Raw genomic sequence first — 55,683 nt, 5'->3', positions numbered from 1 at the left:
GCGGCCACGGCGGCGGTGAGCAAACTGTCCGTGACAGCTGCGACGACGGCGACGACCGTCACCGCGACCGTGCACCGCAGGACGACCACCGATGGTCGGCCGAGCTTGATCCTGGCACCGAGTGCGTTGCCGGCGAAGTTGCCGAGACCGGCGGCGGCTCCGACCAGTCCGAGCATTGCGGCCTGCTGCAGCGGCTCGTGTTCGGTGCGGGATTTTGCGACGAACGCGATGTACAGCGTGAGGAAGCCGGTAAGAATTCTGATCGTGCCGTTGCCCCAGAGTCCGACGATCACCGCACGGCCCAGTGGCTGCCTGCGGTTCTTGGCGGCGGTGGCAGGCGGTGGGGTGCGCTTCAGCTTCTCGGTCGGGGCACCGCTGCCGGGGTAATCGCTGCTGTGATGCTGGTCGGCGTGGTAGCCGAGGGTGGCCGGAACTTCGCCCTCGGTCACTTCCACCCAGGACGGGATGCGCATGCTCAGGTATGCGCCGAGCACGGTGATCGCGGCGACGAACCACAGTGCGCCGGGCGAATCGGCGACGAAGGCGATACCGCCGGCGACAGCGCCTGCGGCGATGGTGCCCCCGAGCAGTCCGAAGACGGTGAGCCTCGAGTTGACGCGGACGAGGTCGATCTCCGGTGGCAGTACCCGCGGCGTCACCGCACTCTTGAGTACCGCAAACGATTTGCTCAGGACGAGCATGCCCAGCGCCGCTGGATAGAGCACCCAACTGTCGAAGTTGAACACCAACACCACCGCCAGCACGGTACGCAGGCCGAACGAGGTGGCCAGCGCGATGCGTCGGCCGTGCTGCAACCGGTCGAGCAACGGGCCGATCAGCGGCGCGATCAGCGCGAACGGAGCGATGGTGATCACCAGGTACAGCGCAACCTTCGTCTTGTCCTCACCGGTCGCCGCGGAGAAGAACAGCGTGTTGGCCAGTGCAATCGCCAGGGCAGCGTCCGATGCGAAGTTCGCCATCGTCGCGTAGGTCAGCGCGGTCAGCCCGGACTTGTCCGCCCCATCGGCTTTCGCAGCCCGCTGGAACGACGCGATTCCTTTGCCGGTCAGCTCGCGCCCACGCATCGCCGCGACGCGGGTGACGGTGAGCTTCTTGGGCATCGGTGGTGGCTTACGGCCGCCGGTTCGGCCGCGCGCGGCAGTGATCTGCTGCGTGCGCGCCGGGTGCAGCGGCGGCAACGGTTGGCGGCGGCTCGGAACGTGGCCGCCGGCACCGGATTGGACAGCACGGGGGTCGGCCGGTGGATAGTTGACGAAACCGGGATGCTCCGAGCTCTGTTCGTCAGCAGTGGAGTGACCGGTTTCGTTGCCAACGCCCGTGTTTTCCGCACCTGGCGTGGGGTGGGGGAGTCGCGGATCGGTCACGTGATCAATTCTGTCCTACGGCCGCGGGATCGGTGAATCGCACCTCGAAGATCTTGGGCCAGAATTTGCCGGTCACGAGGAATCTGTCGGTCCCGGGGATCTGGGCGATGCCGTTGAAGACGTCGGCTCCGTTTCGCTCGGTGGCAGACATCGAATCCCACATCGGCTTACCGTCGACGACGGCGGTGACGCGGCCGGTGGTGGGGTCGATGCGCATGATGTCGAAGGTCTGCCAGACGTTGGCGTAGATCGAGCCGTCCTCGGCGCATTCGAGTTCGTTGAGTCGTTCCACCGGATTGCCGTCGAGTGTGACGTCGACGGTGTTCACGGCGTCGAAGGATGTGGGGTCACGGAAGGTCAGGATGGACGTGCCGTCGCTCATGACCAGTCGGTCGTCCGGGGTTCCTTCACCCTGCGTGCACAGCCCCCATCCTTCGCCGTCGTAGTTCACTCGGCGCTGTTCGGCCAGGGTGTCTCGGTCGCGGGCGATGGCGACTCCGTCTTGCCAGGTGATCTGCCACAGGGTGTTGCCGTCGACGGTGATGCCCTCGCCGAACAGGTCGGACGGCAGATCGACCCGCTCCAGCTCGGTCATGTTCTCGAGCGACGTGCGGCGGACGAAGGAGGAGCCCTCCAGCCCGGTGCCCTCGTAGAGCACATCACCGTCGATCTCGAACCCCTGAGTGAAGGCGTCGTCGGCGCGATCGTAGGAACGCAGAACCTCGGCACCCAGCGTGGGTACCGAGTCCGACGCGATGGGGTCCGAGTCGCCTGGACCCGACGTGGACGAACAGGCGGTGACGGTCAACAGGGACATCACGAGTGCAGCGAAGGTGCGAGCGCGGACGGTCATTGCATCCATGATGGCAGCCCGAACTGGGCGTCACCGAGTTGATGCGGCAAACTGAATGTGTGAGTGTCGTATCTTCTCCAGAGCTCGGATCCATCCGCCCCGTCTTGGCCGATGCCGTGGACCTCGCGCGGCAGGCTCTGCTCGAGCTGGGAGAGGGCGGTGTCGGCGAGTACCTCGGCGTGACCGTGGAGGACGACAGCGCTGCCACCCACCGCTTCGCCAGCGATCTGGACGGCTATCGCGGATGGCAGTGGGCCGTTGTCGTCGCTGCTCCCGACGACGCCGATCACGCCACCGTCAGCGAACTCGTACTGCTACCCGGTCCCGATGCTCTCGTGGCACCGTCCTGGGTGCCCTGGGACGAGCGCATCCGACCCGGTGATCTCGGGCCGGGCGATCTGCTCTCTCCACGTCGTGACGACCCGCGACTGGTGCCGGGATACGTCGCGTCCGGTGACCCCGCCATCGACGAGGTGGCCGGCGAGATCGGGCTCGGCCGCACTCAGGTCACCAGCCTCGAAGGACGGCTCGATGCCGCCGAACGATGGCACGACGGCGACTTCGGCCCGGACAGCGAGATGGCCAAGGCCGCGCCGTCCACGTGCGGACTCTGCGGTTTCTACCTACCCCTCGCGGGATCGCTCTCCGCAGCGTTCGGAGTGTGCGGCAACGAGTTCGCCGCCGACGGTCATGTGGTGCACGTCGAATACGGTTGCGGCGCGCACTCCGATACCGAGCTGCCCACCGGAGCGGGCTCGCCGCAGTTCGAGCCGTACGACGACGCAGCACTCGACGTCACCCCGTCGCCGACCGGTGCCGCACAGACGAACGAGCCTACCGCGAACGACGCTGTTGCAGAAGATGATTCGGAAGCGATCGTCTCGTCGGCCGAGACGGTAGCGGTGACGGAGTCCAAGGCACCCCAGCCCGACACGGCAGCACCCGAGTCGGCAGACTCCGCACCGGCAGAGCCAGAGGTGGTCGAGACCGGGAACGATGCAGTTGATGCAGCCCCTTCCACTGGCGACGCTTCGTCGACTGATGACGCGTCTCCCGCAGTCGATGCCGAGACGACCCATGTCGGTTCCGATGTCGAGCTCGACGCCGATTCCAGTGTCGACGATGGTGTGCAGCAGGAGGATTCGGCATCGCCGAGCTGATCGATCCTTTCGGTACCGGGTCGCTTCGCGAGTCGATTCTCGCGTCCTGGGGTTCCTCGCCCACGCGGCTGCGGGAAGATTCGGCATCCGAGGCAGATCTGGTGCGCGGGGGATACCGCGATCGTTTGTTGACCGAGTTGGCACAGAACGCGGCTGATGCTGCGCAGCGAGCCGGCGTCCCGGGTCGGCTCTCGGTGTGGACCGACGAGGCGGGTGCACTGCATGTCGCCAACACCGGTGCCGCACTGGACGTGTCGGGTGTGCACGCTCTCACCGCGCTGCGGGCGTCGGCGAAGGCTGCGGCCGATCCGGGTGTCGGGCAGTTCGGGGTCGGGTTCACCGCGGTGCGATCGGTGTCCGACGAGATCGAGGTCCGCTCGCACGGTGGCGGGGTGACGTTCAGCGCCGAGCGCACTCTGAGCGCGTTGCGCGAGCGGGACATGACTGTGCCGGAGTCGGGTGTGCCGGTGCTCCGGTTGGCGTGGCCTACTTCCACGCCGCCCGCTGCCGGGTTCGATACCGAGATCGTGTTGACGCCGCGACCCGATGTGAAGTCGGAATCCCTTGCCGGGGGGTTCCTCGACGAGGCCGTCGACTTGTTGCTCGAGCTCCAAGCGTTGGATTCCATCGAGATCGACGGTGTCGTCGTCGACTGTGTGAGAACGGAACTCGACGATGCACGCGTCGAGATCGCCATCGGTTCGCGAACGTGGCTGCAGCACACCACCTCGGCTGCGCGGTGGATCGTTCCGATGGTCGACGGTCTACCCGTTCCCGCAGCGCCGGATGTGTTGCGGGCCCCGACGCGGTCGGACGAGCTGCTGTCGTTGCCCGCGTTGGTCGTTGCCGATGTACCCATGCAACCGGATCGTCGACGGGTGTTGCCCGGCGTCTCTGTCGCCGAGGTGGCCCACGGTTATCCCGATTTCGTGGCGTCGTTGCCTGCGTCCGCGCGAGTGTCGTTCGTACCCGAGGTCGGCTTCGCGCGCAGTGCTATCGACGGTGAGCTACGTGAGCTGATCTTTCGCCGATTGTCCACCGCACCATGGCTTCCCGCTGCCGATGGACCCGATCTCGTACCCGAACGTGCCCATGTTCTGGCCGATGCCACCGAGGAACTGGCTGCGGTGTTGCTCGATGTGGTCCCGAATCTGGTGGACGCCGCTCTGTCGGGCGCGCGGCACGCGTCGGCGTTGTCGGCGGTGGGGGTGCACCGGATCGGGTTGGCGCGGTTGGCCGAGATGCTCGGCGGGCACGCCCGTGAGCCGGCCTGGTGGCGGCGACTCTACGACGCCTTGACACCGCTCGTCGTGGACGGGGTCGCAGCGGAAGAACTTGCTGCGCTGCCGGTTCCGCTTGCCGACGGTCGTACGGTCACCGGTCCACGGACTACCGTCGTCGGGTCGGACGCGTCGGCCGAGGTGACGTGGGTACGCCTGGTGCATCCGGATGCGGTGAGTCCGTTGTTGATTCGGCTGGGTGCGCGGGAGGCCACTGCGGCCGAGCTGTTGTCGGATCCCGCCCTCGAAGCGGCCCTCGACGATCTCGATTGGGACGGCGACGAGGTGGATGGCCTGGTGTCGGCAGTGCTGGCGCTGGCGGGGGAGGCGGGAGCGCTTCCGGGGTGGCTCGGGAGTCTGCCACTCGAAGACGACGAGGGCGAATTGCGCAGTGCGGACGAACTGTTGCTGCCCGGTGCACCGTTGGCGAGGCTGTTGGTTCGGGATTCGCCGTTCGGTGTTCTGTCGGCGGCCTCGGTGGCCAGGTTCGGGAAGCGGGCCCTGCGCGCGGTGGGCGTCGGCTGGGGGTTCTCGGTGGTGCGCGACGAGTGTCCGACGGGGCCGGATCACGACCTGGACGACGAGCCCGCCTGGTGGTCGAGTCTGGCCACGGAGCCGGAAACCCTTGTTGCGGTTCGTGATCTCGACCTGGTCCGGTCGGATGCCTGGGCCGAAGCTCTGACGATTCTGCTCGACGAACCGAGTACCCGTGCAGCCTTGACCGACCGGGACGGCTACACGGCATGGTGGCTGCGACGTCATGCGCTGATCGACAACCGCTCGCCCATCACGTTCCGGGCGCCGTCGGACGAGACGTTCGCCGGTCTGCTCGATCCGTTGGATCATCCGCGCGCCGACGAACTGCACGCGGTGCTCGCCGCGTCGACCTGTGAGAGCGTCGAGAGCGCGCGGGTGTTGTTGCGTGCACTCGAGGACCCTCAGCGACATCCGACGGCGGCGGTGATCGCGCGCACGCACACGCTGATCGCCAGTGCCGTCCTGGATCGACGCATCGACGTGGCGGATCTCGATCCACCGGATCGCGTGCGCACTCTCGGCGGCACCGTGGCCGATGCGTCGGACGGGTTGGTCGTCGATGCGCCGTGGCTGGCACCGGTCGTGCCACCGGAGGTGGCGGTGCTCTCGGACATGACCACGGCAGCCGCGCTGGCCGACGTCCTCGACATCAGGCGGGCGTCGGAGGCCATCACCGGCGAGGTTCGCGGAGTCGGACGCGTCAGTTCGTGGGATCGAGAGCCCGGGGCCGTGCTGGCCTGTGCGGTGCTCGGGCTACCGCTGCCGACAGGTTCGGTGGTGGTGCACCGCGAACTGGTGGTGCGGTTGTCGGGAGCTGTCAGCGGTGACCGCGCTGTGCCGTGGTGGGTGACACCGGACGGAACAGTGCATTGTGTGGAAAGTTGGGAGCGAACTCGTGGGGCCTGACCATGCCGTGTTGGAGTGGATGGTCGAGCATCGAGTCGGCTGGGTCACGACGATGTTCTGGATCATCACCACGGTGGGGAACACCTTCATGATGTTCGTGTTGTCCGCGGGGGCGTGGGGCGCGTTGCTGACGTCCAAGAGGACTGTCGACGCGTGGATGGTCGCGGGTTCGATGCTCACCGGGTGGGGGCTGATGAATGCGCTGAAGTTCGCGTTCGCGCGGGAACGTCCACCGATTCCCGAACGGCTGGTGGAGATTTCGAGCCATTCGTTTCCGTCCGGCCACGCGACGATGTCGATGTTGCTTGCCACGGTGGCGATCGCGGTGATGCTGCGATCGTCCACTCCGTGGCTGCATCGGCCGGTGCTACTGACGTTGCCTGTGGTCGCGGCCCTGCTGATCGGATTCTCTCGGATCTATCTGGGTGCGCACTGGACGACGGACGTGCTGGCCGGCTGGGTGTTCGGTGCCCTGTGGGGGCTGGGTTGGATCTACGCCGAAAAAGCGATCAGCGCGAGAAATCCGAGCGCTGCGCGATGACGAGGAGCTCGTCACGCATGGCCGGGCTGGAGACAGCGTTGGCGCGTGCGTAAAGGGCGCGGAGCGAGCGGACGTGGTTGCGGCGGTTGCGGTACTGAGCGACGAACTTCATGGCCTGTGCTTTCGTGGATCAAAGGTTATCGAAACTGACATAACCTATGCTCCACGTTAACTCTGTGTTACTCAACCGGCTGAGGGGTTAGTTTGCCCACGTCAGAACGGTTTTCGTGATCGGGCTAACGTGATCCTGATCTCAATCGAGGCCGCGTTGGGCGGTTCTGCTGCCGCGTCGTGACGCGGCTCTCTGCGCCAGGAACAGAGCGAACCCGACAGCGCCGACCGCGATGCCGGACCAACACGTCGCCACCGCGTCGTCGCTGCGGTCGCCGGTGGCGGTGAACACGACCAGCGCAACGATCCAACCGAGGATGCCGATCGTCAACACCGGCACCGGATCGGTGAGGCGGGGCGGGATCTGCGGGACGTCGGCCACGAATTCACGCTACGCCACCATATTTCGCCAACCCTCGCGGTGTGCTTTATCTTTCACTCATGCCTATGTCGTCGCGATTACTCGACAACTACTTCAAGATCACCGAGCGCGGCTCGACTGTGGGTTCCGAGGTTCGCGGCGGTGTCGTCACTTTCGTGGCGATGGCCTACATCGTCGTGCTCAACCCGCTGATCCTCGGTAGTTTCTCCGCCGACGACGCAGCTGCCAAGACCGACGTGCTCGGCAACATCCTGCCCGTCGCCCAGGTTGCCGCCGTGACGGCACTGGTCGCCGGCTTCATGAGCATCGCGTTCGGCATCATCGCCAACTACCCCTTCGGTATCGCGGCCGGCCTCGGCATCAACACTCTCCTGGCCGTCACCATCGCTCCTCAGGTCAGTTGGCCCGAGGCCATGGGCCTGGTCGTCATCGACGGCATCATCATCGTTCTGTTGGCCGTCACCGGCTTCCGGACGGCGGTGTTCAACGCGATTCCGCCCGAACTGAAGGCTGCGATCGCCGCAGGCATCGGTGCCTTCATCGCGTTCATCGGCTTGGTCGATTCCGGCTTCGTACGCCGGATCCCCGACGCCGCAGGCACGACGGTTCCCGTCGGCCTCGGCATCGACGGGTCCATCGCGTCGTGGCCGACGGTAATCTTCGTGTTCGGGTTGTTGCTGATGGGTGTGCTCGTGGTGCGCAAGGTCCGCGGCGGTCTGCTGATCGGCATCGTGGTCACGACGGTGTTGGCGGCCATCATCGAGGCGGTCACCGACGTGGGGCCGTCGAACGGCGTCGACCCCAAGGGCTGGAACCTGTCCGTGCCGCAGCTGCCCAGCGTTCTCGTACAGTCGCCGGACCTGTCGCTGGTGGGCAACGTCGACCTGTTCGGTGCGTTCACCCGCATCGGTGTGCTGGCCGCGAGTCTGTTGGTGTTCACGCTCGTCCTCGCGAACTTCTTCGACGCGATGGGAACGATGACGGGTCTGGGTAAAGAAGCGAATCTCGACAAGGACGGCACGCTGCCCAACATCGGCAAGGCGTTGGTCGTCGAAGGTGCCGGAGCCATTGCGGGCGGCGGCGCGTCCGCATCGTCGAACACGGTGTTCGTCGAGTCGGCCTCGGGAATCGCGGAAGGCGCACGCACCGGACTGGCCAACGTCGTCACCGGCCTGCTGTTCCTGCTGGCGATGTTCTTCACCCCGCTCACGGCTGTCGTGCCCATCGAGGCGGCTGCTCCGGCGCTGGTGGTGGTGGGTGCCCTGATGATCGGTCAGGTTCTCCACATCGACTTCAAGCGCTTCGATTACGCGCTGCCGGCCTTCCTCACCATCCTGGTGATGCCGTTCACTTACTCCATCGCGAACGGTATCGGCGTCGGTTTCATCACGTGGGTCGTGCTCGCCGTTGGTTCGGGCCGAGCGAAGACGGTACATCCCCTGTTATGGGTCGTCGCGTTGCTGTTCGTGGCGTTTTTCGCAGTCGGTCCCATCACGGATGCGGTTACCTGATGCTGGGTCGGTACCAGGGCGTATTCTCTGCGCTGTGACGTCGGGAAACAGTGTGAAAGACAATCGGGAATTGGCAAGCGACCTGTCGCTTGCGGTGGTGAGGTTGACTCGTCACCTTCGAGGTAGGCGAGTGGACTCGCAAGTGTCGCTCACTCAGCTGTCGGCTCTGGCCACGCTGAGTAGGGAGGGCGACATGACGCCTGGCGCGTTGGCGGCTCGGGAGCGGGTCCAACCCCCGTCGATGACGCGGGTGATCGCGTCGTTGGCCGAGCTGGGTCTGGTGGAGCGCACGCCGCATCCCACCGATGGCCGTCAGGTGATCGTGTCGTTGTCGGCGGCCGGCAAGGAACTGATCGCGGACGAGGCGAGTGCTCGCGAGGCGTGGATGACCGCCCAGCTGGCAGGCCTCGGACCCGAGCAGCTCGCGACGCTGCGAGATGCGGTGAGCATCATCAGCGCATTGGTCAGCGACTCCGAGTAGTTACCTAGGTTTATTATTTGACCTGTGGCTCCAGTTTCACGTACGTCCGGCGCGACGATGTTCGCTGCTCTGAAGACTCGCAACTACCGATTGTGGGCGTCGGGGCAGATCGTCTCGCTGGTCGGAACGTGGATGCAGCGGGTGGCCCAGGACTGGCTCGTGCTGACGCTCTCCGGCGGCAACGGCTTCGCCGTCGGCATCGTCATGGCCCTGCAATTCGGGCCGACGCTGTTTCTGTCGGTGTGGGGCGGAGTACTCGCAGACCGGTACGACAAGCGCAAACTCCTCATGATCACCCAGGTGTTCGCCGCAGTCTGCGGTCTGGTGCTGGGTGTGCTCGATGTCGGCAACATGGTCGAGCTCTGGCACGTCTATGTCATCGCCTTCATCCTCGGCTGCTCGTCCGCCATCGACGCGCCGGTGCGGCAATCGTTCACCATCGAGATGGTAGGCAAGGAAACTCTGTCCAACGCGATCGCGTTGAACTCGATGACGTTCAACATGGCGCGGATCGTCGGGCCTGCGGTGTCGGGAGTGCTCATCACCCTCGTCGGTACCGGCTGGGTGTTCCTGATCAACGCGGTGTCGTTCGCCGCGGTGTTCGGTGCCCTCCTGGCGATGAACGTCGGTCAACTCTTCCGTGTCGAACCGGCACCGCGCGCCAAAGGGCAGGTACGGGAGGGCTTTCGCTACGTCTGGGGGCGGGGAGACCTACGAGTGTTGCTGGCGACGGTGTTCATGGTCTCGACGTTCGGTCTCAATTTTCCGCTGAGTCTGTCGGTGCTGGCGCGCAACACGTTCGGCAGCGGAGCCGACGCATACGGGTTGCTGTCGACCACCCTCGCGGTCGGCACGCTCGCGGGAGCGACCCTGGCGGCCCGGCGCGCCACCGCCCCTCGATTGCGGCTCTTCATCGGTGCGGTCATCGCGTTCGGTCTGTTCGAGTTACTCGTGGGATTGATGCCCAATTACGTTCTCGTGGCAGTGCTGTTGGTGCCCACCGGCGCATTGACGCTGACGTTCACGACGTCGGCGATGAACATTCTGCAGATGTCGGTGCCGTCCGACATGCGCGGCCGCGTGATGGGCATCTACATGCTGTGCTTCCTGGGCGGAACTCCGCTGGGCAGCCCGGTGCTCGGCTGGCTCGCCGACGCCCTCGATCCACGCGCACCGCTGTTGTTCGGCGGTGTCATCTCATTGGCGACGGGACTTTTCGCTGCCGTGTATCTGCTGCGGCACAACAACTTGCGGATCACCGTGGTGCCGCCCGCCGACGGGCACCGGCTGCCCACCCTCGACACGGTGGCCGCAGCCGCCAAGGTCTGACGCTCCTCAGATCCACCCGTGGCGTCGGGCCAGTGCGCAGGCCTCGTGCCGGTTCGCCGCCCCGAGTTTCGCGGCCGCCGCAGACAGATAGTTGCGGGTGGTCCCGGGTGACAGATGCGCGCGCTGCGCGATCTCCGCGATCGATGCGCCGTCGGCGGCGAACTCGAGCACATCGGCTTCTCGCGGTGTGAGCGGTGAGTCCCCGGCCCCGATGGCTTCCGCGGCGAGCGTCGGGTCGACGTACCGCCCGCCGCCGTGCACGGTGCGCACCACCTCGGCCAGGGTGGCGGCCGAGGTGGTCTTGGGGAGGAACCCGCGCACGCCGGCCTCGAGCGCCTTCTTCAGGTAGCCCGGCCGACCGTGGCTGGTGACGATGATCGACGCGCAGGTGGGCAGTGTCTCGGCAATTTTCTGCGCCGTCTCGATGCCGTCGATCCCGCCCATCTGCAGGTCCAGCACTGCCACATCGGGTGCCAGGGTCGCGGCAACCGTCAGGGCCTTCTCGCCCGAATCGGCCTGTCCGACGATCTCGATGTCGTCCTCCAGATCGAGCATGGTCGCCAGCGCCGATCGAATGAGGTTCTCGTCGTCGGCCAGTAGAACTCGAATCATGGTGTGGTCCTCGGGTTCTGGGGCGATGTGGGCAACACTGCGATGAGGGTGAATTTTTCGGTTGTCTGCTCCGTGCGCAGTTCCCCTCCGACCGCGACCAAGCGTTCCCGTAGGCCGCTCAGACCCGTGCCGTCGTTGCGGCCGTTCGGCGCACCGGGGTGGTCGTTGGTCAGTCGAATACTGCTGTCGGTCAGTTCGATTCGGCAATAGGTGGCCGCGGAGTGACGCAGTATGTTCGTCACGCCTTCACGAACCACCCAGGCGGCCGCCTCGGCCGCGCGCTCGGACAGTGCCGAGGTCTCGCCGGTGAGCTCGGTGGATATCCCGGCCGCCGACAGGAGCGAGCGGGCACCGTCGAGTTCGCCTGCGACATCCACCGATCGATAGCCGCGCACCAACTTTCGGGCGTCGGTCATCGATTCCTGCGCCAACGCGCGCACCTCGTCCATCTGCGTCGCGGCGCGGTCGTCACCCCGACGGGCCAGCGTCGCGGCAAGTTCGCTCTTGACCGCGATGGCCGAGAGCGCGCGTCCGACGACGTCGTGCAGATCGCGCGAGAACCTCAGGCGCTCCTCGGCGACGGAGAGAGCTGCGGCTGCGTCGCGGGTGGCGTCGAGTTCGGTCACGATGCGCAGCAGCCACGCCGACAGTTGCACGGTGAAGGCCATGAAAGCGATGAAGAGGCCGAGTATTACCGTTTCCAGCGCCGGGGTTCCCACGGCCGCGGCAATCGCGGCGGCGGCCACGGCTGCCGCGAGAGACCAGCGCAATCGAATCAGGGTCGCGACCGCGGTGGTGACGAGTACCGCGGCCCAGAGTGCGTTGCTCGTCGTCCCTCCGGCAACCAGCACCACAGCGGCGACGGCCATGATCGCCAACGGGATTCGAGGGTTGGCCGTCGACTCGCCGCCGAGTGCCGGGGTGCGCTGAACGACCACGAAAGCGGCGGCGGCACACACCGCTGCCGCCACCGTCGATCGATAGTCGTCGTACTGAAGCGTCGTCAGCATCGCGCCGACGGCGACACCGACGGTGATCAGCAGGAACGATTGGCGGGTGTAGACGCGTACCTTCTCCACTGCACTGCTGTCGTTCCAGCCGTGCAGTGGATTGAGGTACTCGTACAGCTTCATGATCTCCAGCCTTGCAGACGGACGACGACAGTGCGATCAGGACCGCGGTTCCCAGCGGAAGTGGGTGCGAGCGATCAGCAGGCTGCCGAGAATCCAGGCCAGCATCACCGCCACCGGCATGGCGGCCTCGCCGAAGGTGGCGGCGAACCCGACCGACGCGTCGCCGGGGGTGGTGGTACCGAACCAGCCCAGATTCAACAGGTCCGACACCGCGGCCATGGGAGTTAGGTCGATGACGTTGCTCAGCGAATCCGGAAGAACACCGCGGAGCAGTGACGACCCTGCCATCGCGACCAGAATGACCGGCAGACTGGTGATCTGCGCTGCTTCCGCATTACGGGTGAAGGCAGACGTGATCAACGCCAGTGCGGCGAACAGTGCAGCGCCGCCGAGGAGGGCAACAGCAACGAGCAGGACGTTGGTGGGAACCGGGCCGCCGAAGGCCAGCACGACGGCCCCGACGATCAGGCCCAGTGTGACGGTGAGGATCAGCGAGGGTATCGCCGGGCCGAGCAGTATCTGAATGTCCGAACTCTCTCCGGTGCGAAGTCGCTTGAGTACCAACTCGTCTCGCCGCGTGGCGTAGATCGAGAGCATGTTGTAGTAGACCATGAACACCAGGAGGAACAGGGCGAAGATCTCGAGCGCCGCTCCGACTCCGGTATCGGTCAATCCGTTGTCGGACCGGCTGCCGACGATCAGCAGCACGATCGGGAAGATCAACGGCATGACGACCGCATTGAACAGCAGTACTCGGTTGCGTCCGAGCAGTGTGAATTCTGCTCGCGACAGGGCGGTCATCGTACTCATGCGCTCATCACCTCGGTCTTGTCGGTAGCTGGGTCGTTCACATCGGAGTTGTCGAATTCGTCTGCGATGGAGAGGAACACGGTTTCGAGCGATGCCGCGCGGGCGTCCAGGCCGTGCAGGGTGACGCCGTTGGTGCGAGCCCACATCAGTAGATCGGTCAGCGTCTCCTGAACCGAGGACGTCTGGATCGAGACCGTCTCTCCCGAGACGTCCATGGATGTGCCCGGCAGCGACGGCAGTGCCGTTCCAGGGGCCTTCAGTTCGATCTTCGCCGGATGGTCGGCGACCACCTCGTCCACGGTGCCGCTCCGAACGACTCTGCCGCGGTGCATGATCGCGAGTCGATCGCACAGCGATTCGGCCTCGTCGAGGTAGTGCGTCGTCAACATGATCGTGACGCCGGAGTTCTTCAACTCCTGGATCAACCGCCATGTGTTGCGGCGACTTTCGGGGTCGAGACCGGTGGTCGGCTCGTCCAGGAACAAGATGCGTGGACGGCTGATGATCGCGCATGCCAGGTCCAGCCTGCGCTGCTCGCCGCCGGACAGGAATTTGACCCGCGTATCGGCACGGTCGGCCAGGTCCACGCGACCGAGCACCTCCGCCACCGGCAGCGGATGGCTGCAGGTGCCGGCCCACATCCGAAGACTCTCGGCGGTGGTCAGATCCTGAGGCAGTCCGCCCTTCTGCAGCATGATTCCCAGAGCAGGCCGGACCTTGCGGCGATCGGCCACCGGATCCATTCCCATGATCCGCACCGTGCCCTTGCTGGGTCGCGAAAGGCCCTGAATCACTTCGAGAGTGGATGTCTTGCCCGCACCGTTGGTGCCCAGTAGGCCGAACAGCTCACCCTCCGCGACATGGAGATCGAGAGCCTGGACGGCCTCGTAGGCGTTCTTGCCCGATCCGTACCGGCGCGTCATCCCGTCGACGTCGATGATGGTCATGATTGCGTCCCCCAATGGCGCAGTCCGATGACGAACCGGACACCCATGAAGGCCACGATGACGCCCAGTGCGACGAACGCCGGAACGGACGGCCCCACAATCGCGAACAACACGGCGATGATCGCGATGCTGATGACGATGACGACGATCTCACGCGCCATCGTCGGAGCAGGCCCGAGCTCCATCAGATCGGTGAACAGATTTCCTTCGTCTGGTTGCTTCATGACTACGATCCTGCTGCGCGTCGAGCCCCGAAAACAGTGCAGCGCATCATGACCTGAGGTGACAGCGTCACGGTCCAGCCATGACAAACGTCATGCGCGCGTGTCTCCACCCGATCTCCACCCGTGGGTCGATGTGCCCCCACCGCGATCTTCGTAGCGTTGCTGCCATGAACATTGCAACGATTGCTCTCGTAGTCCTTCTGGTCGGATACCTGCTGGTGCGGCGCATGACCGGCCAGCTCATGGAAGCTCGGCGCATGCTGGTGCTTCCGGCGATCCTCGCCGTCGCCGGACTGGCGTCACTGAATTCGACGGCGCTCTCGGCCACGGCGATCGGGTTCTTGCTCCTCGGCTGTGTCGTCGGAGCCGTGTTCGGGGTGGTCCGCGGCTACACCGTCCGGATCGCCGAGCGGGACGGAGCGGCATGGATGCGTTACTCGTTGGCGTCGGTCGGCCTGTGGGTGGCCGCGATCGCGGTGCGCCTCCTCCTCGTGCCGGTGGAGAATGTCGTGGATCCGGCAGCAGCGTCGGTCGCCGGGCAGGCCACCATGTTGGCCGTGGGGGTCGGATTCCTCGCCGAGTCGGTCGTGGTGCTCTACCGAGCCATGCATTCCGAGGCCACCATCGTGTGGCGAGCCGACAAGTCCGGCAACCACACGTTGTCGCCTACGCTGGCCGACATGCACAGTCGGGTTCGCGAAGGACGGGCGAAGATTCGGTGACGTCGGCACCCACGCCGGACGTACGGTTACCCGCACTCGACAGCTTCCGGCTGTCGAGTCGGCCGTATGTCACGGCCGTCGTCGTCGTGGCGGCGTTCGCGACGTCGGATCTGCACGATCCGCTCGTGCTCACGCTGCTCGTCGTCAACAGTCTCGTACTGGCGGCCTCGACGGTGTCGCGACGGTCGACCGGTCTCCGGCTCTCGCTCGCCGGGGCCGGCATCGCACTGGTCGCCTCCGCCGCGATTCTTCCTCTGGGCGGAACCGGGGTCGCAGCAGCGTTTCCGTTCCTGTTCGCCGGACATGCCGGGTGGCGGTTCAAGCCGTCGATTGCGTTTCCGTATGCGGTGTCGCTCAGCGTGGCGTGCGCGTGCGCGCTGTGGATCGCCGATCACCACGGTGTCGACGGGTGGCCATGGGCCGCCGGTCTTTTCGCCGGGTGGCCGGTACTGATCGGGTATTCACGACGCAGTCGTCTGGACGCACTGCGCAATGCCCGGCGCGCCACCGACGCCGAATTGCGCGAGCATGCCCTGGCCGAGCGGGCCCGTATCGCACGCGACATCCACGACGTTCTCGCGCATTCGCTGTCCGGGGTCAACATGCAGCTCGAAGTCGCCGACGCGTTGCTCGACGCCGGTCGTGCCGACGAGGCCAGAGCCGCGGTGAGCAAGGCGCAGAGCCTCGTTCGCGAGGGCCTCACCGAAACCCGCAGGGCCGTGCAGACTTTGCGTCAGGACGTGCTGCCCCTGGTGCCGACGATGGCCGCTTTGGTGGACGCGGACGGGAACTTCCGGATCGAGGGCGAGGCTGTCGATCTCGATACGCCGCAGTCACAGTTCCTGGTTCGGTGCGCGAAGGAGGCGCTGACCAATGCCCGTACTCATGCTCCCGGAGCGGCAGTCGACGTAGTGCTTCGCTTCGCGGCAGAACAAGTGGAGCTCTCCGTGACCAACGGCCCGGCTCCGTCGCCGCCGAAACCGGTCGACAGTACCGGAATGGGATTGGTCGGCATGCGCGAGCGCGCCGCACTGGTCGGCGGGTCGATCGCGGCGGGTCAGGACGGGCGGGGTTGGACGGTCCGTGCCACAGTTGCTGTGCCGCAACCACACTGAAGACGACACGAAGGTGAGGGTATGAGCATTCGGATAGTGATCGCCGACGATCAGGCGTCGGTGCGTGAGGCGCTGGCGACGATGCTCGATCTGATCGACGACATCACCGTCGTGTCGACCGCGACGGACGGCGACAGCGCGGTCGCCGCAGTGCAGGCCGCGATGAGTACCGAATCCCTCGATGTCGTGCTGATGGACCTGCGGATGCCGGGCACCGATGGGATAGAGGCGACCCGAATCCTGAAGGGGCTCTTCCCCGATCTACCCGTGGTGGTGTTGACGACCTTCTCCGACGAACGCTCGATACTCGATGCACTCGGTGCGGGCGCACGCGGATATCTCACCAAGGACGCCGGACGGGTCGAGATAGCGGCGGCATTGCGGGCGGCGGCAGCCGGGCAGTCCGTACTGAATCCGGAGGTACAGGCGCGGCTGCTCGGAGCCGTCGAGCACTCCCGTCCGCCCGAGATCCCAGCTGGTTTGACCCCGCGTGAGGTCGAGGTCCTACGCGCGATCGCGGCCGGTTTGTCGAACCGCGAGATCGCGCAGCAGATGTTCGTCAGCGAGGCGACGGTCAAGACACACATCAACCATCTGTTCGCCAAGGCGCAACTACGTGACCGGGCTCAGGCCGTGCACTTCGCCTTCACGCACGGGCTGGCAGGGTAGTCGCTCAGAAACCCCAACCCATGACGGCGGGACGCGCTGTTCCGAACGTCAGATCGAGTGCGTGCAGGGATTCTTCGTTGCGGGCGGTGAGGCGATTGGCCGCGGCGAACAATCGGGCACGGTGCGTTCCGAAGTAGATGCTGGCGAGCACATCGATGTCGAGTTCGATGTCCGGCTCGGATTCCACCCGCGTGCAGGTGGCTCTGCCGTTCGTGACGGTCAGCGAATAGGTACCGCCTGCGTCGAGGAAGGGATCCCGGACGGCGATGATCAGTGATGTGTCGAGGGCATAGGTGCGCGCCTCGAGGGCAGCCTCGACATGCATGATCCGGGCCCACAGAGCGTCGTGGTGAGCGGTGACCTTCGGCAGCCGGTTGTTGGTCAGCAGGAACGGCAGTGCCTCGTCGCGTGCCTGCCGTACCTCGATGGTGTCTACCAGGTCCACGCCGACGAGGATCTGCCACAGCGCGGCGTAGGCGTCGTCGGTCACCGCGATGAATTCCTCCACCACGACCCGGCTCGGGTTGCGTCCGCGTCGGTAGGCGACGTAGCCGTCGGGATGGGCGATGAAGAACAGTGCGGTCAGTCCGCCGCGTCGGTTCTCGCGATCGGCGAAGAATCGTTCCCACCGAATCGGCGGCTTGGGCTGCGCGCCTGCGGTCTGCTGCTGCCACCGGTGGTAGATGTCCGGGAGCAGTTCGGTGGCCTCGGCCGATTCGATCAGCCGCACACCCGTCGCCGGGGGAGCGTCCTTGCGGAACTGCGCGAATCGACGGTCGATCGAGACGCTGATCTCCTCGGTCACCGGCCCGTACCCGAAGCGCCCGTAGATCGTCGCCTCGCTGGCCGTCAGCAGTGACAGCGGCGCACCCGCGTCGTTCAGAGCGCGGTGCTGCTGGGTGAACATCGATCGCAGGATGCCGCGTCGGCGATGTGTCGGCGCGACGGACACCCAGGACACTCCCGATGCCTCGACCTGAGCTCCGCCGGGAACGGTCACCGACATCGGGAAGTGCATGGCCACACCGACCGGGGTCTCGCCGTCCCACGCCAGGTAGACGTGCTCGGACTTCGTCAGGATCTGCGTCTCGGCCAGGTCCTCGGCGTTCTGGTGCTCGCCGAAAGCATGGGCGTCGAGCAGCGCGACGGCATCCCAGTCGTCGTCGGTGGCGGTACGGATGGTGATCGATTCGTCGGTAGTCATCACTCACAACTTTTCCATACCGGGGTGGTGCTTCGCCGAGGGACTGCCAGAAATGCCGGGTGAGAAGATGAGCAGGTGGTGCATGTAATCGACATCGACGATCCCCTCGACCCGCGGCTCGACGACTTCCGCGACCTCAACTCCTCGGACAGGCGCCCCGATCTGCCCGAGGGCAAAGGGTTGGTGATCGCGGAGGGCGTGCTCGTCGCGCAGCGCCTGCTGAGCTCGCGTTTTCCGATGATCAGCCTGCTCGGCGTGGATCGACGGCTCGACGCGTTGCGCGAGGACCTCGCCGATTCGGACGTTCCGTTCTATCGGACGTCGGCCGAGGTGATGGCCGAGGTCGTCGGCTTCCACCTCAACCGTGGTGTGTTGGCGGCGGCGAACAGGCCGCCGGCCCTCGATCTGGACGACGTATTGGCCGGCGCGAGCACGGTGGCGATTCTGGAAGGCGTCAACGATCACGAGAATCTCGGGTCGATGTTCCGCAATGCGGCCGGTCTCGGGGTGGACGCGGTGTTGTTCGGGGCCGCTTGCGCCGATCCCCTGTACCGACGGTCTGTCCGGGTGTCGATGGGGCATGTGCTCCGAGTGCCGTTCGCGAAGGTGCCCGAGTGGCCGCGGGGCCTCGATCGGGTGCGGCGGCACGGTTTTCAGCTGATCTCGCTGACGCCGAACCCGGAGGCGGTGTCTCTGGCGACGGCGATGACGGGGGAGAAGGTCGCGTTGCTGCTCGGTGCCGAGGGGCCGGGTCTGACCGAACACGCCATGCGCGCCACCGACATTCGCGCTCGTATTCCGATGGCGCCCGGTACCGATTCACTCAATGTCGCGACGGCCGCGGCGATGGGCTTCTACGAACGGGTGCGTCTGACGTGAAGGATCCGGACGTTCGCTGGACCGGTGTCCCGGTTGCCGTGATCTCGGCGATCCTCGTCGCGGTGGCGCTGACGGCGTTCGGCCTGGAACTGGCCAGAGTTCATCCGCTGCTCGCGATCGGCCTCAACCTCGTCGTCGTGGCAGGCGCAGCCCCGACGGTAATGCGGTGGTTCGGCGTTCCGGTATGGCGTTGGGCCGTGTACGGAGCGAGCGCCGGTGCGCTTCTGAGTTTCGTGGCACTGGCGGCTCTGGCGTTCTGAGCCGGCCCGGCCCGGGACGGGGTGCGCACTACCGGCGAAGATCGGCGGAATCCCGTCGATTGCCGGTCGTTGTGTGCAACGGTGCCCACCCGAGCCACTATTTGCGGGAGAACCAGCGCTTCTTCGGTCGCGGTGCGGGCTCGGCCGAGTCCGCTGCGGGCGCATTCTGGACCGGCACGTTCTGGGGCCGCGGCTCCTGCCCCGGCACGTACATGGTGAAACCGCAGACAGGCAGCGCATTGGGGTCGAGCTCGCCGGGCTTCGGGGCACCGGTGTAGCGGAAGCCGAGCCATTCGGCGTTGGCGGCTTCGGCGAATTCCTGGGGGTGGAACGGCAGTGACTGCGGATCCGGCATCACTCCGGGCGGATAGATCAGCGGGTGGTCACCGGCCCAGAACGGACGCTCCCACACCAGAGGCAGCCCCACGTCCTCGTAGATGTAGACGGGGGTGGCGCTGAACGAGCGTCGGAATTCACCGCGCTCCCAGTAGGCGAACGCACCCCAGGCATGCTCGGGGTCCGAGGCGACGAGGTAGGTGTGCTCGGAGGCCAGTGGGCGGGTGACGGATTCGGGAAGGGTCGACGGCGTGGGCACCGACAAGTTGGATCCGCAGACGACGGTGACGCCGGGGTAGCACCCGATGAACACGTGATCGTCGTCCACACCCGCCGAGGTCGAGATGGGACCCTGCTCGAGAGGGACGGCCGTGAGATGGGGGTAGAGCCGTCCGACGAGCGCACTGGCGGCGTTCCAGTCGGAGGTGGTGGCTTCTCGCAGTACCGATATGGGATCCGGTGCGTCCACGTACCAGATCGTTGATGCTTTGGCCCCCACTACCGGCACCTCTCTCTCCGTGACTTCCATCGAAGCCTACGGTGTGGGTGTCGACACTCCGACATCGCGCGGCACATCGGTCACACGAATAACTCAGTTGTGACCGCTGCTGCGCACACCGAGCAGGACGTCTTCCCACGATGGCATGGCCGGCTTGCCGCGCTTGTCCTTGCCGCTGGTGTGACCGGCGGCAGGCTTGGGTGCGGGCCTGGGCTCCCTCGCCACAGGTTCGCGCGGCTGCTCGGGCTCGGGAGTCGGCGCATCGTCCACCTCGACGTCGATGGTCTCGGCGTCGATCTCGCTGTCGGCGGTGGTGCCGTAGTACTCGTCGAAACTCTGCTGCGAGGTCTCGTCGTCGGAGTCCTCGGCGGAGGCAAGTGCACGTACCGGGGCCAGGCCGCGAAGTTGACGTCCGAAGTCCGGGTCGATCAGTTCGCGTGCGGTGTCGTCGAGTGGAGCGATGGTGCCGCCGTGACCGTCGGGCAAGAACTGCCAGTGCGCTTTGTTCGTGGTGCGCCCTGCCTGCCACTTCAGCTGGGCGACCCACTTGTTGTCCTCGTCGCGCCAGGCGTCCCAGGCCGCGTCGTCGAGGTTGTGTCCGCGAGCGCGGAAGGCGAGGGTGACGATGTCGAGCAGGGTCTGCACAGCCGGGCCGTCGTGCCGCAGCGGATGTCCGGCCTGGGCCATCGACGCTGCCTGCGAACGCTCGAGCAGTACGGGGTGCGCGAACACCTCGACTCGGCTGATGGCCATTCCGGAATCTGCGGCGACCTGTTCGATGGTCGCGCCGCTGCGGATACGGGCCTGGATTTCCTTCGGCCGGAGCAAACTGTCCATTTCGATCTCAATCTGTCCTAGTCGAGCGATGTCTCCGCGTGAGGCTGCGCGGAGTTTGTCGTCGGCTGGAAGCCGGAATCTGTCGCCGGTTTTGGGATCTGCGCACACGACGAACTTTCCGTCGGCCTCGAGACCCACCACACGTAAGTCTCGCACCTTGACCTCCTCATCGCGCCGGCTCGCGATACCGTCGAATTCGAGCCTAGTTCACCTACCGTATTCGGCGGGTGTCCGACACGCCTCGCGGCGGTGGCGTCGGTTTCTTTCTCAGAGAGTAGACAGCTGCGCGCTCGGTTGCACCCGATCGGCCGAAGTCGAGTCGATTCGATTGCGCGACAACGGCATTGAATCTCGACGAAGAAAGAATACGCCGAGTCCGAGCCCGATGATCAGCGCCAGTGCGTGGCCGGCAGCGGTGAACGAGGGATCGGTGATGGCTCCGGCGGCGACAACGGCGATCCACAATGCGCCCCACACTGCGCGCCACGGCATCGTCAGGTATCGAATCAAGGACCCCGCCACCGCAGCTGCGGCATAACTGACCCCGACGTCGACGGCTACGGCCAACGAGTCGGCAAACCAGTCGACGTGGATGCCGACGAACAACCCGACAGCCACCAGTGCCGTCGCGCCGATGTGCCCGGCGGAGAACGTGAGCAGAAACCGGCGCCACCCCGAGACCCACTCGGCGACGGCGAACAGGATGGCGACCGAGGCGAGCCACCACCAATCGGGCCGGCCTTCGGTGAGGAAGGCGCTGGTGACGAGCGTGGCGAGATGACCGTCCGTGAGATTATGCAGGTTGGTGCTCGCGGCGTGCAGCACATGCCAACGATCGTGCGGCCCGATCTGCCCGAGAGTGACGGTTCCTGCGGCTGTGAGCAGGCAGAACGCGAGAGTCACCCGCAGTCGTAGAACGACGGACAGGAGCCTGGACATACGAACGCTCCCTCCGAGGTCGTTACGCTTGCGTAATTGATAGCAAGTGTAGGCCTCGAAGGGAGCGCTGTAGCTGTGAGTTGGCTGCCGACTAGCTCAGCGTGGAGACGACCCAGTCGATGCTCTTGGTCAGTGCGGTGATGTCGTCCGGCTCGATGGCCGGGAACATACCGACACGCAGCTGGTTGCGGCCGAGCTTGCGGTACGGCTCGGTGTCGACGACGCCGTTGGCGCGCAGGATCTTCGCAACCTGGGCCGCGTCGACCTTCTCGTCGAAATCGATGGTTCCGACGACCTGGCTGCGGTGATCCGGGTTCGTCACGAACGGCGTTGCGAATTCACTGTTCTCGGCCCAGTCGTACAGGCGTGAGGACGAGTCCGCAGTCCGCTTCGTGGCCCAATCCAGGCCGCCCTTGCTGTTGAGCCACTCGATCTGGTCTGCGAAGAGCAGAAGCGTCGCCACTGCGGGGGTGTTGTAGGTCTGGTCCTTGCTGCTGTTGTCGACGGCGATCGGCAACGACAGGAAGTCCGGAACCCACCGGCCACTGGAGGCGATCTCGTCGACGCGGGCGAGAGCGGCCGGGCTCATCAGCGCGACCCACAGGCCGCCGTCGGCGGCGAAGCACTTCTGCGGAGCGAAGTAGTAGACGTCGGAATCGGCGACGTTCACCGGCAGTCCGCCGGCACCGGAGGTGGCGTCGATCGCGATGAGGGCGTTCTCCGAGCCGGCCGGACGGCTGACCGGGATGGCCACGCCCGTCGAGGTCTCGTTGTGGGCCCAACCGATGAGGTCCACGGACGGATCCGACGTGGGCTCGGGCGCGCTGCCGGGCTCTGCCTTGACGACGATCGGATCGCCGATGAACGGGTTGTTCTTGGCCACCGAGGCGAACTTCGAGCTGAACTCACCGTTGGTCAGGTGCAGCGACTTCTCCCGGATGAGACCGAACGCAGCGGCATCCCAGAACGCGGTGGTACCACCGTTGCCGAGGACGACCTCGTAGCCCTCGGGGAGCGAGAACAGGTCTTTCAGACCACTGCGTACACGTCCGACGACGTCCTTGACGGGCTTCTGCCGGTGGCTGGTGCCGAACACGGACGCACCGACGTCGACCAGGGACTGCAGCTGCTCGGGGCGAACCTTGGACGGGCCGCAACCGAAGCGTCCGTCGGCGGGAAGAAGATCGGCGGGAATGATCGGCAAATCGGCCATGGAGTAGCGCGTCCTAGCGTCGATGGAATATGGCCTCCACAGGCTAGTCGGGTGTCATGACACCGTCGACTACCGGATCAGCTCCCAGCCGTCGACGGAGTCGGGGGTGCGCGGTTCGGGGCCGGTGTAAAGGGCTGCCGGGCGCACCAACTTGCCCAGGCGTTTCTGCTCGAGAATGTGAGCGCACCAGCCGGCGGTGCGTCCGCAGGTGAACATCGCGGGCATCATGTGCGCGGGTACCTCGGCGAAGTCGAGGATCACGGCGGCCCAGAACTCGACGTTGGTCTCGATCGCACGATCGGGGCGGCGTTCGCGCAGTTCCGTCAACGCGGCCTGTTCGAGCGCGGCGGCAACCTCGTAGCGCGGAGCGTTCAGTCTCTTGGCGGTGGCGCGCAGAACACGAGCGCGAGGGTCCTCGGCGCGGTAGACGCGGTGCCCGAAGCCCATGAGCTTTTCCTTGCGGTCGAGGATCCCGGTGATCAGCGCGCGGGCGTCGCCGGTCTTCTCGACTTCTTCGATCATGGGCAGTACGCGGGCCGGGGCGCCGCCGTGCAGTGGGCCGGACATCGCGCCGATGGCTCCGGAGAGGCATGCTGCGACGTCTGCTCCGGTGGAGGCGATGACGCGGGCGGTGAACGTCGATGCATTCATGCCGTGTTCGGCGGCCGACACCCAGTAGGCGTCGATGGCGGCGACGTGGGCGGGGTCGGGCTCGCCCTTCCAGCGGACCATGAAGCGCTCGGTCACGGTGGCCGCCTGATCGATGCGGCTCTGGGGCACAGCGGGCTGGTAGATCCCGCGAGCGGACTGCGCGACGTAGGACAGCGCCATCACCGAGGCGCGGGCCAGGTTGTCGCGGGCGGTGCTGTCGTCGATGTCGAGTACCGGCTGATACCCCCAGATCGGAGCGAGCATCGCCAGGCCTGCTTGGACGTCGACGCGGACGTCGCCGGTGTGGATGGGCAGGGGGAACGGTTCGGCCGGTGGCAGACCGCGGCCGAATTCGCCGTCGACCAACAGTGCCCACACGTCGCCGAAGGTGACGCCCTGTGCAACGAGTTCTTCGATGTCGACTCCGCGGTAACGCAGTGCGCCGCCGTCCTTGTCGGGTTCGGCGATGTCGGAGGTGAAGGCGACCACACCTTCGAGACCGGGAACGAAACCTTCGGGAACGTGTTGAACAGCCATGGTCTGTGGACTCCCTCGTCGCGACTGCGCCCGGCTCTGCGCCGCATCCGGGCGTGCTTGCGGAAACCATAGCGAGCTTTTACGCGGGAGTAGCGTCTGGGTTCGTGTCTGCAGACGAACAGCGCCTGGCCACCATGCGAGTGGACTACGGCGAGCCCAAGGATCTCGACGTCGACGCCCTGAGCGACGGCTGGTTGCCACTGGCCCGGCAGTGGCTCTCGGACGCCGTTGCGGCGAATCTGCCCGAGCCCAACGCGATCGTGCTCGGGACGGTCGACGCTGCCGGTAGGCCCGCGACCCGCACCGTCCTGTGCAAGGACCTCGACGCCGAGGGCGTGGTGTTCTACACCAACTACGACTCGGACAAGGGCCGCGCACTGGCGTCGACGCCGTACGCGTCCATCACCTTTCCGTGGATCGGCATCGCCCGTCAGCTCACCGTCCGCGGACCGGTCACCAGAGTCGACCGCGACACCACCGAGGCGTACTGGCGGACGCGACCGCGCGGCTCGCAGCTGGGCGCATGGGCGTCGGAGCAATCGCGAACCGTCGTGTCTCGCGACGCCCTCGCCGCGCAACTGGCCGAGGTCACCGCGACGTTCGACGGACGCGAGGTGCCGGTACCGCCGAACTGGGGCGGCATCCGCGTCGAACCGGAGGTCGTCGAATTCTGGCAGGGTCGAACCAGCCGGATGCACAACAGAATTCGAGTGATGCCGGCGAGCGGTGTGATCGAGCGACTGCAACCGTGAGCGGGCTGCGCGGCATCCTGGCCGACACGACCCCGCTGAAGACTCCCGCATATCGCCGCCTGTGGCTGGCGAACATCGTCACCGTCATCGGCGCGCAGCTCTCGATCGTCGCTGTGCCGCAACAGGTTTATCAGATCACCCTGAGCTCGGCCTACGTCGGCTTGACGGGCGTGTTCGCTCTGGTGCCCCTCATCGTGTTCGGGCTGTGGGGCGGGGCCCTGGCCGACGTGATGGACCGCCGAACCTTGCTGATGATCACCACGTTCGGCCTGATCGGAACGTCGGCACTGTTCTGGTTGCAGGCGTTCCTGCAACTGAACAACGTGTGGATCGTGTTGGTGCTGTTGGCAGTTCAGCAGGCCTTCTTCGCCGTCAATCAGCCGACCCGCAGTGCGATACTGCCGCGAATCCTGCCCGCGGGGCAGTTGCCCGCCGCGAACTCTCTGAACATGACGGTGATGAACTTCGGTGCCATCGCCGGTCCGCTCAGTGCAGGCATCCTCATCTACTACATCGGACTGGAGACGCTCTACCTGATCGACACCATCGCACTGTTCGCCACGCTGTGGGCGGTGATCAGGCTGCCGGGCATTCCGCCGGCCAAGTCCGGTCAACGCGCCGGATTACGTTCGGTGTTCGAGGGTTTCGCGTATCTCGCGACCCAGAAGGTGCTGCTGGCGTCGTTCGTCGTCGACATCATCGCCATGGTGTTCGGGATGCCACGGGCGCTGTTCCCGCAGATCGCCCACGACAGTTTCGGGGACCCGGCCTCGGGTGGGCCCGTGCTCGGCATGCTGTTCGCGGCGATGTCCGCGGGAGCGGTGCTCGGTGGAGTGTTCTCCGGTTGGCTACCGCGCGTGCAGCGTCAAGGACTTGCGGTGTTGCTCTGCATCGTCGTCTGGGGCGTGGCGATGATCGGATTCGGGCTCGCCGTCGGTGCGGCGACCGACGGAGCGACGACGGTTGCCCTGTGGTTCGCACTGGCGTTTCTGGCGCTCGGTGGTGGTGCCGACATGATCTCGGCGGCGTTCCGCAGCACGATGCTGCAGACGGTGGCGACCGACGAGATGCGCGGCCGACTGCAAGGTGTCTTCATCGTCGTCGTCGCGGGAGGGCCCCGGATCGGCGATGTTCTGCACGGCGCGGCAGCGGCCTCGGTGGGGACGGCCGCGGCCGCCGCAGGAGGTGGTGTGCTGGTGGTCATCGGTGTCTCGATCGCAGCCCTCGCGCTACCGGCATTCATTCGCTACCGGGTCGGCGCAATCGTCGGTAGCAAGACGGTGGACGACACCGTCGTGGACAATGGCTCGCATGGCTCCCACAGCTGAGGCGCAGACGTATTCGTTGACGAGCGGCAAGTATCGCGCCGACGTCGCTGCTGTCGGAGCGGGCCTGCGGGTCCTCGAGTACGACGGCTCACCGCTCACCGAAACGTGGGAGGCGGGCACCAAGCCGCCGCTGTCGGCGGGACTGGTGTTGGCCCCGTGGCCCAATCGAACGGCCGACGGAACGTTCACGTTCGAAGGCGTCGAACATCGGTTGGAGATCACCGAACCGGCCCGCAACAACGCGAGCCACGGTTTCGTCCGACGGGTGGAGTGGACTCTCGACGAGCACACCGAGTCTCGCGTCGAGCAGAGCGTGGACATCGGCACGCACGAGGGTTGGCCGTTCTCGTTGCGATTGACGGTGTCACACGAGCTGTCCGACGACGGTCTGACGGTGACCGCGTCGGTGACGAACACGGGCGAATCGGCTGCGCCGTACGGAATGGGATTCCATACCTACGTGCGTGTGGGGGAGGTACCCCTCGACGAATGCACGCTCGAACTGTCCGCGGGTACGCGGCTGCCGCTCGATCCGGTACGCAATCTGCCCGTAGGGCTTTCGGTGCCGACGGCCGATACCGAGTACGACTTTCGGCAGCCTCGGAACCTCGAGGGCGTGCAGCTCGACACTCCGTTCAGTGCCTCGGTGCTGGACGTAGACGGACGCGCGAAGCACACACTGCGTGGTCCCGACGGCACCGCGACGGTGTTGTGGACCGACAGCAACTTCGGGTGGGTGCAGGTGTTCACCGCCGATCCCGCCAACGATCAGGCGTACCCGGATCGGGGACGCGCGTTGGCGATCGAACCGATGACCTGCCCGCCCGACGCGTTGAATTCCGAGATCGATCTGATCGTGCTCGACCCGGGGCAAACCTGGTCCGGCAGCTGGGGAATGGAGTACGAGAAGTGACGATTCTGGTGTGCGGCGAAGCATTGGTGGATCTGGTGCCGGTGCACGAGGGGCCGCTGCTCTCACCGAAACTCGGCGGCGGGCCGTTCAACGTCGCCATCTCGATCGGCCGGTTGGGATCGCCGGTTGCCTATCTCTCCCGCATCTCCCGCGACTCGTTCGGCGAGCAGATCCTGGCGAGTCTGCGCGATGCCGGTGTCGACATCTCGTGGGTGCAGCGCGGTGACGAGCCGACGACGTTGGCGATGACGACCCTCGCCGAGGACGGCAGCGCCGAGTACTCGTTCTACGCCGATGGCACGGCCGATCGACTCGTCGCCGATCCCGGTGATCTGCCCGACGAGATCAGCGTTCTGTCCTTCGGCACGTTGTCGTTGCTGTACGAGCCCGGCGCGTCGGTGTACGCCGAACTGCTGCATCGAGCTCGGGCCGCGGGCAAGCTGACGATGCTCGACCCCAATATTCGTCCGGCCGCCATCGACAGCACCAGCGGCGACATCACCGCCGACGGATTCCGCGATCGCTTTCGCTCGTGGTTGCCGAGCATCGACATTCTCAAAGTGTCCGAGGACGACTCGCACTGGCTGGGGCTGGGCACCCAGGGCACCACCGTCGACGACTGGCTCGCCGCCGGGGTGACCGCGGTGGTGATGACCCGCGGCGGAGACGGAATCTCGGTGTTCACCGCGTCCGGGGAGACGACGGCCACGGGAGTGACAGCAGCCGAGGAGGTGTCGGTACCGGGCGTTGCCGTCGACGTCGTCGACACGATCGGCGCTGGTGACACCGTGCACGGCGCACTGTTGAGCTACCTGGAAAGAGAGACCATTATCACATCGAAAGCGGTACAGGAGATGACCGGGGAGGATTGGCGGCAAGCTCTTTCGTTCGCTGCCACGGCAGCCGCGATCACGGTTTCACGACCCGGTGCCGACCCTCCCTGGGCGTCCGAGGCACCGAGAGACTAGTTTCACTAGCGACGTTAGAACTGTCCGTTTTAAGTACGTGTCCGTTACACGAGTTCGAGAGGGACCATTCGTGCCCGCTGAGAATGATGCCAAAGCCACCCTCACCTACCCCGGTGGCGAATATTCCATGTCGATTGCCGAGGCCAGTGAAGGCAACAACGGTATCGAGCTGGGAAAGCTGCTGGCGACCACCGGCTACACGACGCTGGACGGCGGGTTCGTCAACACCGCGTCCACCAAGTCGGCCATCACGTACATCGACGGTGACGCGGGGATCCTGCGCTACCGCGGTTACCCGATCGAACAGCTTGCGGGCAAGTCGTCGTTCATCGAGGTCAGCTACCTGTTGATCTACGGGGAGCTGCCGTCCGAGGACGAGCTCGAGACGTTCACCGACCGCATCCGTCGCCACACGTTGCTGCACGAGGACCTCAAGCGTTTCTTCGACGGCTTCCCGCGCAACGCCCACCCGATGCCGGTGCTGTCGAGCGCGGTCAACGCGCTGTCGGCGTACTACCAGGATTCGCTCGAGCCCAACGATCCCGAGCAGGTCGAGCTCTCCACCATCCGTCTGCTGGCCAAGCTGCCGACCATCGCGGCATACGCCTACAAGAAGTCGGTCGGTCAGCCGTTCCTGTACCCGGACAACTCGAAGAGCCTGGTCGAGAACTTCCTGCGCATGACGTTCGGCTTCCCCGCCGAGCCGTACGAGGTCGATCCCGAGATCGTCAAAGCACTCGACATGCTGCTCATCCTGCACGCCGACCACGAGCAGAACTGCTCCACGTCGACGGTCCGCCTCGTCGGATCCTCGCAGGCCAACCTCTTCACCTCGATCTCCGGCGGCATCAACGCGCTGTGGGGCCCGCTGCACGGCGGTGCCAACCAGGCCGTGCTCGAGATGCTCGACAAGATCAAGGCCGAAGGCGGCGACGCCACCGACTTCCTGCGTCGAGTGAAGAACAAGGAAGACGGCGTCAAGCTCATGGGCTTCGGACACCGGGTGTACAAGAACTTCGATCCGCGCGCGACGCTGGTCAAGGAAACCGCTCACACGATCCTGGGCAAGCTGGGCAACGGCGACGAACTGCTCGAGATCGCCCTCAAGCTCGAAGAGACCGCACTCACCGACGACTACTTCGTCGAGCGCAAGCTGTACCCCAACGTCGACTTCTACACCGGCCTGATCTACCGCGCGATGGGCTTCCCGCCGCGCATGTTCACGGTGTTGTTCGCGATGGGCCGTCTCCCGGGCTGGATCGCGCATTGGCGCGAGCAGAACGAGGACACCACGGGCAAGATCGGCCGTCCGCGTCAGATCTACACCGGCTACACCGAGCGCGACTACCAGGACGTCAGCTCCCGCTAGTTCTTGCTGAACGACGACGCCGCCGGCTCCCCTCGGAGCCGGCGGCGTTGTCGTTTACGGCGAGTTCGAGGTTGTGGACGTAATGTGGCCGGAATCTATCCCCAACTTCGAGTTCGCGCGCCGAGTTCGCAGTTACGCAGGTGATATGGCCACTCTTGGCTGCATAACTGCGATCTCGCTGCGTGAGGGCCGAGTGCGCGCGTCGAGTTCGCAGTTACGCAGGTGATATGGCCACTTTCGGCTGCATAACTGCGATCTTGCTGCGTGAGGGCCGAGTGCGCGCGTCCAGTTCGAGGTTATGGACGGATTTGGGCCACAATCCGTCCATAACTTCGAGTTCGCGGCGCGCTCAGGCGTCGAAGTGCTTGCGGTTCTTCAGTACTGGCAGGTTTTTGCGCACGGCGTCGACCAGCTCGGTATGGATGTCGATCGTCAGCATTCCGGGTGTCGCGTCGAGTTGGCCGAGGATCTCGCCGGTGGGGGAGCAGACGATGCTGTGGCCGACGCCCAGCGGGGCATTGCCTTCGGCGGCAGCAGGTTCGGCTTGATCGCAGGCCGCGATGAACGTTGTCGAGTCCAGGGCGCGTGCGCGGGCGAGCAGGGTCCACTGCTCCACTTTGCCGTCGCCCGATCCCCAGGACGCCGGAACCACGACGAGTTCGGCACCGAGGTCCCCGAGTTTCTGGAACAGGGCAGGGAAGCGAATGTCGTAGCAGGTCGCGAAGCCGACGCGGACTCCCGCGATGTCGAGCACGAGCGGGTCGGATCCCGGTGCGACGGTGTCGGATTCGGCGAATCCGAACGCGTCGAACAGGTGGATCTTGTCGTAGCTCGCATCGACGCCCGGGCCGGTGACGAGCAGTGTGTTGGTCACCCTGTCGTCGGGCGCAGGAGTGAACATTCCGGCGACGACGGTGATGCCGGCGTCGGACGCGATCCGACGAACGGTCTGTGCCCATTCGCCGTCGAGTGGCTGTGCGAACTTTCGGATGGGTCCGCCGAAGCAGCGCATCATCGCCTCCGGGAACACGACGAGGTCCGAGCCTGCGTGCGCCGCGGCGCGGGTGTGGGTCTCGATGAGTTCGAGGTTCTCGGTGGGATTTTCGCCACTGGTGATCTGGGCCAGGCTGATGCGGATAGTCGAGCTCACGGTGTGACTCCTGGTTTCGTCGGGGGAAGACAGGTATACATATCGTATGCAACCACTGTCGGGGAGGGACAAGGCGTACCAGTTCGTCCGTGATCAGGTGTTGTCGTCACCGGCCGCCACCGGCACTTTTCTGAACGAACAGGAACTTGCGACTCGAATCGGCGTATCGCGCACGCCGGTCCGTGAGGCGTTGCTGATGCTGCAGTCCGAGGGTCTGGTCGAGATGGTGCCCAAGCGCGGTGCTCATGTGCCGGCGATGTCCGGACGGCAGATCGCCGAATTGATGGATCTGCGAGGCGTTCTGGAACGGCACGCGGCGTCGCGGGCGCTGCGTGCCGGTGACGCTCCGATCGCGGCGATGCAGCATGCGTTGCATCAGCAGGAGCTGCTGATGAATTCCGACAGCACCGACGCTCCCAAGGAATTCATCGACTGGGACGGGACGTTCCATCAGAGTTTGATCGATTCGGCGGGCAGTGATCTGCTCTCGCGCACGTATGCCGGTTTGCGGGCGCGTCAGCTCCGAGTGGGCTTGAGTGCGTTGTTCACCGCCGCCAACCGGCAACACCGAGTGTGCGCCGAGCACCAGGCCATCATCGACGCACTGAGTGCCGGCGACGAGGGCCTGGTGCACGAGAAGATCGACGCTCACCTCGAGGTCACGCTTCAGACTCTGTTGCGCGCGTAGCATTTTCGTGCTGCTGGCCCAGCAGCACGTAGTGCTCGTCCTCGGTGGGGTCCGGGTTGCGTCCGAGGGCGAGGCCGACGAGTGTCACGGCGCCGACAACGACGATGTACCCGGCGATCGGCACCCAGCTGTCCGTCTTGTCCAACAGGTAGACGAAGATCAGCGGAGCCATCGCACCACCGAAGACACCGGCGATCGTGTACGCCAACGAGCTGCCGGTCGAGCGCAATCGAACGCTGAACTGCTCGGTGACGAATGCTGCCTGTGGCCCGTACATGAACGAGTGGAACGCCAGGCCCACCACCACACCCAGGATCAGCAGCGGTAGCGATCCTCCGCCGATGACGAGGAAGAAGATCGCACTCCACGCGACACCGCCCACGGCTGCGACGCCGTAGACGAGGCGTCGGTTGATGCGGTCGGACACTGCTCCGGCGAGCGGGATCAGGCCGAGTTGGCATGCCGACCCGATCAGAATGGCGGTCAGTACCTCACTGCGCTCGAAGCCCAACTTCTGTGTGCCGTAGGTGATCGAGAAGACGGTGAACAGTGCGTAGATGACGTCCGGCGCGACACGAGACATGATGCCTGCCACCAGGGGTCGCAGTTCGGTCTTGAACACTTCGCTGATCGGTGCCTCGGAACGTTCGCCGCTTTCCTGCAGCGCCTTGAACACCGGGGTGTCCTCGAGCTTCAACCGGATCCACAGACCGAATCCGACGAGTACCGCGGAGAACAGGAACGCCACGCGCCATCCCCAGGACTCGAACTGCTGGTCGGTCAATGTCAGCGTCAGAACGGCAAGTGCACCGTTGGCGAGCAGGTTGCCCGCGGGTGGTCCGATCTGTGCTGCGGAAGACCAGAATCCGCGTTTGCGGGGATCGCCGTATTCGCTCGACAGGAGAACGGCTCCGCCCCATTCGCCGCCGACGGCAACGCCCTGACAGAAGCGCATCGTGACGAGAATGATCGGTGCCGCGATGCCGATGGAGTCGTATCCGGGGATCAGACCGATGGCGAAGGTCGTGACGCCGATCAACATCAGGGTGATGACGAGGAGCTGTTTTCGTCCGATGACGTCGCCGAGCCGGCCGAAGACGAACCCTCCGACCGGACGGGCGACGTACCCGACCGCGTATGTCGAGAAAGCCAGCAGAGTCCCGGTCAGTGGGTCGCTGTCCGGGAAGAAGACCAGCGGAAACACCAGAGCTGCGGCGGCCGAGTAGACCGCGAAGTCGTACCACTCCAATGCCGTTCCGGTGAGGCTGGCCGCAAAGGCCTTGGCCAGGCCTTTTCTATCTACCGAAACAGGTTCGGTCATGACGACTCCTTCGTGTGCCTGGGATCACTCTATCCGTTGTACGTGCTCCATACTTGCTGTATACAAGACGTATGCGCAAGCCTTTGTGCGCATCGGAAACAGAAAATTTACGAGGAGAGGGTCCTTACTGATGCTCACATTCACGCTGCCCGACGGCACCTCCGAATCGGTCGAGGTGAACGCGTTGCTCAACGCCGGGTACGCCGGACGCAACCAGGAGGAGGTGGCGTCGCACATCGCGGAGCTGGCCGAACTGGGCGTTCCGGCTCCGACGGTGACCCCGGCGCTGTATCCCATTTCGCCGTACCTGGCGCAGCAGACGGACGCCGTTGCCGTCCAGCACGGCCGTACGTCGGGCGAGGCCGAGTGGGCGCTGGTGATCCTGGGCGACACGATCGACGACGTGCTGCTGACGGTCGCCTGCGATCACACCGACCGTGACCTGGAGGTGCACAGTGTCGCGTGGAGCAAGAACGCGGCTCCCGATGTGCTCGGCACCGGCGCGTGGCGTCTGTCGGAGGTCGCCGATCGGCTGGACGAGATCACCTTGACCGCGTGGGCGGACGGCGTCGCAATTCAGACCGGAACACTCGGTGATCTTCTCGCTCCGCACTACTGGCTCGACGTGCTCGCCGACCGTGGACTGTTCACCCGTGGAACCGTGTTGATCTCCGGCACCATCTCGATGCACCCCGGTGTGAACCAGTTCGCCGACACCTGGAAGGTCGAGATGGCCGACCCCGCAACCGGCAATACGCTGACCTGCGAATACAAGACGATGTTGATGCCAGCTCCGATCGGCTGACCGTGACGACGTAAAATCGGTGCCGACCATGCCCAGAACACCGCAGTCGGCGTCGGCGGGCCGGCACAACCGCAGGAGACTTCAGTGACGAAGCCAGTGATCGAATTTCAAGCCGGACCGGCACCGTTGGATCTGGTGACGGTCGACCTCGTCGAAGGTGACGGCGCAGAGGCAGTACCGGGCGGAAACGTAGAGGTGCACTACGTCGGCGTCGAGTTCGACACCGGCGAGGAGTTCGACTCGTCCTGGAACCGCGGCGAGTCCATCCAGTTCCCGCTCCGAGGCCTCATTCAGGGCTGGCAGGACGGCATCCCCGGGATGAAGGTCGGCGGACGCCGCCAGCTCACCATCCCGCCGGAGCTCGCATACGGCCCCGCCGGCGCAGGTCACCGTCTGTCCGGCAAGACGCTCGTCTTCGTCATCGATCTGCTCGACGTCAAGTAGCAGATCTCTCGTCAGCGGTCCTGTAGCTCGAGCACCAATCGGGCACCCCCGAGGGGGCTGTCTGCCAGATATGCGCGGCCACCGTGCAATTCGGCCTGCTGGGCCACCAGCGCGAGACCGAGGCCGGAGCCGCCCTTCGCGGCTCCGGCTCCACGCTCGAAGCGTCCGAACACCGACTCGCGTTCGTCCACCGGAACGCCGGATCCGTTGTCGTCGATCAGGATTCGGACCAGCGCGTCCGCGCGCTCGACGCGAATGACGACGGTGCTCGCCCCGCCGTGCCGGACGGCGTTGCCGATCGCGTTGTCCACCGCGAGTCGAACTCCGGTGGGGAGTGCGCGAATCGTGATCTCGCACTCCGGTTCCGACTCCACCCGAACGTCCAGACCCGGGTGCTGACGCTGCGCATCCTGCGCGGCGACGTCGCAGATGTCGATGATGTCGGTCTCGACCCGGTCGCCCTCGCTGGACAATTCACCCGACGCCAATCGTTCGAGCGCGGTCAGGGTCGTCTCGACTCGGCCCTGAGTGCGCTCGAGGTCGGTCAGAATTTCCTGTTGCTGCGCGCGCTCGAGATCGAGGGTGCGCAACACTTCGATGTCGGTACGCATCGCAGTCAACGGGGTGCGCAACTCGTGGGCCGACACGGCCGCAAAATCGCGCGCCGTGTCCAGGGCGGCATTGGTGCGTTCCTGTGCCTCGTTCAGTCGAGTGAGCATGCCCCCGATCGCGACCGCGAGCTCGTCGGCCTCGGTGACTCCGGTTCGGGTCTGCGGCGCCGACGGAGGCTGAGCGCTGACCTGCCGTGTCAGCGTCACCAGCGGTCTGACAGCACGTCCTCCGAACAGCCAACCCAGGCCCGTCGACACGGCGACCGCCGCCAGCCCCAGCAGGATCACCTGTCTCTGTTGCTCGTCGGTCACCTGCTGCGCCTCGATGGCCGGGACACCGATGGAGATGGACACGGACGAGACCACGGTCGAGGTCGCGGTGTAGACCCGAAACCGCTGACCGTCCACATCCACTGTCTGAGAACCGGTGTCGAGGGCGGGCAACCGCGTAGGAGTCGAGGCGACGACGATGTCTCCGCTGCGAATGGTGACAGCGAACGCGCCGGACAGCTGATCGATGAAGGCTTCCAGCGTCGACGAGTTCGGGACCAGCACCTGCGATGCCGTCGTCAGACGCTCGTCGAGCTGGTTGACGTTGTTGCGGGAAATGGCCACCGACGTCACCACGGCCAGGGCCGCCACGACGAGGGTGGCACCGAGAGCCGTCGCCGCCGCGACCCGGGCGCGAAGTGAGAAACTCATACCGACTCCCGCACGACGAAGCCCACACCGCGGACGGTGTGCAGGATGCGCGGCGAGCCGTCGCTCTCGAGTTTGCGGCGTAGATAGCCGACGAACACGTCGACGACGTTGGTGTCGGCGACGAAGTCGTATCCCCAGACCAATTCGAGGAGTCGCTCGCGCGTCAGTACGACGCCCTTGTTGCGAGCAAGAATGGCCAGCAACTCGAACTCACGCTTCGTGAGATCGATGTCGACGCCGCCGCGGTGCACTCGGTACCCCGCGATATCGACAACCAGAGTTCCCACGGCGACAGCCGAATTGGGGATACCGGGATCGGCCGCGGGAATGACCGGACTGGTGCCGCGCCGTCGGAGCATGGCCCGGATGCGGGCCACCAGCTCGGCGAGCACGAACGGTTTGGTGAGGTAGTCGTCGGCACCGGATTCGAGACCGGCGATGCGATCGTCCACGGAGCTGCGGGCACTGAGAACACAGATCGGAATGTCGTTCCCCATGGCGCGCAACGCAGTCACGACGCTTGCGCCGTCGAGCACCGGCATGTTGATGTCCAGCACGATCGCGTCGGGCGAGGTACGCGACACCACGCCGAGCGCCTCGGCCCCGTCCGACGCCGTGATGACCGTGAAGCCGGACAGGCGTAGGCCGCGCTGCAACGACGACAACACATCGGTGTCATCGTCGACGACGAGGACGGTGGCGGGGGTGCTCGGCGATTCGGTCACCTCCCAATGCTAGGCAACCCAGCTGTCGACGGTGGTACGCCGCTCCTCGGGCGTCTTGGCAAAGAATTCTTCCAGGGCCGTGCGGCGATCGACGTCGGCGTCGAGGGTCCAGGCGAGGGCGGGTGCCTTGGCATAGAGCTGCTCGTAGTACTTCTCGAACGTGCAGGTGCTCTCGACGAGGGAGAGGGCACCGGGGAAGGGGCGGATGTTCGTCATGATGTTCTCTCCTCTGCTCGCGGCTGATCGGCGTATTTCCCAAGGTAGGGGCCGATGTTGCGGCGGCGGTGAGCATGGATTGGCGATTCTCTGAGAATCCCCGAAACAGCGATGGGGGTTGCTCGTAGCCGGGTTGGGTAAGACTGACGGCATGTCGCTCGTTTGGTTTCGCCGTGATCTCCGACTGGGGGATCTGCCCACCCTCACCGCCGCTGCCGAGTCAGGGGATCCGGTACTGGGGCTCTTCGTACTGGACGACCGATTGCTCAAGCCCTCCGGCGGTCCGCGCAAGGACTTCCTGTTCCGGTCGCTCGAGGCACTGAACGAGCAGCTCGACGGAAGACTGATGGTGGTGCACGGCGACCCCGAGTCGGTGGTGCCGAAGGTGGCGAAGGCGATCGACGCCGACGAGGTGCACATCAGCGCCGATTACGGTCCATACGGCCGGGAGCGGGACCAGCGCGTCGGTGAGAAGGTGACGCTGGTCGAGACCGGGTCGCCGTATGCCGTTGCGCCCGGACGGATCACCAAGAACGACGGTGAGCCGTACAAGGTGTTCACGCCGTACTCAAGGCAGTGGATGGAACACGGTTGGCGCGGACCGGCCGATACGTCCGCGAAAACCGTGACGTGGATCGACCCCGACGACGTGAAAGGCGCGAAGCGGGCGAAAGTTCCGAGCGAGAAGGAGACCTCCGACGCCGATGCAGGCGAGCAAGCCGCACTGGCGCAGTGGAAGGATTTTCTCGAGGACGTCTCGAAGTACGACGACGAACGCAACCGCCCCGATCTCGATTCGACGAGCCGGATGTCGGTGCATCTGAAATACGGCACCATTCATCCGCGAACCATGCTGGCCGACCTGGGCAAGCTCCGCAACGAGGGTGCGGCCGCGTATCGGAGGCAGATCTGCTGGCGAGACTTCTACGCCGACATCCTGTTTCAGCGCCCCGACAGCGCGCGGGAGAATTACGTCAAGAAGTTCGACAAGATCGAACTGGACTCGGGCAAGCACGCCGACGAGCTGTTCGACGCCTGGTGCAAGGGTGAGACCGGCTTTCCGATCGTCGATGCCGGTATGCGGCAATTGAACTCGGAGAAGTGGATGCACAACCGGGTCCGTATGATCGTCGCGTCGTTCCTCGTCAAAGACCTGCACCTGCCGTGGTGGCGAGGTGCCCGCTATTTCATGCAGCATCTCGTCGACGGCGATCTGGCCAACAATCAGCACGGCTGGCAGTGGACCGCCGGCACCGGTACCGACGCCTCGCCGTACTTTCGGGTGTTCAACCCGATCACCCAAGGTGAGAAATTCGATCCGACGGGCGATTACGTCCGGCGCTGGGTACCGGAGCTACGCGGCGAGGAGGGAAAAGCCGTGCACACGTTGAAGTTCGGCCGACCCAAGGAGTACGTGGATCCGATCGTCGACCACAAGCACGAGCGTGAGGTTGCTATCGCGCGGTTCAAGGCGCTGTAACGGCTGCTATTTCCTGCGGGACAATCCGACACCCACGAGGCAGATGACACCGCCGACGACGGCGAGAATGTGCGGTATCTCGCAGAGCAACAACCAGGCCAGAGTGATGGTGATCGGCGGTACCGCATATGTGGTGATGCCGAGCTTGCCCGCGTTCATGCGCGTCAGCGCGTAAGCCCAGGTACTGAACGCCAGCGCGGTGGGAACCAGGCCGAGGTAGAGCAATCCGCCGGTGGCTCCGGCCGAGGCGGTCGACAGGTCGTCGAGCAGAGCAGGCGCGAACGGGAGTGTGCAGACCGCGCCGATGGTGCAGGCCATCCAGGTGACCTGCAGGCCGGGGACCGTGCGCAGTACCGGCTTCTGGCTGAGTACTCCGATCGCATAGGTCACCGCGGATATCAGACACAGTGCGATGCCGAGGAAGTCGGCGTCCGTCCTGGTGGTCGAGGTGGTGGTGACGGCGGTGACGACGCCGACCATGACGGCACCGGCGAACGCGATACCGGCACCGATCACCAACCACTTCGGAAAGCCCTCGCCCAGAAGCAGACCGGCGAACAGCGCCACCAGGATAGGGCCGATCTGAATGATCATCGACGTCGTTCCGGCGTCGACACGTTGCTCGGCGGCGTTGAGGGCGACGTTGTAGACGCCGAACCAGAACACGCCGACGCTGGCGATCTGTAACCACTGCGTGCGGTTCGGCTTGACCCACTGTCTCCTGATCAACACGATCACACCGAGTGCGCACGATCCGATGAGCAGCCGGCCCAGAGCGAGTGGGCCGGCACCGAACGATTCACCGACGCCGCGGATGGCGACGAAGGCCGAGGCCCACGAGATCACCGTGACGGTGACCGCACCGAGGGCGAGCCAGTCGACGGCGGGGCGGGTGTCGAGATCTGTCATGCCGAGGACGCTATCGTGCGGGAGTGCCCTATGGCGCGCGGGTTTCGGCCATGGTTGCGCCTGTTTCCGCCTATCTGCCGAGTAGCTTCTCCAGTGCATCGAGGACTGCGGGATCCTCAATGGTCGACGGAACCCCGTACTGCTCACCGGCGACGATCTGTCGCATCGTCTTTCGGAGTATCTTGCCCGAGCGGGTTTTCGGCAGAGCTCCGACGATCGTCACATCGCGGAACGTCGCCAGTGCACCGATTTGATCGCGGACCATGGCCACCAGTTCGGTACGCAATTGCTCCTCGGAGATGTTCTCCCCGGCTTTGAGTACTACGTATCCGCTGGGGCGCTGGCCTTTGAGGTCGTCGTGAATACCGATGACGGCGCATTCGGCGACGGCGGGATGGCCCGCGAGCACCGCCTCCATCGACCCGGTGGACAGGCGGTGGCCGGCGACATTGATGACGTCGTCGCTGCGACCGAGTACGTAGACGTACCCGTCGGCGTCGATGTAACCGGAGTCGCCGGTGAGGTAGTAACCGGGGAAAGTATCGAGATACGAACGCTGGAAACGTGATTCGTCGTTCCACAGTCCGACCAGTGCACCTGGCGGCAGTGGCAGCTGCACGACGATGTTGCCTTCCGAGCCTGCGTCCACAGGATTCCCGGACGCGTCGAGGATACCGACCTGGAATCCCGGTACCGGCACGGTCGGCGATCCGGGCTTGATCGGAAGTGGTTCCAGCCCGCGAAGATTGGCGCAGATGGCCCACCCGGTCTCGGTCTGCCACCAATGATCGACGACGGATCGATCGAGGGTGCGTGAAATCCACTCGTACGTATCGGGATCGAGGCGTTCACCGGCGACGAACAGTGTCTCCAGTGAGGACGTGTCGTACTTCTCGAGCTCGGCGGCGTGCGGATCGACCTTGCGGATAGCGCGTAGCGCGGTCGGTGCGGTGAACAGGGCCCGCACACCGTGGTCCTGGATCACCCGCCAGAACGCGCCTGCATCGGGAGTCCCGACGGGCTTGCCCTCGTAGAGAACCGTTGTGGCACCGGCGAACAGCGGTCCGTAGACGATGTACGAGTGTCCCACCACCCACCCGACATCGGAGGCCGTCCACATCACCTGACCGGCATCGACGTCGTAGATGTTGCGCATCGACCACGTCAACGCGACGGCATGACCGCCGTTGTCGCGCACCACGCCCTTGGGCTTGCCCGTCGTACCCGACGTGTAGAGGATGTACAGCGGATCCGTCGCCGCCATCGAAACCGGTTGTGCCGCTGACGCGTCGGCGATGAGGGTGTCCCAATCCAGCCACTCGTGTTCGCCGGGAATGCCCTCTCGTGATTTTACGATCACGGCCGGTGTGTTCGCCGTCGTGAGCGTCAGGGCGCGCTGCACCAACGGCAGATACTCGATGACGCGCCCCGGTTCGAACCCACCGCTCGCGGTGATCAGCAGCACCGGCTCGGCGTCGTCGATGCGCGCGGCGAGTTCTTTGGCGGCGAATCCGCCGAACACCACCGAGTGCACTGCGCCGAGCCTGGCGCACGCCAGCATGGCGACGACCGCCTCGGGAATCATCGGCAGGTAGATCACCACGCGGTCGCCCGGTCCGACGCCCTGTGCGCGCAGTACCCCGGCGAAGCGCGCGGTCTCGTCGAGAAGTTCGGCATACGTATAGCTGCGCGTGAGTCCGAGCATCGCAGAGTCGTAGATCAACGCGGTCCGGTCACCGTGCCCGGCATCGACGTGCCGGTCCAGAGCGTTGACGCAGGTGTTCAGGCGGGCTCCGGGAAACCAGCGCGAACCGTCGAACGCCGTGGTGGGAGGGGTGTCCCAGTCGACTCCCGACGCGGCCGCCAGCCAGAAGTCCTCGCGGTTCTCGATGCTGCTGTCGAATGCCTGCCGATACTCGCCACTCATGTCTGCGAGCGTAGTTCGAGGTGGGGTGGTCCGGGCCGGGTTGCGCACTACCGGCGACGACCGGCGGAATCCCGTCGACCGGCGGTCGTTGTGTGCACTGGTGCCCACACGCCGTCAAGATTCACGGCCGAGGCGTCAAGATTGCGTCAACACCCCTGTTCGACGCCACCGCCCGGCGCAAGACTTCTTCTCATGACTCTTGTGGACATTCTTCCGTCTCTCGGTGCCGCCTACGTGTCGCGGTGCGATCCAGCGCTCTGGCCGGCGAACACTCACTGTGTGTGCGGCCGCATCACCGTCGACGGCGTCGCGCTCGAGGATGTGGCCGATGCCGAGGGCACTCCGGTGCAGTGGGGTCGGATTCTGATCACTCGCGTGCGGTCGGTCATCGCCGGCGAGGTGGGCGTCGATGCGGAGTTCGGTGATCTGCTGCAGGCAGTAGTGGTCAACCGGCACTCGGTGGGCCCGGTGGTCAAGGTGGACGTGCACGGTCCGGGGCGCAGTTGCGTCAGTCCGGTCGAGTTGCCCGCGGACCTTCGGGCGGGCGATGTGTTGGCGCTCGTGACCTCGCACGTGCACGGCGGAGCCTGCGGTCGTTCCGCAGGCTCCACTCCGGTCTCGTAGCAGGGGTCGAGTTTCCACTCACAAGGTGACCCCGAGAGTGCGGTAGCGGCCGAGTCTCGCACTCGTCCGAGCTGCCGCTTCGAGGGTCGACAGCTCGCGTAGTTCGCGGACAATGGCATCGGCGATGCGACCGGAGAACGCGGCCGGTTCGTCGGCCGCGTCGGGGAGTTCGGGAACGATGGCGTCGACGATGCCGTCTCGCAGCAGGTCGACCGACCTGATGCCCTGAGCCTCGGCCATCTCCGGTGCATGGGCGGTGTCGCGGTGCACGATTGCGCTGGCTCCCTCGGGTGGAAGTGGTGCGAGCCAGGCATTCTGGGCACACAGGACGCGGTCGGCGGGCAGCAGGGCGAGTGCTCCGCCGCCGGTGCCCTGACCCAGTAGCACCGACACCGTTGGGGTGTTCACGGTGACCAGGTCGGAGATCGACCGCGCGATCTCGGGAGCGAGACCACCCTCCTCGGCTTCCTTGGACAGCGCTGCGCCGAATGTGTCGATGACAAGTACCAGAGGTAGCCGGAGTTCCTCGGCCAGACGCATGCCGCGCCGAGCTTCTCGTAGTGCTGCCGGGCCCATCGTTGCCGTGGCGGTGCTGCTGCTTCGGTCGTTACCGAACAGCACGCAGGAGACACCGCGAATGCGGCACAGTGACAACAGGATCGAGGTGTCGGCCTCGCCCTGACCGGTGCCGCTGAGCGGAACATGCTCGGCCGCAGCATGTTCGATGATCTGCCGAATCCCCGGACGATCGGCGCGGCGCGACGACTGCACCGAGTGCCAGGCCGATTGCTCGGGAATACTCGTACGTCCGACTTCGGGAACGTCCGTCCACACGGATGCGTCGACGATCACTCGCAGCGTGCGGATCAGCAAGTGACGCAATTGCTCGACCGGCACCACACCGTCGATGACACCGTGCTGGTACAGATTCTCGGCGGTCTGGACGCCATCGGGAAATGGCTTGTCGTACAGGGCCTGATACACCCGCGGGCCGAGGAACCCGATGAGGGCCTCGGGTTCGGCGACGGTGACGTGGGCCAGTGAACCCCAGGATGCGAAAACGCCTCCCGTCGTCGGATTGCGGAGATACACCACATACGGCAGGTGCGCCGCTTTGTGTGCGGTGACGGCGGAGGCGATCTTGACCATCTGCACGAAGGCCAACGTTCCCTCCTGCATGCGCGTGCCGCCGGAGGTGGGGGAGGCAATGAGTGGCAGGCCCTCTGCAGTGGCGCGCTCGATGGCGGAGGTGATGCGCTCGGCCGCCGCGACTCCGATCGATCCGGCGAGAAACGCGAACTCGCAGGCGATGATCGCGACGCGTCGGCGGTCGATGGTGCCCTCGCCGGTCAACACCGATTCGTCGACGCCACTCTTCTCGCGAGCCTTGGCCAGATCCTTCAGATAGGACTCCCCAGGATGGACGTCCACGGGCGTGGAGTCCCACGACACGAACGATCCGCCGTCGAGAACGGAATCGAGAATCTCGGCGGCGGATGTCCGTGGGCTCATGGCGCGAACTCTATCGAGCGAATGCTTCCTTCCACGAGACGGTCTTGCCGATCCGAAGAATGGAGCGCTGATAGATCTTCGCTGCGCCCATCGCCAGGATCGCGGTGGTGATCACCATCAGGACTGCCGAACCGACGATCTGCACCGGCGAGGTCACGCCCGCGGCGATGCGCAGCGGCATCATGATCGCCGAGAACGGCGGGATCCAGCTCAGCGTGTTGGCGAGAGTGCTCTCCGGATCGCTGACGGAATAGAAGGCCGCGAAGAACATGGCCATGATCAGGATCAGCAGTGGCATGGTCGTCGAGTTCACGTCCTCCTGCCGCGAGACCATGGATCCGCCCGCTGCGTAGAGCACCGCGAAGAACGCGAAGCCGAGAATGAACCACGCGAGTGTGGCCGCGAAGACACTCACCGCGGCACCGGTGACGGTGAGTACGCCTGTGCCCAATCCTGCTCCCACACCGGCAATTCCGTACAGAGCGAGCTGCAGGATGCCGACCGCACCGATGCCCAGAATCTTGCCCCAGAGCAACTGCAGGGGGCGAACGGTGGAGAGCAGCAGTTCGACCACGCGCGAGGACTTTTCTTCGACGACGCCCATCGCGACGTACATGCCGAAGCCGATGATCTGTGCGTACAACAGGAACACGGCCGACAGGGCCAGGGCTGTCCGCTGACCGGCCTCGGGGTCGGGCGGATCGATCGCGTCGACGGTGACCGTCGCGGCACTCGTCGCTGCCCTGAGCTCGTTCTGGTCGACACCCTGTTGCGCCAGTGCAGCATTCGTGGCCTGCGTCGCGACACTGCCTTCGACGACGGCGCGCAACGTGCCGGTCAGATCGGACTCGGTGACGGCGGTGTACGCGCCCGCAGTGCCGTCGGGAACCAGCGCCACATCGAGATCCCCGGATTCGACGCCACTGCGCGCGGCCGCCGCGTCGGCAACGTCACGGACTTCGACGGGGCTACCGACGGCGTCGCCGGTCGCCTCCAATACCGTTGCAATGGACTGGTCCCCGGCGACGCCGATGACGTCGCGCTCTTCGTCACCGCTGCCGGAGAAGATCGAGAATGCGATGATGCCGCCGACGATGACGGCCAGGATGATCACGTTGCTGATGACGAAGCTCTTCTTCATCACCTGAACGGTGAACTCGCGCTTGGCTATCAAGGACACTGCGCTGAAGGAGTTCAGTTGGGAGCTCATGCCACTACCGCCTCTCGGAACAGGTCGCTCAGGGAAGGTTTCTGGATGGAGAATTCGTGTACCGGTCCGGTCGCGAGCGCGGCCCGCAGGACTTCTTGATCATCGGCTCCCGGTGCCAGCCCGAGAACGGTGATGCCGTCGCTGTGCCCGAGTGTGCTCACTCCGGCGATGCCCGACGCCCATCCGGGCGCAGCGTTCGGTGCGTGGACGTGCAGGTGCGAATCTCCTGATCCGCGTAGTTCGTCGACGGTACCGACGGCTTTCATCGAGCCGGCGGCGATGATGCCGACGCGGTCGCACAGGCGTTGCACCAGATCGAGTTGGTGGCTCGAGAACACCACCGGCACTCCGGCAGCGGCCTTTTCGCGGAGAACTTCGCTCATGACGTCGACGGCGATCGGGTCGAGGCCGGAGAACGGTTCGTCCAGCACGAGCACTGCGGGGTCGTGCACCAGCGCTGCTGCCAACTGCACGCGCTGCTGATTTCCCAGGCTCAAAGCGTCGACGGTGTCGTTCACTCGCTCGTCGATGCCGAGACGTTCGGTCCAGCGAATCACCGCGGCTTCGGCATCCTTCGACGAGAGGCCGTGCAGCTCGGCCATGTACGCCAATTGCGGGCCGACCTTCATCTTGGGGTACAGCCCGCGTTCCTCCGGCATGTAACCGATGGTGCGGCGAACATCGAGGTCGACGGGCTTGCCGCCCAACAGAACCTGGCCGGAATCTGCCGACAGCACGCCCAGCGCGATGCGCATCGTGGTGGTCTTGCCCGCGCCGTTGCTGCCGACGAAGCCGAACAGTTCGCCCGGCCGGACGTCGAAACTCAGGTTGTCGAGGGCGATCTTGTCGCCGTATCTCTTGGAGACGGAGTCGATCGTGAGGGTGCTCATGGTGCCCTTTCGGTCGTTACTGCTGGTCGAACTCTTCGGTGTCTTCTGGTTCGGGGTCAGGGGTTATCCACGCGAGAATCATTGCGGGGGAGCAGATGCCGGTCATCAGTGCGGCGAGAGTCCATCCGCCGCCTGCGTACGCCAGGCGCGGCATCTCGTCGTTCGCCGTGGACAGGAAGATGGACGCGAACGCCGCCGCCATCACCAGGGTCTGCGTGACGGTGAGGCCGATGGATCGAGCTTCGTTGCGCTGCTGCACTTCCCACTCGTCGAGTGCTCCTACCGGTGCGTCTCCGTGCCGGCCCGAGACCGTCTGGAGAACAGTCCACACCGGTATGAAAAGGAGGGCGGCCGGTATCCATCCGATCGCGAACCACTTCGAGAACAGGCTGCCGATACTGACGACGAAAAATGTGCAGAGGAGTACAGCCACAGCGACAACGAGGATTCGGCGTCGATGCTGGGTCCGCCAGGCGGGTAGCCAATGCCGTGTCTTGGCGTCGTTCTCGAGGAATCGCCGTGTGCGATACGCCTGATAACGGGTGAGGATGTCGGAGCCGGGCGTAGTCATCGATCCTTCTCCCTTCGGAAGAGTTCTGCCGACAGTGGTCCGAGTTCGGTGCGCGAGAACACTGCTTCGATCGGCAGATCGAAGACGTCGCAGATGCGCATCGCGAGGTCCAAGCTCGGGTAGTGGTCGCCTCGTTCGAGGGCTCCCACCGTCTGGGGATTCACTTCGACGAGTTCGGCCAGTTGCGCGCGGCTCATCTTTCGTTCTGCCCGCAGAACACCCACCCTGTTGTAGATCGGGAGCGCGGTACCGCGCTTGACGGGGCTCATGACAATGAAGTGTTGTATAAACCCAACGATGTGTCAACCGTTAATAACAAAACTGCTGATTTGTCTACGGTGTCTGCTGCTCCCGAGCGGAGGCGACGATGGCGCGCATCGTGGTCAGAAACTCATCGATCGTTGCCCGCTGCTCTGGCGTGAAGCGGGCGAGCTCGTCGACGGCCTGGCCGATGACGGGGCCGAAGAACGTTGTCCCGAGTTCCGACGCGTGCGCAGTCACGCGCAGCAGTACTCGCCTGCGGTCGGACGGGTCGGGTTCGCGTAACACCAGTTCACGCTTGGTCATTCGATCGATCAGGGCCGTGACCGACGCGGATTCCAGGCCCAGCTGGGTTCCTAGCCAACCGGGGGTAGCGCGCGTTCCGGCTCGGTCCGCGTCGAGGAGACAGATCAGCGCCCGGATGTCCGTCGGGTGGAGCGCATGTCTCTGCGCGAATTCTGCGCCCAGAAGATCGAGGTCGACCGTCAGCGCGCGTAGCTGATGGACGGTGGAGGCGGGCTCGGTCATGTGCTGATCCCTCGGGAGATGCTGGACGAGATGTCTCTCCATTGTCTACTATCTCGATCATCGAGAAGATGGAGGGTTGCAGTGACGCTGGACGAATTCTTCTCCGCCTACGACCGGGTGCTGCAGAAGTGGCCGGCGGATACCCAAGCCATCGACGCGAACACGGTGCACGGCACCACTCGAATCAACGCCTGCGGACCCGTCGACGGTCCGGCGCTGGTGCTGCTCCCTGGGGCGGGTGCCACGTCCACCGTGTGGTTCGCCAACGTCGAGGCGCTCTCGCAGCGATATCGGGTGTACGCGGTCGACCTCATGGGCGACGTCGGCCGCAGTGTTCCCGGTGAGCAGTCCGTCGACTCCGTGGACAAGCTGCTGAACTGGGTGACGGCGGTGCTGGATGAACTGGGCCTTCGAGCTGTGGCACTGTGCGGTCATTCCTACGGCGCGATGATCGCTCTGGCGTACACCTTGCGCAACGAGAGCCGCGTCGATGCGCTGACGCTACTCGATCCCAACGCATGCTTCGGCTCCATGAGTCCGCGCTACCTGCTGCACGCCCTACCGATACTGCTGTCTCCCAACGAGAAACGGCAGCGTGCTTTCGTCCGATGGGAAACCGATGACGCGCAGTTGGATTCGGATTGGCTCGACACTCTCGCTCTGGGGGCCGCGCACGCCCCGACCACAAAAACCACTGTTCCGAAACGGCCGAAACCTGCTGCGTTCGCGAACTTCGGTGTAGCGACAACCGTGGTACTGGCAGGGAATGGCAAGGTGCACAATGCCGCTCGGATCGAATCGGCGGTCCGAACCGTCCTGCCTGCAGCGCGGACCGTGATACTCGACGGAGCCACGCATCACACGTTGCCGATGCTTCCCGCCGCCGAGGTGAACGAAATTCTTCTCAGTTGACGAAAATCGGGTGCAGCTAGCCGCGCTCAGCTGCACCCGATTCAGCGCGACCTACTTCTCGCTCAGCTTCCCATCGTTCATCGTCCAGTGACGAGTGCTGCGAACGGTGTCGAGCATGCGGCGATCGTGCGTCACCAGCAGCAGGGTGCCCTCGAAGTTCTCCATCGCGCGTTCGAGTTGTTCGATGGCGGGCAGGTCGAGGTGGTTGGTGGGCTCGTCCAGCACCAGCAGGTTCACGCCGCGGGCCTGTAGCAATGCGAGTGCCGCACGGGTTCGCTCACCCGGCGACAGGGACGCCGCCGGCCGCAGCGCGTCGTCGCCGCGCAGCCCGAACTTGGCGAGCAGGGTGCGCACCTCGGCGTCGGGCCACTCGGGAACTGCTGCACTCAACGCGTCGGACACCGTGCCGTCACCGACGAAATATGCTCGCGCCTGATCGATTTCACCGATCGCCACACCCGAACCCAATGAGGCCGTTCCCTCGTCCGGGTCCAACCGACCCAGCAGTACCGAGAGCAGCGTCGTTTTGCCGGAGCCATTGGGCCCGGTGATGAGGATTCGATCGCCCCACTCGATCTGCGTCGTCACCGGACCGAAGGTGAACTCCGATCGGCGAACGACGGCTCCGCCCAACACCGCGACAACGGTCCCGCTGCGAGGAGCCGCCGCGATCTCCATCCGCAGTTCCCATTCCTTACGGGGTTCCTCGACCACCTCGAGTCGCTCGATGCGGCGCTGTGTCTGACGAGCTTTCGCGGCTTGCTTTTCGGTCGACTCGGCGCGGGTCTTGCGGGCGATCTTGTCGTTGTCGGTGGCCTTGCGTCGCGCATTGCGGACGCCCGATTCCATCCAGTTCCGCTGCATCTGCGCGCGAGACTCCAACGCCGACTTGGTGTCTGCGAACTCGTCGTACTTCTCCCGTGCATGCTGGCGCGCAATTTCTCGTTCCGCGAGATAGGACTGGTAGCTGCCGTCGTACACATCGATGCGACGCTGCGCTCGATCGAGCTCGACGACACCGGTCACCGTCCGCGCCAGAAACTCGCGATCGTGACTGACGACGATGATGGCCGCCCGCGTCGCGACGACGAATTGTTCGAGTTGCTCGAGGCCTGCGAGGTCCACGTCGTTGGTGGGCTCGTCGAGCAGAAGAATGTCGTAACGCGCAAGGAGAATCGCGGCGAGCCCGGCTCGGGCGGCCTGCCCGCCCGATAGATCCGTCATGAATGCGCTGCCGTCGACATCCAGGCCCAGATCCGCGAGTACCTTCGCCGTCCGCTCCGCCAGGTCGGCACCGCCGAGGGCGAGCCACCTCTCCAGCGCCGGGGTGTAGAGGTCCTCGTCGGCAGGAGCGGAGCCTGCGGAGTGACCGGAGTCGCTGCCACCCAACGCCTCGGCGGCTGCGTTCATGGAAGCTTCGGCCGAAGTGACCCCGGTCCGCCGGCCGAGGAAATCCAACACCGTCTCCCCGGCGATGCGCTCGGGCTCCTGCGCCAGATAACCGACGGTTGCGTCGGGCGGGCTGGTGTAGATCTCACCCTCGTGATCGGCCGTTCCCACGCCCGCCAGCAGCGTCAACAGCGTCGATTTACCGGCACCGTTCGCACCGACCAACCCGATCACATCACCCTCGGTCACCGTCAGATCGAGGCCGGAGAACAGGGTTCGATCGCCGTGAAAGGCGGCCAGATCGTCGATGCGGAGCGTGGCAGTCACCGGACCAGTATCCCCGGGACCGGGAACAGATTCACAGCGCCGTCCGTTGGCATTCGTATGACGTATTCAGCCGAGACCAGTACTGTCCCGACCATCGTGCTCAACGACGGCACGTCGATTCCCCAGCTCGGGTTCGGTGTGTGGCAGGTTCCCGACGACGGTGCCCAGGCCGCCGTGTCCGAGGCGCTGAAGGTCGGATACCGCAGCATCGATACCGCAAAGGTGTACGAGAACGAGGCCGGCACCGGCAAGGCCATCGCGGAGTCCGGCATCGCGCGCGACGAACTGTTCGTCACCACCAAGCTGTGGAACGACGATCAGGGCTACGACTCCACCTTGAAGGCCTTCGACGCCAGCATGGATCGTCTGGGCCTCGAGTACCTCGACCTGTACCTGATTCACTGGCAGCAGCTCGATCGCGACAAGTACATCGACACGTTCAAGGCGTTCCAGAAGCTGAAGTCGGACGGCCGCATCGGTTCGATCGGCGTCTCCAACTTCACCATCCCCACGCTCGAGAAGCTGATGGACGCAGTCGGTGAGGTCCCGTCGGTCAACCAGATCGAGCTGCATCCGCGCTTCATCCAGGAAGAACTGCGCGCTTTCCATACCTCGAAGGGCATCGCCACCGAGGCGTGGAGCCCGCTCGGCTCCGGCACCGTTCTGGACGATCCGGCCTTTGCGCCCATCGCCGAGGCACACGGCGTCACCCCGGCGCAGGTGATTCTGCGCTGGCACATCCAGCTCGGCAACGTCGTGATCCCCAAGTCGGTCACCCCGGAGCGGATCGCGAGCAACTTCGACGTGTTCGGCTTCGAGCTGAGCAACGACGAGATTCAGCAGATCAACGCTCTGGACACCGCCGACGGCCGCACCGGCCCGGACCCGGACAAGTTCAGCAGCTGACCCGCCATGTGAGTGGAACTTCGTAGTGGACTACGAAGTCCGGAGTGGAGCCTGCGCAACGACCGCGGGCACAGCGCGCACATGGGGGCCTAGTCTGTACCCATGTCGGAACCGCTCGCAGGCAAGACCGTTGCCCTCACCGCCGAGCGGCGTGCAGACGAATTGGCCACCATGCTCGAACGCCGCGGCGCGAACATCGTTCACGCCGCGGCGATTCATGTTCTACCCCTGATCGACGACTCGGAGCTGAAGTCGGCTACCGAAGGCATTGTCGATCGTCCCCCGAAGATCGTGGTGATCAGCACCGGTATCGGCTTCCGTGGCTGGCTCGACGCGGCGGCCGAATGGGGTGTGCGCGACGACCTCCTGGCAGCGCTCGGGCACACGCGCATCATTGCCCGCGGGCCGAAAGCGCGTGGTGCGATTCGCGGAGCCGAGCTGCGTGAGGAATGGTCGCCCGCCACCGAAGCATCGCAGGAAGTCGCCGATCACCTTGCTGCCCAGGGTATTTCCGGTGCCGACATTGCCGTCCAACTGCACGGCGTCATCACCGAATGGGAACCGACGATTCATCTGAGCGATGCTCTGAGCGAACTCGGTGCGCATGTAAGACCGATCCCGGTATACCGCTGGATCCGCCCCGTCGATCAGGCCCCGCTCATCGACTTGTTGGCACAGATCATCGAGCATCGAGTGGACGCAGTGACGTTCACGAGCGCTCCCGCCGTCGCCTCCCTGCTGTCGACGGCCAAGGACAACGGCATGCTCGACGCCTTCCTCGCCGCACTTCGGGGCCCCGTCGCCGCGATCTGCGTGGGGCCGGTGACGTCGGCCCCGTTGGATGCGTTGGGCGTTCCGACGTCGATGCCGGACCGTGCGCGTCTCGGCTCCCTGGCCAAGTTCGTCGTCGAGCAGCTGGGTTAACCCAGAGTCTCGAGCAACTCCGTCACCGCTGCTCGCCCGGCCCGGTTCGCCCCGATCGTGCTCGCGGACGGGCCGTACCCCAGCAGGTGGACGCGATGGTTCGCGGCCACCCGGGTGGTCAGCCTGCCGTCCATGACGATTCCGCCGCCGTGCCCGCGCAGTCGCAGCGGCGCGAGGTGATCGAGGGCGCTGCGGAATCCGGTGGCCCACAGGATCACGTCGGCGTGCTGGGTCGAACCGTCCTCCCAGACAACGGAATCGGCGGTGATCGAGGAGAACATCGGCTTGCGTTCGAGAGCGCCACGCTCACGTGCGGCAGCCAGCGACGGGGTGAGCAACAGGCCGGTCACCGAGACGACCGAGCCCGGCGGCAGGCCCGCACGCACCCGATCCTCGACCATGGCGACGGCTTTGCGTCCGGCGTCGTGGTCGAACTGGCTGTCCCGGAACACCGGTGGTCGACGCGTGACCCACGTCGTGGTGGTCACCTGCGAGATCTCGTCGAGTAGCTGCACGGCCGAGATTCCGCCGCCGACCACGACGACGTGTTTGCCGGCGAACTCGTCCGCGGTTCGGTAGTCCTTGGTGTGCAGTTGTCTACCGGTGAAGGACTCGGCTCCGTCGTAGTGCGGAACGAACGGCTTCTCCCACGTTCCGGTCGCATTGATGAGGCCCTCGGCCATGACGACCGTGTCCCCGGCCTCGACCCGAAAGAGTGGTTCGCGGTCGCACACGACGGTCACCGTGACGGGGCGTCGGACATGCAGTTCGAACCGTTCCTCGTACGCGCGGTAGTAGCGGGGAACCGCGTCGGCTGCCGCGATGGATTCGGGTGGCTCGTCTCCCAGCGTGTCGGCGAACGGCATCCCGGGCAGATCGTGCACGCCGTTGACGGTGCTGAGCGTCAGCGACGGCCACCGGAACTGCCAGGCACCGCCGGGTCCGGGGGAGCGGTCGAGCATGACGAAGCCCGCACCTGCGGCAAGTCCGGCCCGCCGGAGGTGGTAGCCGGCCGAGAGCCCGGCCTGGCCGGCACCGATGACAGCAACCCGAGTGTCGATCACGAGTATCAGTAGATCAGGCCCCGCCCCGTGACCGCCGCTACCAGCCGGTAACCTGCTCGGCGTGATCGGACACACTCGTGACGGCGATGTCGTCATCCTGGAATTGCAGCGACCGGACAAGCGCAATGCGCTGAGCACGGATCTCTGTGTCGCGCTACGACGCGAAGTCGAGCAGGCGGATGCCGACGGCGCGCGGGTCGTGGTGATCACCGGACAGGGCAGCAGCTTCTGCGCCGGTGCCGACCTGACCGGAGATGCGTTTCCCGACGCGTTCGGCGAGACGCTGGAAGGCATGCTCAACGCCATCGAGCGAGTGTCCGTTCCCGTCGTGGCGGCGATCAACGGGCCTGCCGTCGGAGCGGGGACGCAACTGGCCATTGCCTGCGACCTGCGGGTGGTCGCACCCGAGGCATTCTTCGAGATTCCCTCCACGCGTCTCGGAATCGCAGTGAGCAACTGGACGATCAAGCGGCTGGCGGCGTTGGCCGGCGGCGGCGTGGCGCGCACGATCCTGCTCGGCGGCGAACGAGTGCACGCCGATCAGGCGTATACGTGCGGTCTGGCCAACAAGCTCGGCGATCGCGATGTTGCCGTGCAGTGGGCGCACTCGATCACTGCCCTTGCACCCCTGGCGCTGCGACACCTCAAGCTGGTGTTCAACGACGACGGCGCGCACGACGATCCGACGCCCGCACAGCGCGCGGCATTCGAGGCCGCGTGGAGCAGTGCGGACATGAAGGAAGCGCGCCGCGCGAGAGCCGAGAAGCGCGCACCGAGATTCGTGGGCAAGTGATCAACGGAGCGCCCGACGCGGGCGACACGGCCTGGTTGCTGGCGAGCACCGCGCTGGTCTTGCTGATGACGCCGGGCTTGGCCTTCTTCTACGGCGGCATGGTGCGCTCGAAGAGCGTGCTGAACATGATGATGATGAGCCTGTCGGCCATCGCCGTCGTATGGCTGCTGTGGTTGGCGTTCGGGTTCTCGATGGTGTTCGGCGACAACGTGATCGGCGGTTGGATCGGAAACCCGTTGCAGTACGCCGGTTTCGAGGGTTTGCTCGGCGGCGTGTACACCTCGGCGGCGGGCACGGTGTCGATTCCGTTGGTGGGAACCGTTCCGGCGTTGGTGTTCGCGGCATTCCAAGCGGGATTCGCCATGGTGACGGTCGCGCTGATCTCGGGTGCCGTCGCAGACCGGATGCGGTTCGTGCCGTGGGTGCTGTTCGCGGCCCTGTGGTCCACGCTGGTGTATTTCCCTGTGGCGCACTGGGTTTTCTCGCTCGACGGGCTCACCAGTGAGTTCGGCGGGTGGATCACCAACAGGCTCGGCGCGATCGACTTCGCCGGTGGCACGGCCGTGGAGATCAACGCGGGTGTGGCCGGGCTGGTGCTGGCCCTCGTGGTCGGCAAGCGGAGCGGGTGGCCGCGAGATCCCATGCGTCCGCACAATCTTCCGGCCGTCATGCTCGGAGCCGGACTGCTCTGGTTCGGCTGGTTCGGTTTCAACGCGGGCTCGTCGTTGGCGGCCGACGGCGTCGCCGCAGTGGCGCTGGTGAACACGATGGGCGCGGGCGCGCTGTCGATGGCGGCGTGGCTCGTCGTCGAGAAATGGCGGGACGGGCACGCGACGTCGTTCGGCGCGGCGTCCGGAGTGGTGGCCGGACTCGTCGCGATCACGCCGTCGTGTACTGCCGTCACACCGATCGGTGCAGCCGCGATCGGCATCGTCTCGGGTGCGTTGTGCGCGTTGGCGATCGGCCTCAAATATCGCTTCGGCTACGACGATTCACTCGACGTCGTCGGTGTGCATCTCGTCGGCGGTGTCGTCGGAACGCTGATGATCGGACTCGTCGCCAGTGCGCAGATGCCGGCGGGCAAGGACGGTTTGTTGTACGGCGGCGGTCTGCATCAACTCTGGGTGCAAGCCATCGCCGTCGTGGCGGTGTTCGCGTACACGGCAGTCGTCACCACCGCTATCGCGTTCGCAATCAAGGCCGTCATGGGCGTGCGCGCCGACGCGCAGCACGAGGCCGACGGCCTGGACGAGCACGAGCACGCCGAGTCCGCCTACGACTTCGGAGTGGGCCACGGAGGCAGCAACAAGCCTGGTCTTTTCGGTAAGTAGGGGCAAACCCTGCGCGTCCTTTACGAACCGATCGGTCGATGAAAGTCGTTCTGTCCCTTTCGCGTTGATGCGATCGATCGTTGTTCGGTTCGACCCCTCTCGTTCATCTTCGGTTCGCCCTTCACGCTCGTTGTGCCCATAGCTTTTCGCTGCTCGGTATCGAGAGATGGACACGACGAAAGACTGAGGAACATGAAGCTGACTCGATTCGCGGCAACGTCCGCATTGGTCATTGCAGCGATGACGACCGCCATGGGCACCGCCTATGCGGATCCGGCACCGGCTCCCGCCGCTGCCGTCGGGTGGAACGTCACCCAGGCCGGCAACCAGGTCCTCGTCGACACGACGGCCGGCACCCTGAGCAACGAAGACAACCACCTGGTCGTCCGTGACGCCAACGGCGCACTCGTCGACTCCGTACCGCTCGCCATCGCCGCCGACGGATTCTCGCACCCCGTCGCTGCCGACATCGACGGCAACCACGCCACTCTGACCGCTGATGTCTCGCCTGCCGCGGCAACCCCGGTCTCCACCTCCCTTCCCGGCCTGCAGCAGGTCGACCTGCCCGCCGCAGTCGCAGGCGTCAAGGACAACCTCAGCCTCACCGCCTCCGTCGGTGGATTCCTCGGTGCTGCAACCGGAATCGTCGGCGGATGCATCCTCGGAATCATCACCGGAGTCGTCGTGACCGCACCGGTCGCGACTCTTCTCGGAGCAGGCCCCATCGGCGGCTGCGTCATCGGCGCAATCGCCCTCGGTGCCATCGGATCGCTCGCCGGCACCTCTGCCGGTGGCCTCGGCGCAGTCATCGGTAACGCCGGACAGTTCATCCAGCTGCTCAACGCTCCTCCCGCAGTGAAAAAGTAAAACTGCCTCGACAACAGTGCTGTGGCCCGCATCGGATATCCGGTGCGGGCCACAGTCGTCGAAAGGTCTAGCGAGCCAAGGCGAGATCCCCCACGTGAGCTCTCCGAGCTGCCGTCACGAGTTCGACGATGGCGTCCGCCACCTCGTGTGCTCGTTCGAGAATCACCATGTGTCCGGCCTGCGCGATACGTACCAACCGTGCATCGGGCAGGTGGGATGCAAGGGTTTCCGAGTGTCGCATCGGCGTCATCAGGTCGTCCGAACCGCACAGCACCAGCGTGGGAATCGAGGCCAGCGCGGCCAGACCGGCCACCTCGTCGAGTCCGCGGAACGCGCCGAGGAAGCCGGCCATCGTCACGATGGACGTGTCGCCGAGCATCGCCGTCGCCAGCGTGACCACCCGCGGGCTGACTTTGTGGGAGCCGCATCCCGCCGTCCTGACGATGGGCGCGCACACCCCGCGACTGAGCCTCTTGGCACCCGACATCAATCGAGGGGCCCGTCGAACAGCTGCCTGAAACGCCGACACGGCCGGATGCGCGAGGCAGCGACCGAGCCCGTCGTCGGTGATCCCGCCTGCGGACGTCGCGATCAACCCGACCCCGACGAGGCGCGAGCCGACGGCATCCGGGTACTGACGCGCGTAGGAGAGCGCCGTCATGCCGCCCATCGAGTGGCCGATCAGAACGAACGGCCCGACCGGGACGACAGCGCGGATCACGTCGGCCAGGTCCTCGCCGAGCTGATCGATGGTGCAGCTGTCGGGCGTTGCGGCACCGGATTCGCCGTGGCCGCGGTGGTCGTACAGAACGATTCGCGTGTCCTCGCCCCAGACATCCTCGACGTGGGTGCGCAGCTCGGTCCACGACTGCATCCGCAGGCAGTGTCCATGGACGAACACCACGGTCAGAGCCGCATCGGGCCGTCCGAACTCGCGCACTGCGAGCGTGGTGCCGTCCCCTGCGGCGACGGTGCTCCGGCGACCGACCAGGTGGTTCTGCTCACTCGTACTCATGTGCGCTCCGCGGTGTCAGGGTCACGTGACGCGACGTGGATGTTGTCCGGTACGTCGCTCGGACGACACGCCGTGTTACCTGAGTCACATTCTTCTCGATTGTGGTAGCCGATCCGACCAAGCCGAACGGTCGGCTGCCTCGAAGTACTGGTGAGCGTTCAGGTGAGGGCGCGCGTTGCCAAGAAGGA

The 55,683-nt window shown here is 65.4% G+C and carries 58 protein-coding genes (1 of these 58 only partly in view); 27 read left to right on the top strand and 31 right to left on the bottom strand.

The window, feature by feature from the left end; translation table 11 throughout:
- Both CH262_RS01140 and CH262_RS01135 read right to left on the bottom strand, forming a co-directional pair.
- Positions 1–1,385: the 5' portion of an MFS transporter gene (locus tag CH262_RS01140; RefSeq protein ID WP_179274882.1), read on the bottom strand. Its footprint begins 334 nt before the window's first position; the window shows 1,385 of its 1,719 coding nt (coding positions 1–1,385); its start codon is at positions 1,383–1,385; its stop codon lies beyond the left edge, outside the window.
- A gap of 4 nt (positions 1,386–1,389) precedes the next feature.
- Entirely contained in the window at positions 1,390–2,238 is an 849-nt protein-coding gene (locus CH262_RS01135; RefSeq protein ID WP_032385855.1) for a glutaminyl-peptide cyclotransferase, read from the bottom strand.
- Between the two features lie 41 nt (positions 2,239–2,279).
- Here CH262_RS01135 and CH262_RS01130 point away from each other — a divergent pair, with 41 nt between their 5' ends.
- From CH262_RS01130 to CH262_RS01120, 3 genes are read left to right on the top strand one after another with little or no spacing between them, the layout of a single operon-like run.
- Entirely contained in the window at positions 2,280–3,398 is a 1,119-nt protein-coding gene (locus CH262_RS01130) for a DUF3027 domain-containing protein (protein WP_080731862.1), read from the top strand.
- A complete protein-coding gene (locus CH262_RS01125) occupies positions 3,395–6,121 on the top strand; it encodes a sacsin N-terminal ATP-binding-like domain-containing protein (protein ID WP_032385743.1) in 2,727 nt (908 codons plus the stop codon). Before CH262_RS01130 ends, CH262_RS01125 begins: the two co-directional genes overlap by 4 nt.
- Positions 6,111–6,662, top strand: a complete 552-nt coding sequence (locus CH262_RS01120) for a phosphatase PAP2 family protein (protein WP_230591092.1) — start codon at positions 6,111–6,113, stop codon at positions 6,660–6,662. Before CH262_RS01125 ends, CH262_RS01120 begins: the two co-directional genes overlap by 11 nt.
- Here the strand turns inward: CH262_RS01120 and CH262_RS27435 are convergent.
- Together CH262_RS27435 and CH262_RS01115 are read right to left on the bottom strand one after the other, a co-directional pair.
- On the bottom strand, positions 6,631–6,774 hold the full coding sequence (locus CH262_RS27435) for a hypothetical protein (RefSeq protein ID WP_167327272.1): 144 nt from the start codon (positions 6,772–6,774) through the stop codon (positions 6,631–6,633). The two genes, CH262_RS01120 and CH262_RS27435, sit on opposite strands and share 32 nt — an antisense overlap.
- Positions 6,775–6,915: 141 nt before the next feature.
- The gene (locus CH262_RS01115) at positions 6,916–7,155 is read right to left on the bottom strand and encodes a DUF2530 domain-containing protein (protein ID WP_027495903.1); all 240 of its coding nucleotides are present in this window, start codon (positions 7,153–7,155) and stop codon (positions 6,916–6,918) included.
- A gap of 59 nt (positions 7,156–7,214) precedes the next feature.
- On the opposite strand from CH262_RS01115, the gene CH262_RS01110 reads away from it, so the two are divergent.
- Genes CH262_RS01110 through CH262_RS01100 form a run of 3 tightly spaced genes read left to right on the top strand, consistent with a single transcriptional unit; the run spans position 7,215 to position 10,476 of the window.
- A complete protein-coding gene (locus CH262_RS01110; protein ID WP_027495904.1) occupies positions 7,215–8,666 on the top strand; it encodes an NCS2 family permease in 1,452 nt (483 codons plus the stop codon).
- Positions 8,667–8,718: 52 nt separating this feature from the next.
- A complete protein-coding gene (locus tag CH262_RS01105; RefSeq protein WP_027495905.1) occupies positions 8,719–9,147 on the top strand; it encodes a MarR family winged helix-turn-helix transcriptional regulator in 429 nt (142 codons plus the stop codon).
- Positions 9,148–9,204: 57 nt separating this feature from the next.
- Positions 9,205–10,476: an MFS transporter gene (locus CH262_RS01100; protein WP_032365881.1), complete on the top strand. Its 1,272-nt coding sequence runs from the start codon at positions 9,205–9,207 to the stop codon at positions 10,474–10,476.
- A 6-nt stretch (positions 10,477–10,482) separates the two neighbouring features.
- Here CH262_RS01100 and CH262_RS01095 read toward each other — a convergent pair whose 3' ends face one another.
- The 5 genes from CH262_RS01095 to CH262_RS01075 are packed head-to-tail and all read right to left on the bottom strand — an operon-like array spanning position 10,483 to position 14,202.
- Positions 10,483–11,088: a response regulator transcription factor gene (locus CH262_RS01095; RefSeq protein ID WP_032385742.1), complete on the bottom strand. Its 606-nt coding sequence runs from the start codon at positions 11,086–11,088 to the stop codon at positions 10,483–10,485.
- The gene (locus CH262_RS01090; RefSeq protein WP_094716697.1) at positions 11,085–12,221 is read right to left on the bottom strand and encodes a sensor histidine kinase; all 1,137 of its coding nucleotides are present in this window, start codon (positions 12,219–12,221) and stop codon (positions 11,085–11,087) included. Before CH262_RS01090 ends, CH262_RS01095 begins: the two co-directional genes overlap by 4 nt.
- Before the next feature lie 36 nt (positions 12,222–12,257).
- Entirely contained in the window at positions 12,258–13,031 is a 774-nt protein-coding gene (locus CH262_RS01085) for an ABC transporter permease (protein ID WP_032385741.1), read from the bottom strand.
- Positions 13,028–13,978 (bottom strand): ABC transporter ATP-binding protein, encoded by a 951-nt coding sequence (locus CH262_RS01080; protein WP_032365883.1) that lies wholly within the window; start codon positions 13,976–13,978, stop codon positions 13,028–13,030. The genes CH262_RS01085 and CH262_RS01080 overlap by 4 nt, the downstream gene beginning before the upstream one ends.
- Entirely contained in the window at positions 13,975–14,202 is a 228-nt protein-coding gene (locus tag CH262_RS01075) for a hypothetical protein (RefSeq protein WP_027495910.1), read from the bottom strand. Before CH262_RS01075 ends, CH262_RS01080 begins: the two co-directional genes overlap by 4 nt.
- A gap of 167 nt (positions 14,203–14,369) precedes the next feature.
- On the opposite strand from CH262_RS01075, the gene CH262_RS01070 reads away from it, so the two are divergent.
- From CH262_RS01070 to CH262_RS01060, 3 genes are read left to right on the top strand one after another with little or no spacing between them, the layout of a single operon-like run.
- Positions 14,370–14,924, top strand: a complete 555-nt coding sequence (locus CH262_RS01070; protein WP_027495911.1) for a CcdC protein domain-containing protein — start codon at positions 14,370–14,372, stop codon at positions 14,922–14,924.
- The gene (locus CH262_RS01065) at positions 14,921–16,039 is read left to right on the top strand and encodes a sensor histidine kinase (protein WP_094716696.1); all 1,119 of its coding nucleotides are present in this window, start codon (positions 14,921–14,923) and stop codon (positions 16,037–16,039) included. Before CH262_RS01070 ends, CH262_RS01065 begins: the two co-directional genes overlap by 4 nt.
- A gap of 21 nt (positions 16,040–16,060) precedes the next feature.
- Entirely contained in the window at positions 16,061–16,708 is a 648-nt protein-coding gene (locus CH262_RS01060) for a response regulator transcription factor (RefSeq protein WP_032365885.1), read from the top strand.
- Between the two features lie 4 nt (positions 16,709–16,712).
- Here CH262_RS01060 and CH262_RS01055 read toward each other — a convergent pair whose 3' ends face one another.
- A complete protein-coding gene (locus CH262_RS01055) occupies positions 16,713–17,912 on the bottom strand; it encodes a GNAT family N-acetyltransferase (protein ID WP_094716695.1) in 1,200 nt (399 codons plus the stop codon).
- 75 nt (positions 17,913–17,987) lie between these two features.
- On the opposite strand from CH262_RS01055, the gene CH262_RS01050 reads away from it, so the two are divergent.
- Positions 17,988–18,791, top strand: coding sequence for a TrmH family RNA methyltransferase (locus CH262_RS01050; protein WP_027495915.1), 804 nt, complete (start codon positions 17,988–17,990; stop codon positions 18,789–18,791).
- Positions 18,788–19,051: a DUF2537 domain-containing protein gene (locus tag CH262_RS01045; RefSeq protein ID WP_032381663.1), complete on the top strand. Its 264-nt coding sequence runs from the start codon at positions 18,788–18,790 to the stop codon at positions 19,049–19,051. The genes CH262_RS01050 and CH262_RS01045 overlap by 4 nt, the downstream gene beginning before the upstream one ends.
- Before the next feature lie 97 nt (positions 19,052–19,148).
- Here the strand turns inward: CH262_RS01045 and CH262_RS01040 are convergent, their stop codons facing one another.
- From CH262_RS01040 to CH262_RS01020, 5 genes are all read right to left on the bottom strand, one after another.
- Positions 19,149–19,856 carry a DUF6928 family protein gene (locus CH262_RS01040; RefSeq protein ID WP_441344378.1) on the bottom strand — a complete coding sequence of 236 codons (708 nt, stop codon included), beginning with the start codon at positions 19,854–19,856 and terminating at the stop codon, positions 19,149–19,151.
- Positions 19,857–19,979: 123 nt separating this feature from the next.
- Complete coding sequence (gene sepH / locus CH262_RS01035) at positions 19,980–20,879, bottom strand: septation protein SepH (protein ID WP_032372953.1); 900 nt, start codon at positions 20,877–20,879, stop codon at positions 19,980–19,982.
- Positions 20,880–20,990: 111 nt separating this feature from the next.
- On the bottom strand, positions 20,991–21,662 hold the full coding sequence (locus tag CH262_RS01030; protein ID WP_032372952.1) for a rhomboid-like protein: 672 nt from the start codon (positions 21,660–21,662) through the stop codon (positions 20,991–20,993).
- A gap of 91 nt (positions 21,663–21,753) precedes the next feature.
- Positions 21,754–22,875 carry a phosphoserine transaminase gene (serC, locus tag CH262_RS01025; RefSeq protein WP_027495920.1) on the bottom strand — a complete coding sequence of 374 codons (1,122 nt, stop codon included), beginning with the start codon at positions 22,873–22,875 and terminating at the stop codon, positions 21,754–21,756.
- Between the two features lie 69 nt (positions 22,876–22,944).
- Positions 22,945–24,063 carry a citrate synthase 2 gene (locus tag CH262_RS01020; RefSeq protein ID WP_094716693.1) on the bottom strand — a complete coding sequence of 373 codons (1,119 nt, stop codon included), beginning with the start codon at positions 24,061–24,063 and terminating at the stop codon, positions 22,945–22,947.
- 134 nt (positions 24,064–24,197) lie between these two features.
- On the opposite strand from CH262_RS01020, the gene pdxH reads away from it, so the two are divergent.
- The 5 genes from pdxH to CH262_RS00995 all read left to right on the top strand — a co-directional run bounded on the left by pdxH (position 24,198) and on the right by CH262_RS00995 (position 29,393).
- A complete protein-coding gene (gene pdxH, locus CH262_RS01015) occupies positions 24,198–24,815 on the top strand; it encodes a pyridoxamine 5'-phosphate oxidase (RefSeq protein WP_141214505.1) in 618 nt (205 codons plus the stop codon).
- A 5-nt stretch (positions 24,816–24,820) separates the two neighbouring features.
- Positions 24,821–26,143: an MFS transporter gene (locus tag CH262_RS01010; RefSeq protein ID WP_179274885.1), complete on the top strand. Its 1,323-nt coding sequence runs from the start codon at positions 24,821–24,823 to the stop codon at positions 26,141–26,143.
- On the top strand, positions 26,127–27,056 hold the full coding sequence (locus CH262_RS01005; protein ID WP_094716717.1) for an aldose 1-epimerase family protein: 930 nt from the start codon (positions 26,127–26,129) through the stop codon (positions 27,054–27,056). The genes CH262_RS01010 and CH262_RS01005 overlap by 17 nt, the downstream gene beginning before the upstream one ends.
- A complete protein-coding gene (locus tag CH262_RS01000) occupies positions 27,053–28,024 on the top strand; it encodes a carbohydrate kinase family protein (RefSeq protein WP_094716691.1) in 972 nt (323 codons plus the stop codon). Before CH262_RS01005 ends, CH262_RS01000 begins: the two co-directional genes overlap by 4 nt.
- Positions 28,025–28,094: 70 nt before the next feature.
- On the top strand, positions 28,095–29,393 hold the full coding sequence (locus tag CH262_RS00995) for a citrate synthase (RefSeq protein ID WP_027495925.1): 1,299 nt from the start codon (positions 28,095–28,097) through the stop codon (positions 29,391–29,393).
- Between the two features lie 349 nt (positions 29,394–29,742).
- On the opposite strand, the gene CH262_RS00990 is transcribed toward CH262_RS00995, so the two are convergent.
- On the bottom strand, positions 29,743–30,543 hold the full coding sequence (locus CH262_RS00990; RefSeq protein WP_094716690.1) for a carbon-nitrogen hydrolase family protein: 801 nt from the start codon (positions 30,541–30,543) through the stop codon (positions 29,743–29,745).
- Positions 30,544–30,589: 46 nt separating this feature from the next.
- Between CH262_RS00990 and CH262_RS00985 the strand changes: the two genes are divergently transcribed.
- Positions 30,590–31,231, top strand: a complete 642-nt coding sequence (locus tag CH262_RS00985; protein ID WP_032365894.1) for a GntR family transcriptional regulator — start codon at positions 30,590–30,592, stop codon at positions 31,229–31,231.
- Here the strand turns inward: CH262_RS00985 and CH262_RS00980 are convergent.
- Positions 31,203–32,552 carry an MFS transporter gene (locus CH262_RS00980; protein WP_027495930.1) on the bottom strand — a complete coding sequence of 450 codons (1,350 nt, stop codon included), beginning with the start codon at positions 32,550–32,552 and terminating at the stop codon, positions 31,203–31,205. The genes CH262_RS00985 and CH262_RS00980 overlap by 29 nt on opposite strands.
- Before the next feature lie 130 nt (positions 32,553–32,682).
- Here CH262_RS00980 and CH262_RS00975 point away from each other — a divergent pair, with 130 nt between their 5' ends.
- Positions 32,683–33,357, top strand: a complete 675-nt coding sequence (locus CH262_RS00975) for a DUF2848 domain-containing protein (RefSeq protein WP_094666158.1) — start codon at positions 32,683–32,685, stop codon at positions 33,355–33,357.
- Between the two features lie 84 nt (positions 33,358–33,441).
- Complete coding sequence (locus CH262_RS00970) at positions 33,442–33,801, top strand: FKBP-type peptidyl-prolyl cis-trans isomerase (RefSeq protein ID WP_027495932.1); 360 nt, start codon at positions 33,442–33,444, stop codon at positions 33,799–33,801.
- Between the two features lie 11 nt (positions 33,802–33,812).
- On the opposite strand, the gene CH262_RS00965 is transcribed toward CH262_RS00970, so the two are convergent.
- From CH262_RS00965 to CH262_RS00955, 3 genes are read right to left on the bottom strand one after another with little or no spacing between them, the layout of a single operon-like run.
- A complete protein-coding gene (locus CH262_RS00965; protein ID WP_027495933.1) occupies positions 33,813–35,114 on the bottom strand; it encodes a sensor histidine kinase in 1,302 nt (433 codons plus the stop codon).
- Positions 35,111–35,839 carry a response regulator transcription factor gene (locus CH262_RS00960; protein ID WP_094644462.1) on the bottom strand — a complete coding sequence of 243 codons (729 nt, stop codon included), beginning with the start codon at positions 35,837–35,839 and terminating at the stop codon, positions 35,111–35,113. Before CH262_RS00960 ends, CH262_RS00965 begins: the two co-directional genes overlap by 4 nt.
- A gap of 9 nt (positions 35,840–35,848) precedes the next feature.
- Positions 35,849–36,055: a hypothetical protein gene (locus CH262_RS00955; RefSeq protein WP_032365896.1), complete on the bottom strand. Its 207-nt coding sequence runs from the start codon at positions 36,053–36,055 to the stop codon at positions 35,849–35,851.
- 151 nt (positions 36,056–36,206) lie between these two features.
- Between CH262_RS00955 and CH262_RS00950 the strand changes: the two genes are divergently transcribed.
- On the top strand, positions 36,207–37,535 hold the full coding sequence (locus CH262_RS00950; RefSeq protein WP_094716689.1) for a cryptochrome/photolyase family protein: 1,329 nt from the start codon (positions 36,207–36,209) through the stop codon (positions 37,533–37,535).
- Positions 37,536–37,541: 6 nt separating this feature from the next.
- Here the strand turns inward: CH262_RS00950 and CH262_RS00945 are convergent, their stop codons facing one another.
- Both CH262_RS00945 and CH262_RS00940 read right to left on the bottom strand, forming a co-directional pair.
- On the bottom strand, positions 37,542–38,444 hold the full coding sequence (locus CH262_RS00945; RefSeq protein WP_094716688.1) for a DMT family transporter: 903 nt from the start codon (positions 38,442–38,444) through the stop codon (positions 37,542–37,544).
- Positions 38,445–38,514: 70 nt separating this feature from the next.
- Entirely contained in the window at positions 38,515–40,371 is a 1,857-nt protein-coding gene (locus tag CH262_RS00940) for a propionyl-CoA synthetase (protein WP_094716687.1), read from the bottom strand.
- Positions 40,372–40,563: 192 nt separating this feature from the next.
- On the opposite strand from CH262_RS00940, the gene CH262_RS28380 reads away from it, so the two are divergent.
- Positions 40,564–40,995: a hypothetical protein gene (locus CH262_RS28380; RefSeq protein WP_094716686.1), complete on the top strand. Its 432-nt coding sequence runs from the start codon at positions 40,564–40,566 to the stop codon at positions 40,993–40,995.
- 18 nt (positions 40,996–41,013) lie between these two features.
- Here the strand turns inward: CH262_RS28380 and CH262_RS00930 are convergent, their stop codons facing one another.
- The 6 genes from CH262_RS00930 to CH262_RS00905 all read right to left on the bottom strand — a co-directional run bounded on the left by CH262_RS00930 (position 41,014) and on the right by CH262_RS00905 (position 45,967).
- Complete coding sequence (locus tag CH262_RS00930) at positions 41,014–42,507, bottom strand: carboxyl transferase domain-containing protein (protein WP_094716685.1); 1,494 nt, start codon at positions 42,505–42,507, stop codon at positions 41,014–41,016.
- A gap of 10 nt (positions 42,508–42,517) precedes the next feature.
- Complete coding sequence (locus CH262_RS00925) at positions 42,518–43,717, bottom strand: ABC transporter permease (RefSeq protein ID WP_094716684.1); 1,200 nt, start codon at positions 43,715–43,717, stop codon at positions 42,518–42,520.
- Positions 43,714–44,607, bottom strand: coding sequence for an ABC transporter ATP-binding protein (locus CH262_RS00920; RefSeq protein ID WP_094716683.1), 894 nt, complete (start codon positions 44,605–44,607; stop codon positions 43,714–43,716). Before CH262_RS00920 ends, CH262_RS00925 begins: the two co-directional genes overlap by 4 nt.
- A gap of 16 nt (positions 44,608–44,623) precedes the next feature.
- The gene (locus tag CH262_RS00915) at positions 44,624–45,178 is read right to left on the bottom strand and encodes a hypothetical protein (RefSeq protein WP_094716682.1); all 555 of its coding nucleotides are present in this window, start codon (positions 45,176–45,178) and stop codon (positions 44,624–44,626) included.
- Positions 45,175–45,447 carry a helix-turn-helix transcriptional regulator gene (locus tag CH262_RS00910; RefSeq protein ID WP_032404377.1) on the bottom strand — a complete coding sequence of 91 codons (273 nt, stop codon included), beginning with the start codon at positions 45,445–45,447 and terminating at the stop codon, positions 45,175–45,177. The genes CH262_RS00915 and CH262_RS00910 overlap by 4 nt, the downstream gene beginning before the upstream one ends.
- Before the next feature lie 64 nt (positions 45,448–45,511).
- Entirely contained in the window at positions 45,512–45,967 is a 456-nt protein-coding gene (locus CH262_RS00905) for a MarR family winged helix-turn-helix transcriptional regulator (RefSeq protein WP_063216893.1), read from the bottom strand.
- 81 nt (positions 45,968–46,048) lie between these two features.
- On the opposite strand from CH262_RS00905, the gene CH262_RS00900 reads away from it, so the two are divergent.
- Positions 46,049–46,879, top strand: a complete 831-nt coding sequence (locus tag CH262_RS00900; RefSeq protein ID WP_256988605.1) for an alpha/beta fold hydrolase — start codon at positions 46,049–46,051, stop codon at positions 46,877–46,879.
- Positions 46,880–46,930: 51 nt separating this feature from the next.
- Here the strand turns inward: CH262_RS00900 and CH262_RS00895 are convergent, their stop codons facing one another.
- Positions 46,931–48,595 (bottom strand): ABC-F family ATP-binding cassette domain-containing protein, encoded by a 1,665-nt coding sequence (locus CH262_RS00895; RefSeq protein WP_094716681.1) that lies wholly within the window; start codon positions 48,593–48,595, stop codon positions 46,931–46,933.
- 57 nt (positions 48,596–48,652) lie between these two features.
- Here CH262_RS00895 and CH262_RS00890 point away from each other — a divergent pair, with 57 nt between their 5' ends.
- Both CH262_RS00890 and CH262_RS00885 read left to right on the top strand, forming a co-directional pair.
- Positions 48,653–49,501, top strand: coding sequence for an aldo/keto reductase (locus tag CH262_RS00890; protein WP_063216894.1), 849 nt, complete (start codon positions 48,653–48,655; stop codon positions 49,499–49,501).
- A 102-nt stretch (positions 49,502–49,603) separates the two neighbouring features.
- Entirely contained in the window at positions 49,604–50,425 is an 822-nt protein-coding gene (locus CH262_RS00885) for a uroporphyrinogen-III synthase (RefSeq protein ID WP_094716680.1), read from the top strand.
- On the opposite strand, the gene CH262_RS00880 is transcribed toward CH262_RS00885, so the two are convergent.
- The gene (locus CH262_RS00880) at positions 50,422–51,495 is read right to left on the bottom strand and encodes an NAD(P)-binding domain-containing protein (protein WP_094716715.1); all 1,074 of its coding nucleotides are present in this window, start codon (positions 51,493–51,495) and stop codon (positions 50,422–50,424) included. The genes CH262_RS00885 and CH262_RS00880 overlap by 4 nt on opposite strands.
- A 55-nt stretch (positions 51,496–51,550) precedes the next feature.
- Between CH262_RS00880 and CH262_RS00875 the strand changes: the two genes are divergently transcribed.
- The 3 genes from CH262_RS00875 to CH262_RS00865 all read left to right on the top strand — a co-directional run bounded on the left by CH262_RS00875 (position 51,551) and on the right by CH262_RS00865 (position 54,480).
- Positions 51,551–52,282: an enoyl-CoA hydratase gene (locus CH262_RS00875; protein ID WP_094650580.1), complete on the top strand. Its 732-nt coding sequence runs from the start codon at positions 51,551–51,553 to the stop codon at positions 52,280–52,282.
- Positions 52,279–53,613, top strand: a complete 1,335-nt coding sequence (locus CH262_RS00870; protein ID WP_032381687.1) for an ammonium transporter — start codon at positions 52,279–52,281, stop codon at positions 53,611–53,613. Before CH262_RS00875 ends, CH262_RS00870 begins: the two co-directional genes overlap by 4 nt.
- A 192-nt stretch (positions 53,614–53,805) precedes the next feature.
- Positions 53,806–54,480, top strand: a complete 675-nt coding sequence (locus tag CH262_RS00865) for a hypothetical protein (RefSeq protein WP_027495954.1) — start codon at positions 53,806–53,808, stop codon at positions 54,478–54,480.
- 67 nt (positions 54,481–54,547) lie between these two features.
- On the opposite strand, the gene CH262_RS00860 is transcribed toward CH262_RS00865, so the two are convergent.
- The gene (locus CH262_RS00860; RefSeq protein ID WP_032385719.1) at positions 54,548–55,495 is read right to left on the bottom strand and encodes an alpha/beta fold hydrolase; all 948 of its coding nucleotides are present in this window, start codon (positions 55,493–55,495) and stop codon (positions 54,548–54,550) included.
- Between the last annotated feature and the right edge of the window lie 188 nt (positions 55,496–55,683).

Origin of the sequence: Rhodococcus sp. 05-2255-1e, assembly GCF_002259025.1 — a bacterium.
Lineage (GTDB): Bacteria > Actinomycetota > Actinomycetes > Mycobacteriales > Mycobacteriaceae > Rhodococcoides > Rhodococcoides fascians.
This window is presented reverse-complemented; position numbering and strand designations above follow the sequence as displayed.

Bases quoted from the DNA above. Each gene is read 5' to 3' on its own strand.
- CH262_RS00965 (WP_027495933.1), bottom strand. From the start codon at position 35,114: ATGAGTTTCTCACTTCGCGCCCGGGTCGCGGCGGCGACGGCTCTCGGT.
- CH262_RS01070 (WP_027495911.1), top strand. From the start codon at position 14,370: ATGAACATTGCAACGATTGCTCTCGTAGTCCTTCTGGTCGGATACCTG.
- serC (WP_027495920.1), bottom strand. From the start codon at position 22,875: ATGGCCGATTTGCCGATCATTCCCGCCGATCTTCTTCCCGCCGACGGA.
- CH262_RS01005 (WP_094716717.1), top strand. From the start codon at position 26,127: ATGGCTCCCACAGCTGAGGCGCAGACGTATTCGTTGACGAGCGGCAAG.
- CH262_RS01030 (WP_032372952.1), bottom strand. From the start codon at position 21,662: ATGTCCAGGCTCCTGTCCGTCGTTCTACGACTGCGGGTGACTCTCGCG.
- pdxH (WP_141214505.1), top strand. From the start codon at position 24,198: ATGCGAGTGGACTACGGCGAGCCCAAGGATCTCGACGTCGACGCCCTG.
- CH262_RS01075 (WP_027495910.1), bottom strand. From the start codon at position 14,202: ATGAAGCAACCAGACGAAGGAAATCTGTTCACCGATCTGATGGAGCTC.
- CH262_RS01100 (WP_032365881.1), top strand. From the start codon at position 9,205: ATGTTCGCTGCTCTGAAGACTCGCAACTACCGATTGTGGGCGTCGGGG.
- CH262_RS01020 (WP_094716693.1), bottom strand. From the start codon at position 24,063: ATGGCTGTTCAACACGTTCCCGAAGGTTTCGTTCCCGGTCTCGAAGGT.
- CH262_RS01095 (WP_032385742.1), bottom strand. From the start codon at position 11,088: ATGATTCGAGTTCTACTGGCCGACGACGAGAACCTCATTCGATCGGCG.
- CH262_RS27435 (WP_167327272.1), bottom strand. From the start codon at position 6,774: ATGAAGTTCGTCGCTCAGTACCGCAACCGCCGCAACCACGTCCGCTCG.
- CH262_RS00925 (WP_094716684.1), bottom strand. From the start codon at position 43,717: ATGAGCTCCCAACTGAACTCCTTCAGCGCAGTGTCCTTGATAGCCAAG.
- CH262_RS00910 (WP_032404377.1), bottom strand. From the start codon at position 45,447: ATGAGCCCCGTCAAGCGCGGTACCGCGCTCCCGATCTACAACAGGGTG.
- CH262_RS01060 (WP_032365885.1), top strand. From the start codon at position 16,061: ATGAGCATTCGGATAGTGATCGCCGACGATCAGGCGTCGGTGCGTGAG.
- CH262_RS00905 (WP_063216893.1), bottom strand. From the start codon at position 45,967: ATGACCGAGCCCGCCTCCACCGTCCATCAGCTACGCGCGCTGACGGTC.
- CH262_RS00885 (WP_094716680.1), top strand. From the start codon at position 49,604: ATGTCGGAACCGCTCGCAGGCAAGACCGTTGCCCTCACCGCCGAGCGG.
- CH262_RS28380 (WP_094716686.1), top strand. From the start codon at position 40,564: ATGACTCTTGTGGACATTCTTCCGTCTCTCGGTGCCGCCTACGTGTCG.
- CH262_RS00975 (WP_094666158.1), top strand. From the start codon at position 32,683: ATGCTCACATTCACGCTGCCCGACGGCACCTCCGAATCGGTCGAGGTG.
- CH262_RS00920 (WP_094716683.1), bottom strand. From the start codon at position 44,607: ATGAGCACCCTCACGATCGACTCCGTCTCCAAGAGATACGGCGACAAG.
- CH262_RS00915 (WP_094716682.1), bottom strand. From the start codon at position 45,178: ATGACTACGCCCGGCTCCGACATCCTCACCCGTTATCAGGCGTATCGC.
- CH262_RS01055 (WP_094716695.1), bottom strand. From the start codon at position 17,912: ATGACTACCGACGAATCGATCACCATCCGTACCGCCACCGACGACGAC.
- CH262_RS00860 (WP_032385719.1), bottom strand. From the start codon at position 55,495: ATGAGTACGAGTGAGCAGAACCACCTGGTCGGTCGCCGGAGCACCGTC.
- CH262_RS00930 (WP_094716685.1), bottom strand. From the start codon at position 42,507: ATGAGCCCACGGACATCCGCCGCCGAGATTCTCGATTCCGTTCTCGAC.
- CH262_RS00950 (WP_094716689.1), top strand. From the start codon at position 36,207: ATGTCGCTCGTTTGGTTTCGCCGTGATCTCCGACTGGGGGATCTGCCC.
- CH262_RS00890 (WP_063216894.1), top strand. From the start codon at position 48,653: ATGACGTATTCAGCCGAGACCAGTACTGTCCCGACCATCGTGCTCAAC.
- CH262_RS01080 (WP_032365883.1), bottom strand. From the start codon at position 13,978: ATGACCATCATCGACGTCGACGGGATGACGCGCCGGTACGGATCGGGC.
- CH262_RS01130 (WP_080731862.1), top strand. From the start codon at position 2,280: ATGCGGCAAACTGAATGTGTGAGTGTCGTATCTTCTCCAGAGCTCGGA.
- CH262_RS01090 (WP_094716697.1), bottom strand. From the start codon at position 12,221: ATGAAGCTGTACGAGTACCTCAATCCACTGCACGGCTGGAACGACAGC.
- CH262_RS00945 (WP_094716688.1), bottom strand. From the start codon at position 38,444: ATGACAGATCTCGACACCCGCCCCGCCGTCGACTGGCTCGCCCTCGGT.
- CH262_RS01135 (WP_032385855.1), bottom strand. From the start codon at position 2,238: ATGACCGTCCGCGCTCGCACCTTCGCTGCACTCGTGATGTCCCTGTTG.
- CH262_RS00985 (WP_032365894.1), top strand. From the start codon at position 30,590: ATGCAACCACTGTCGGGGAGGGACAAGGCGTACCAGTTCGTCCGTGAT.
- CH262_RS00865 (WP_027495954.1), top strand. From the start codon at position 53,806: ATGAAGCTGACTCGATTCGCGGCAACGTCCGCATTGGTCATTGCAGCG.
- CH262_RS00940 (WP_094716687.1), bottom strand. From the start codon at position 40,371: ATGAGTGGCGAGTATCGGCAGGCATTCGACAGCAGCATCGAGAACCGC.
- CH262_RS01085 (WP_032385741.1), bottom strand. From the start codon at position 13,031: ATGAGTACGATGACCGCCCTGTCGCGAGCAGAATTCACACTGCTCGGA.
- CH262_RS00980 (WP_027495930.1), bottom strand. From the start codon at position 32,552: ATGACCGAACCTGTTTCGGTAGATAGAAAAGGCCTGGCCAAGGCCTTT.
- CH262_RS01110 (WP_027495904.1), top strand. From the start codon at position 7,215: ATGCCTATGTCGTCGCGATTACTCGACAACTACTTCAAGATCACCGAG.
- CH262_RS00955 (WP_032365896.1), bottom strand. From the start codon at position 36,055: ATGACGAACATCCGCCCCTTCCCCGGTGCCCTCTCCCTCGTCGAGAGC.